This is a genomic window from Streptomyces sp. R41 (assembly GCF_041053055.1).
Lineage (GTDB): Bacteria > Actinomycetota > Actinomycetes > Streptomycetales > Streptomycetaceae > Streptomyces.
In genome coordinates, this window is sequence record NZ_CP163443.1 from 3,806,162 (window position 1) to 3,862,837 (window position 56,676).

50 protein-coding genes (2 of these 50 only partly in view) are annotated in these 56,676 nt (G+C 71.5%); 30 read left to right on the forward strand and 20 right to left on the reverse strand.

The features are described 5' to 3' along the window. From AB5J53_RS17595 to AB5J53_RS17640, 10 genes are all read left to right on the forward strand, one after another. Nucleotides 1-80 carry the final stretch of a carbohydrate ABC transporter permease gene (locus AB5J53_RS17595; protein WP_369246600.1) on the forward strand. 877 nt of this gene lie to the left of the window's left edge, so 80 of the gene's 957 nt are visible here — the last part of the coding sequence; the start codon falls outside the window, past its left edge; it ends in the stop codon at nt 78-80. Beyond that, nucleotides 77-937 carry a carbohydrate ABC transporter permease gene (locus AB5J53_RS17600; protein ID WP_369246601.1) on the forward strand — a complete coding sequence of 287 codons (861 nt, stop codon included), beginning with the start codon at nt 77-79 and terminating at the stop codon, nt 935-937. The genes AB5J53_RS17595 and AB5J53_RS17600 overlap by 4 nt, the downstream gene beginning before the upstream one ends. Further along, complete coding sequence (locus tag AB5J53_RS17605) at nt 934-2,028, forward strand: ABC transporter ATP-binding protein (RefSeq protein ID WP_369246602.1); 1,095 nt, start codon at nt 934-936, stop codon at nt 2,026-2,028. Before AB5J53_RS17600 ends, AB5J53_RS17605 begins: the two co-directional genes overlap by 4 nt. Beyond that, on the forward strand, nt 2,025-2,834 hold the full coding sequence (locus AB5J53_RS17610; RefSeq protein ID WP_369246603.1) for a DeoR/GlpR family DNA-binding transcription regulator: 810 nt from the start codon (nt 2,025-2,027) through the stop codon (nt 2,832-2,834). The genes AB5J53_RS17605 and AB5J53_RS17610 overlap by 4 nt, the downstream gene beginning before the upstream one ends. 23 nt (nt 2,835-2,857) lie before the next feature. Next, a complete protein-coding gene (locus AB5J53_RS17615) occupies nt 2,858-3,946 on the forward strand; it encodes an ABC transporter ATP-binding protein (RefSeq protein WP_369246604.1) in 1,089 nt (362 codons plus the stop codon). Then, on the forward strand, nt 3,943-4,983 hold the full coding sequence (locus AB5J53_RS17620; RefSeq protein ID WP_369246605.1) for a 2-hydroxyacid dehydrogenase: 1,041 nt from the start codon (nt 3,943-3,945) through the stop codon (nt 4,981-4,983). Before AB5J53_RS17615 ends, AB5J53_RS17620 begins: the two co-directional genes overlap by 4 nt. Nucleotides 4,984-5,027: 44 nt before the next feature. Further along, nucleotides 5,028-6,449: an FGGY family carbohydrate kinase gene (locus tag AB5J53_RS17625; protein ID WP_369246606.1), complete on the forward strand. Its 1,422-nt coding sequence runs from the start codon at nt 5,028-5,030 to the stop codon at nt 6,447-6,449. 213 nt (nt 6,450-6,662) lie between these two features. Next, on the forward strand, nt 6,663-7,751 hold the full coding sequence (locus tag AB5J53_RS17630) for a glycerophosphodiester phosphodiesterase family protein (protein ID WP_369246607.1): 1,089 nt from the start codon (nt 6,663-6,665) through the stop codon (nt 7,749-7,751). Continuing rightward, on the forward strand, nt 7,748-7,978 hold the full coding sequence (locus AB5J53_RS17635) for a hypothetical protein (protein WP_369246608.1): 231 nt from the start codon (nt 7,748-7,750) through the stop codon (nt 7,976-7,978). The genes AB5J53_RS17630 and AB5J53_RS17635 overlap by 4 nt, the downstream gene beginning before the upstream one ends. A 38-nt stretch (nt 7,979-8,016) precedes the next feature. Then, on the forward strand, nt 8,017-8,580 hold the full coding sequence (locus AB5J53_RS17640) for a DUF4240 domain-containing protein (RefSeq protein ID WP_369246609.1): 564 nt from the start codon (nt 8,017-8,019) through the stop codon (nt 8,578-8,580). Here the strand turns inward: AB5J53_RS17640 and AB5J53_RS17645 are convergent. Then, nucleotides 8,567-9,229 (reverse strand): DsbA family protein, encoded by a 663-nt coding sequence (locus AB5J53_RS17645; RefSeq protein WP_369246610.1) that lies wholly within the window; start codon nt 9,227-9,229, stop codon nt 8,567-8,569. The two genes, AB5J53_RS17640 and AB5J53_RS17645, sit on opposite strands and share 14 nt — an antisense overlap. A 137-nt stretch (nt 9,230-9,366) precedes the next feature. Between AB5J53_RS17645 and pepN (AB5J53_RS17650) the strand changes: the two genes are divergently transcribed. After that, nucleotides 9,367-11,961 carry an aminopeptidase N gene (gene pepN, locus AB5J53_RS17650; protein ID WP_369246611.1) on the forward strand — a complete coding sequence of 865 codons (2,595 nt, stop codon included), beginning with the start codon at nt 9,367-9,369 and terminating at the stop codon, nt 11,959-11,961. Nucleotides 11,962-12,336: 375 nt separating this feature from the next. Beyond that, nucleotides 12,337-13,389 carry a hypothetical protein gene (locus AB5J53_RS17655; protein ID WP_369246612.1) on the forward strand — a complete coding sequence of 351 codons (1,053 nt, stop codon included), beginning with the start codon at nt 12,337-12,339 and terminating at the stop codon, nt 13,387-13,389. A gap of 80 nt (nt 13,390-13,469) precedes the next feature. Here the strand turns inward: AB5J53_RS17655 and AB5J53_RS17660 are convergent, their stop codons facing one another. Together AB5J53_RS17660 and AB5J53_RS17665 are read right to left on the reverse strand one after the other, a co-directional pair. Further along, nucleotides 13,470-14,423, reverse strand: a complete 954-nt coding sequence (locus tag AB5J53_RS17660) for a hypothetical protein (protein ID WP_369246613.1) — start codon at nt 14,421-14,423, stop codon at nt 13,470-13,472. Between the two features lie 50 nt (nt 14,424-14,473). Beyond that, nucleotides 14,474-14,911, reverse strand: a complete 438-nt coding sequence (locus AB5J53_RS17665) for a hypothetical protein (RefSeq protein ID WP_369246614.1) — start codon at nt 14,909-14,911, stop codon at nt 14,474-14,476. A gap of 416 nt (nt 14,912-15,327) precedes the next feature. Here AB5J53_RS17665 and AB5J53_RS17670 point away from each other — a divergent pair, with 416 nt between their 5' ends. Both AB5J53_RS17670 and AB5J53_RS17675 read left to right on the forward strand, forming a co-directional pair. Beyond that, nucleotides 15,328-15,897 carry a cysteine hydrolase family protein gene (locus tag AB5J53_RS17670; protein ID WP_369246615.1) on the forward strand — a complete coding sequence of 190 codons (570 nt, stop codon included), beginning with the start codon at nt 15,328-15,330 and terminating at the stop codon, nt 15,895-15,897. Nucleotides 15,898-16,092: 195 nt separating this feature from the next. After that, the gene (locus AB5J53_RS17675) at nt 16,093-16,560 is read left to right on the forward strand and encodes an HIT family protein (RefSeq protein ID WP_369246616.1); all 468 of its coding nucleotides are present in this window, start codon (nt 16,093-16,095) and stop codon (nt 16,558-16,560) included. 32 nt (nt 16,561-16,592) lie between these two features. Here AB5J53_RS17675 and AB5J53_RS17680 read toward each other — a convergent pair whose 3' ends face one another. The 4 genes from AB5J53_RS17680 to AB5J53_RS17695 form a co-directional block, all read right to left on the reverse strand. Then, a complete protein-coding gene (locus AB5J53_RS17680) occupies nt 16,593-17,729 on the reverse strand; it encodes a serine hydrolase domain-containing protein (RefSeq protein WP_369246617.1) in 1,137 nt (378 codons plus the stop codon). A gap of 95 nt (nt 17,730-17,824) precedes the next feature. Further along, complete coding sequence (locus tag AB5J53_RS17685) at nt 17,825-19,606, reverse strand: TIGR03767 family metallophosphoesterase (RefSeq protein WP_369246618.1); 1,782 nt, start codon at nt 19,604-19,606, stop codon at nt 17,825-17,827. Between the two features lie 231 nt (nt 19,607-19,837). Then, nucleotides 19,838-20,725, reverse strand: a complete 888-nt coding sequence (locus AB5J53_RS17690; RefSeq protein ID WP_369246619.1) for a pyridoxamine 5'-phosphate oxidase family protein — start codon at nt 20,723-20,725, stop codon at nt 19,838-19,840. Nucleotides 20,726-20,754: 29 nt separating this feature from the next. Next, the gene (locus tag AB5J53_RS17695) at nt 20,755-21,198 is read right to left on the reverse strand and encodes a VOC family protein (RefSeq protein ID WP_369246620.1); all 444 of its coding nucleotides are present in this window, start codon (nt 21,196-21,198) and stop codon (nt 20,755-20,757) included. Between the two features lie 125 nt (nt 21,199-21,323). On the opposite strand from AB5J53_RS17695, the gene AB5J53_RS17700 reads away from it, so the two are divergent. Together AB5J53_RS17700 and AB5J53_RS17705 are read left to right on the forward strand one after the other, a co-directional pair. Continuing rightward, nucleotides 21,324-21,860, forward strand: coding sequence for a CGNR zinc finger domain-containing protein (locus AB5J53_RS17700; protein WP_369246621.1), 537 nt, complete (start codon nt 21,324-21,326; stop codon nt 21,858-21,860). A gap of 244 nt (nt 21,861-22,104) precedes the next feature. Further along, nucleotides 22,105-25,422, forward strand: a complete 3,318-nt coding sequence (locus AB5J53_RS17705) for a S8 family serine peptidase (protein ID WP_369246622.1) — start codon at nt 22,105-22,107, stop codon at nt 25,420-25,422. An 80-nt stretch (nt 25,423-25,502) separates the two neighbouring features. Here the strand turns inward: AB5J53_RS17705 and AB5J53_RS17710 are convergent, their stop codons facing one another. Together AB5J53_RS17710 and AB5J53_RS17715 are read right to left on the reverse strand one after the other, a co-directional pair. Further along, complete coding sequence (locus tag AB5J53_RS17710; protein ID WP_369246623.1) at nt 25,503-26,246, reverse strand: hypothetical protein; 744 nt, start codon at nt 26,244-26,246, stop codon at nt 25,503-25,505. Nucleotide 26,247: 1 nt separating this feature from the next. Then, complete coding sequence (locus AB5J53_RS17715; RefSeq protein ID WP_369246624.1) at nt 26,248-26,775, reverse strand: sigma-70 family RNA polymerase sigma factor; 528 nt, start codon at nt 26,773-26,775, stop codon at nt 26,248-26,250. A gap of 324 nt (nt 26,776-27,099) precedes the next feature. Between AB5J53_RS17715 and AB5J53_RS17720 the strand changes: the two genes are divergently transcribed. Continuing rightward, nucleotides 27,100-28,116: an aspartate-semialdehyde dehydrogenase gene (locus tag AB5J53_RS17720; protein ID WP_369246625.1), complete on the forward strand. Its 1,017-nt coding sequence runs from the start codon at nt 27,100-27,102 to the stop codon at nt 28,114-28,116. 204 nt (nt 28,117-28,320) lie between these two features. Here AB5J53_RS17720 and AB5J53_RS17725 read toward each other — a convergent pair whose 3' ends face one another. Next, nucleotides 28,321-28,800, reverse strand: coding sequence for a DUF1203 domain-containing protein (locus AB5J53_RS17725; RefSeq protein WP_369246626.1), 480 nt, complete (start codon nt 28,798-28,800; stop codon nt 28,321-28,323). A gap of 113 nt (nt 28,801-28,913) precedes the next feature. Between AB5J53_RS17725 and pepN (AB5J53_RS17730) the strand changes: the two genes are divergently transcribed. Then, complete coding sequence (gene pepN, locus AB5J53_RS17730) at nt 28,914-31,493, forward strand: aminopeptidase N (protein WP_369246627.1); 2,580 nt, start codon at nt 28,914-28,916, stop codon at nt 31,491-31,493. A 91-nt stretch (nt 31,494-31,584) separates the two neighbouring features. Here pepN (AB5J53_RS17730) and AB5J53_RS17735 read toward each other — a convergent pair whose 3' ends face one another. Beyond that, complete coding sequence (locus AB5J53_RS17735) at nt 31,585-32,844, reverse strand: M14 family zinc carboxypeptidase (RefSeq protein ID WP_369246628.1); 1,260 nt, start codon at nt 32,842-32,844, stop codon at nt 31,585-31,587. 345 nt (nt 32,845-33,189) lie between these two features. Here AB5J53_RS17735 and AB5J53_RS17740 point away from each other — a divergent pair, with 345 nt between their 5' ends. Continuing rightward, a complete protein-coding gene (locus AB5J53_RS17740; RefSeq protein WP_369252294.1) occupies nt 33,190-34,521 on the forward strand; it encodes a ThiF family adenylyltransferase in 1,332 nt (443 codons plus the stop codon). Continuing rightward, the gene (locus tag AB5J53_RS17745; protein ID WP_369246629.1) at nt 34,518-36,245 is read left to right on the forward strand and encodes a hypothetical protein; all 1,728 of its coding nucleotides are present in this window, start codon (nt 34,518-34,520) and stop codon (nt 36,243-36,245) included. Before AB5J53_RS17740 ends, AB5J53_RS17745 begins: the two co-directional genes overlap by 4 nt. 37 nt (nt 36,246-36,282) lie before the next feature. Here the strand turns inward: AB5J53_RS17745 and AB5J53_RS17750 are convergent, their stop codons facing one another. The 3 genes from AB5J53_RS17750 to AB5J53_RS17760 form a co-directional block, all read right to left on the reverse strand. After that, on the reverse strand, nt 36,283-37,197 hold the full coding sequence (locus tag AB5J53_RS17750) for a LysR substrate-binding domain-containing protein (protein ID WP_369246630.1): 915 nt from the start codon (nt 37,195-37,197) through the stop codon (nt 36,283-36,285). Nucleotides 37,198-37,242: 45 nt separating this feature from the next. After that, nucleotides 37,243-38,166: a DMT family transporter gene (locus AB5J53_RS17755; protein ID WP_369252296.1), complete on the reverse strand. Its 924-nt coding sequence runs from the start codon at nt 38,164-38,166 to the stop codon at nt 37,243-37,245. 70 nt (nt 38,167-38,236) lie between these two features. Further along, nucleotides 38,237-39,265: an EamA family transporter gene (locus tag AB5J53_RS17760; RefSeq protein WP_369246631.1), complete on the reverse strand. Its 1,029-nt coding sequence runs from the start codon at nt 39,263-39,265 to the stop codon at nt 38,237-38,239. Nucleotides 39,266-39,401: 136 nt separating this feature from the next. Here AB5J53_RS17760 and AB5J53_RS17765 point away from each other — a divergent pair, with 136 nt between their 5' ends. Beyond that, nucleotides 39,402-39,899: a MarR family winged helix-turn-helix transcriptional regulator gene (locus AB5J53_RS17765; protein ID WP_369246632.1), complete on the forward strand. Its 498-nt coding sequence runs from the start codon at nt 39,402-39,404 to the stop codon at nt 39,897-39,899. On the opposite strand, the gene AB5J53_RS17770 is transcribed toward AB5J53_RS17765, so the two are convergent. Then, a complete protein-coding gene (locus AB5J53_RS17770; protein WP_369252298.1) occupies nt 39,825-41,375 on the reverse strand; it encodes an FAD-dependent monooxygenase in 1,551 nt (516 codons plus the stop codon). The genes AB5J53_RS17765 and AB5J53_RS17770 overlap by 75 nt on opposite strands. Nucleotides 41,376-41,556: 181 nt before the next feature. Between AB5J53_RS17770 and AB5J53_RS17775 the strand changes: the two genes are divergently transcribed. After that, entirely contained in the window at nt 41,557-42,186 is a 630-nt protein-coding gene (locus AB5J53_RS17775; protein WP_369246633.1) for a TetR family transcriptional regulator, read from the forward strand. Between the two features lie 126 nt (nt 42,187-42,312). Here the strand turns inward: AB5J53_RS17775 and AB5J53_RS17780 are convergent, their stop codons facing one another. From AB5J53_RS17780 to AB5J53_RS17790, 3 genes are read right to left on the reverse strand one after another with little or no spacing between them, the layout of a single operon-like run. Then, nucleotides 42,313-42,552 (reverse strand): hypothetical protein, encoded by a 240-nt coding sequence (locus tag AB5J53_RS17780; RefSeq protein WP_369246634.1) that lies wholly within the window; start codon nt 42,550-42,552, stop codon nt 42,313-42,315. Between the two features lie 59 nt (nt 42,553-42,611). Next, complete coding sequence (malQ, locus tag AB5J53_RS17785) at nt 42,612-44,759, reverse strand: 4-alpha-glucanotransferase (RefSeq protein ID WP_369246635.1); 2,148 nt, start codon at nt 44,757-44,759, stop codon at nt 42,612-42,614. Continuing rightward, nucleotides 44,760-44,999 (reverse strand): hypothetical protein, encoded by a 240-nt coding sequence (locus AB5J53_RS17790; RefSeq protein ID WP_369246636.1) that lies wholly within the window; start codon nt 44,997-44,999, stop codon nt 44,760-44,762. It lies immediately after the preceding gene. A 253-nt stretch (nt 45,000-45,252) separates the two neighbouring features. Here AB5J53_RS17790 and AB5J53_RS17795 point away from each other — a divergent pair, with 253 nt between their 5' ends. From AB5J53_RS17795 to AB5J53_RS17820, 6 genes are all read left to right on the forward strand, one after another. Then, a complete protein-coding gene (locus AB5J53_RS17795) occupies nt 45,253-48,294 on the forward strand; it encodes a beta-N-acetylglucosaminidase domain-containing protein (protein WP_369246637.1) in 3,042 nt (1,013 codons plus the stop codon). Between the two features lie 111 nt (nt 48,295-48,405). Continuing rightward, entirely contained in the window at nt 48,406-48,996 is a 591-nt protein-coding gene (locus tag AB5J53_RS17800; RefSeq protein WP_369246638.1) for an RNA polymerase sigma factor, read from the forward strand. Then, nucleotides 48,993-49,934, forward strand: coding sequence for a zf-HC2 domain-containing protein (locus AB5J53_RS17805; RefSeq protein ID WP_369246639.1), 942 nt, complete (start codon nt 48,993-48,995; stop codon nt 49,932-49,934). The genes AB5J53_RS17800 and AB5J53_RS17805 overlap by 4 nt, the downstream gene beginning before the upstream one ends. A 65-nt stretch (nt 49,935-49,999) precedes the next feature. Beyond that, nucleotides 50,000-50,797 carry an ATP-binding cassette domain-containing protein gene (locus AB5J53_RS17810; protein WP_369252300.1) on the forward strand — a complete coding sequence of 266 codons (798 nt, stop codon included), beginning with the start codon at nt 50,000-50,002 and terminating at the stop codon, nt 50,795-50,797. After that, nucleotides 50,794-52,341, forward strand: coding sequence for a hypothetical protein (locus tag AB5J53_RS17815; RefSeq protein ID WP_369246640.1), 1,548 nt, complete (start codon nt 50,794-50,796; stop codon nt 52,339-52,341). The genes AB5J53_RS17810 and AB5J53_RS17815 overlap by 4 nt, the downstream gene beginning before the upstream one ends. Then, complete coding sequence (locus AB5J53_RS17820) at nt 52,338-52,988, forward strand: hypothetical protein (protein ID WP_369246641.1); 651 nt, start codon at nt 52,338-52,340, stop codon at nt 52,986-52,988. The genes AB5J53_RS17815 and AB5J53_RS17820 overlap by 4 nt, the downstream gene beginning before the upstream one ends. A gap of 51 nt (nt 52,989-53,039) precedes the next feature. Here AB5J53_RS17820 and AB5J53_RS17825 read toward each other — a convergent pair whose 3' ends face one another. Next, a complete protein-coding gene (locus tag AB5J53_RS17825; protein WP_327428786.1) occupies nt 53,040-53,576 on the reverse strand; it encodes an HNH endonuclease in 537 nt (178 codons plus the stop codon). A gap of 272 nt (nt 53,577-53,848) precedes the next feature. Between AB5J53_RS17825 and AB5J53_RS17830 the strand changes: the two genes are divergently transcribed. After that, nucleotides 53,849-54,952, forward strand: coding sequence for a mechanosensitive ion channel domain-containing protein (locus AB5J53_RS17830; RefSeq protein ID WP_369246642.1), 1,104 nt, complete (start codon nt 53,849-53,851; stop codon nt 54,950-54,952). Nucleotides 54,953-55,180: 228 nt separating this feature from the next. Here AB5J53_RS17830 and AB5J53_RS17835 read toward each other — a convergent pair whose 3' ends face one another. Next, on the reverse strand, nt 55,181-55,750 hold the full coding sequence (locus tag AB5J53_RS17835) for a hypothetical protein (protein ID WP_369246643.1): 570 nt from the start codon (nt 55,748-55,750) through the stop codon (nt 55,181-55,183). A gap of 481 nt (nt 55,751-56,231) precedes the next feature. Between AB5J53_RS17835 and AB5J53_RS17840 the strand changes: the two genes are divergently transcribed. Beyond that, on the forward strand, nt 56,232-56,676 hold the 5' portion of the coding sequence (locus AB5J53_RS17840) for a hypothetical protein (RefSeq protein WP_369246644.1). 389 nt of this gene lie beyond the right edge of the window; only the first 445 of its 834 coding nucleotides appear in the window; the start codon lies at nt 56,232-56,234; the stop codon falls past the right edge of the window.

A 56,676-nucleotide genomic window follows, 5' to 3' on the forward strand; every position in this document is an offset into this window, starting at 1 on the left:
CCGTGGTCTATCTGGCCGCGATGGTGCTGGTGCGCTATCTGGGCAGGCTTCAGAACCGGGCCGCGGAGGTGTCCAAGTGACCCGCAAGGACAGGCGGTCGGAACGGAAGCCGGGCGGGAAGCCGTGGCTCGGATGGCTGGCGGACGCCGCGCTCGTCCTCTACTTCGTCTTCGCGCTCTTCCCGATCGCCTGGATGGTGATCCTCTCCCTGAAGCCCGCGAACCAGCTCTTCAGCACCTACTTCTCCTTCACCCCGACCCTCGACTCCTACCGGACGGTGCTCGGCGACAGCGAGGGCATCCCGTTCGTCCGTTTCTTCGTCAACAGCCTGGTCGTGTCGCTGGGCGCGGTGGCGCTCTCGCTCGTGGTCGGCCTGCCGGCGGCGTACGCGTCGGCGCGCTGGCGGTTCAAGGGCTCCGAGAACCTGATGTTCACGCTGCTGTCGTTCCGCTTCGCGCCCGAACTCACCGTGATCATCCCGCTGTTCGTGCTCTACCAGAAGCTCGGCCTCTTCGACACATACGTCGGCATGGTGTGGGTGCTGCAACTCGTCACGCTGCCGCTGATCGTGTGGATCATGCGGTCGTACTTCGCCGATCTGACACCGGAGCTGGAGCAGGCCGCGCTCCTCGACGGCTACACCCGCAAGCAGGCCTTCTTCAAGGTCGCGCTGCCGCTGGTCAAGCCCGGCATCGCGGCCGTGTCGCTGCTCGCCTTCATCTTCGCCTGGAACAACTTCGTCTTCCCCCTCATCCTCACCTCCTCGCAGGCCCAGACCGTGACGGTGGGCGCGCTGTCCTTCCTCGGCGGCGACCGGCCCAAGTACAACCTCACGGCCGCCGCCGCGCTCGTCTCCGTCGTACCGCCGCTGCTGCTCGCGCTGACGATCCAGCGGTATCTGGTGCGGGGGCTGTCGTTCGGGGCGGTGAAGTCATGAGCATCACTCTGCGAGGCGTGCGGAAGACGTACGGCCGGACCACCGCGCTCGACGGGCTGGAACTGGAAGTCCAGGAGGGCGAGTTCTTCTGCCTGCTCGGCCCCTCCGGCGCCGGCAAGACGACCACCCTCAAGACCGTCGCCGGACTCGAACAGCCCGACTCCGGCACGGTCGAGCTCGACGGCACCGACATGACCGGAGTCGAGCCGTACGACCGGGGCGTGGCCATGTGCTTCGAGAGCTACGCCCTCTACCCGCACCGCTCGGCGTACGACAACCTCGCCTCACCGCTGCGCTCGCCCCGGTACAAGCTGCCCGCCGCCGAGGCCCGCGACCGCATCGGGGCGATCGCCGAACTCCTCGGCATCAGCGGCCTGCTGGACCGCCCGGTGGGCCAGTTGTCGAACGGTCAGCGGCAGCGGATCGCGCTCGGCCGGGTGCTGGTCCGCCCCGCCCGCGCCTTCCTCCTCGACGAACCGCTCTCCCACCTGGACGCCAAACTGCGCCAGTCGATGCGCGCCGAGCTCAAGGCGATCGGCGCCGTGCAGCACACCACCACGCTGTACGTCACCCACGACTCCGTCGAGGCACTGGCCCTCGGCGACCGGGTCGGCGTCATCCGGGACGGCCGGATCGTACAGACGGGGACGCGGGAGGAGATGTGGTACCGGCCATGCGACACGGAGGTGGCGCGGGCGTTCGGGCGGCCGCGGATCAATCTGCTGCCGGGGACGATCACCGAGGACGGCGGCTTCCGGTCGGCGGACGGAGCGGTGGAGCTGCCGGTCAGCGCGCGGGGCGCACCCGGCACCGAGGTGCTGATCGGCGTACGTCCCCGGGATCTCGCGCTCCAGGGTGACGGCCACGAACTCACCGGCACCGTCTACGTCACCGAGGTGCTCGGCCGGGCCGTCGAGGTCACCGTACGGCTGGGCGGGCAGCACGTCTCGCTCGTCGCGCCGCGCGCCGACGCGACACACCTGCGCCCCGACGATCCGGTACGGCTGACCGTACGGCCTGAGAACCTGCTGCTGTTCGAGGCCGACCGGCCGGAGCGTCCAGGACGAAGGATCGAGACGAGCACGCGATGAGCAGCAGCGGCAACACCAGTGGTGCACAGCAGGGGCCCGCGGTCCGGCAGGCCGCCATGGCCGAGCAGGTGCTGGCCGACGGGTCGGCGACCGCGGCCGAGCTGGCCGAACGCTTCGGCGTGAGCCTGATGACCATACACAGGGACCTCGACGAGCTCGAACGGCAGGGAATCGTACGGAAGTTCAGGGGTGGTGTGACCGCGCAGCCGTCCGGGGTCTTCGAGTCGAACGTCCAGTACCGGCTGAAGACGATGCGCCCGCAGAAGGCGGCCGTCGCCGAGCGCGCGCTGAAGATCGTCGAACCCGGCATGGCGGTCCTGCTCGACGACTCGACGTCCGCGCTGGAAATAGCCCGAAGGCTGGGCGAGATCACCCCGCTCACGGTCGTCACCAACTTCCTGGAGGCGATCAACCTCCTCTCCGACCGGCGCGGCATCCATCTGATGGCCCTGGGCGGCGACTACGACCCGCTGCACTCCTCGTTCCTCGGGGTGTCCTGCGTGGAGGCGGTGCAGTCACTGCGCGTCGACGTCTGCTTCGCGTCGACGTCGGCGGTCTTCGGCGGGTACGCGTACCACCAGGAACAGCACATCGTGTCCGTGAAGCGCGCCATGCTCGACTCGGCCGCCCGCAACATCCTGCTGCTCGACCACACCAAGCTCGGCCGGGTCGCGCTGCACCGCGTCGTCCCGCTGTCCCGCTTCGACCTGGTCCTCGTCGACGACGGGGCATCGGCCGACGCGCTGCGCGATCTCGACGAACACAAGGTTCCCTACGAAGTGTGCGCCACCGGCACCGGTGGCTGAGTGACCGGCAGAAAGGGCTGCGGATGGCCGAATTGGCGCTGCGCGGGCTGCGCAAGACGTACAGGTCCCGGGGCCGCCCGGCCGTGGACGCAGTGCGCGGCATCGATCTGGAGCTGCGCTCGGGCGAACTCCTCGGACTGCTCGGCCCGTCCGGGTGCGGCAAGTCCACGACCCTGCGCATGATCGCGGGTCTGGAGACGGTGACCGGCGGCGACATCCTGGTGGGCGGCGCCTCGGTCGTGGGGCGGCCCGCGCAAGCCCGCAACATCGGGGTCGCCTTCGAGAACTACGCGCTGTATCCACCACTGAGCGTCGCCGAGAACCTGGCGTTCGGGCTGAAGGCCCGCAGGCGGGGAGCGCGGGGATCACGGGGGGAGGTCGCCCGCAAGGTCGCCGAGATCGCGGAACGGGTGGCGCTCACCGATCTGCTGCAGGCCCGGCCCGCCGGTCTGTCCAGCGGCCAGAAGCAGCGTGTGGCCCTCGCCCGCGCGCTGATCCGCGAGCCCGACGTCCTGCTCCTCGACGAACCGCTGTCCCACCTCGACGCGGCCCAGCGGGACACCACCCGCCGCGAACTCAAGCGCATCCAACGGGACTTGGGGCACACCACCATCCTGGTCACGCACGATCAGGAGGAGGCCCTCTCCCTCGCCGACCGGATCGCCGTGATGAAGGACGGCGTCATCCAGCAGCTCGGCACGCCGTACGAGATCTACGACAGCCCCGCCAATGTCTTCGTCGCCGACTTCGTCGGGGAGCCGGCGATCAATCTGCTGCCGGGGATCTCGACGGGGGACGGCCACGCCCGGCTCTCGCGGACGGTGAGCTTCGCGCTGCCGGTGAAGGTGGCGGAGGGCCGCGAGGTGGTGATCGGTATCCGGCCGGAGGATCTGGAACTGTCCGGCGAGGGCGGGGTCCCGGCCCGGGTGAGCGCCCACGAGCCGCTCCTGGAGTCGGGCATCGCCACCCTCGCCCTCGAAGGAGTCGTACGACCGCTCGTCGTCCTCACCGCCCCAGAGGTGCGGCTCGCCCGGGACGAGCGGGTCCGGGTGACCGCCGATCCCGGTCTCACCCATGTCTTCGACACCGAGACGGGAGACTCCCTGCGATGACCGGTTCCGTGACTGTGGTGGCCGCCGGCGACCACTTCGTACTGCCGCGGCTGATCGCGGAGGCGGTCCACGCCGAGCTCGGCGAACACCCCTTCTCCGTACGGGAATTGATGCTCGGCTGGCCCCTTGAACCCTTCGGCCCGGTCTCCGAGGTCGAGGAGGCCGGCGACGCCGAGGACGAGCTGATCGAGGCGCTCGCCGACGCGGACGTCCTGGTCACCCAGATGGGCCCGGTGACGGAGCGGGTGCTGGCCGCCTCCCCGCGGCTGCGGCTGGTGGTCGTCTGCCGGGGCGGCCCGGTGAACGTGAACCGGGAAGCGGCCCGCGCACACGGCGTACGGGTGTGTTTCGCGCCGGGCCGCAACGCCGCCGCCACCGCCGAGTTCACCGTCGGCCTGCTCCTCGCGGCGCTGCGGCGCATCCCGCAGGCCCACGATCTCCTCGCACGGCAGGGCAGTTGGGGCGGCGGGGCGACGTACTACACATACGAGCACAGCGGCCTGGAGCTGGAAGACCTGCCCGTCGGACTGATCGGCTACGGGGCCGTCGGCAGCCGGGTCGCGCGGGTGCTCGGCGCGTTCGGGGCCCGGGTGCTGGTGTACGACCCCTATGTGCGCGGCGAGGTGCACGGGCTACGGGTCGGCTCACTGGACGAACTCCTCGGCCGGTCCCGGGTGATCAGCCTGCACGCACGGCTCACCCCCGAGACCCGCGGCCTGGTCGGCACGCGCGAGCTGGCGCTGCTGCCGCCCGGTGCCGTCCTGGTGAACGTGGCGCGCGGTCCGCTGGTCGACGAGGGCGCGCTGTGCGACGCGCTGAAGAGCGGGCAGCTGTCGGCGGCCGCGCTCGACACCTACGAGCGCGAGCCGGTGCCGCCGGACTCCCCCCTCTTCGACCTCGTCGGGACCGAACGGCTCGTGATGACACCGCACTTGGGCGGTGCCAGCCGGGCGGTGGCCGAAAAGGCCGCACGGATCGCGGCGGCGGAGGTGGGCCGCTGGACACGCGGGGAACCGCTGGCACACTGCCTCGACTGAGGCCCACCGGTTTGAGATGGCCGATCCGAAGGAGGCCGAAGGGCATGTACGTCGGGATCGATGTGGGCACATCCATGGTGAAGGCGGCCGCCTTCGACGACACGGGCCGCGAACTGGCCGTAGAGGCACGGCCGGTGGACCTCACCATCCGCGGCGGATTCGTCGAGCAGGACATGGAGGAGGTGTACGCGGCGGTGGTCGCGGTGCTCTCCGCGCTGACCGCCGCCGTGCCGGGCCCCGTCGAGCTGGCTGGGCTCACCGGGCAGGGCGACGGGGTGTGGCTCGTCGACGCCGAGGGCCGGCCGGTGCGGGCCGCGGCGTCCTGGATGGACGGCCGGGCCCACGAGCTGGTCGACCAGTGGCTGTCGGACGGCACCTTCGAGACGGTCTTCCGGCGCACGGGCAGTGCCATGTTCCCCGGCTGCCCGGGCCCGCTGCTGGCCTGGCTCGACCGCTACGAGCCGACGTCGCTCGATGCGGCGACGACCGCCCTGTACTGCAAGGACATGGTCTTCCAGCGGCTGACGGGGGTGCGGGCGACGGACGTGTCGGACGCGTCGATGCCGTTCCTCGACCCGCGCACCCGTACCTACGACAACCGGGTCGTCGAGCTGCTCGGCCTGACCCACCGGCGCGGACTCCTGGCGCCGGTGAGCGATCCGGTGGCCACCGGGCGGACGCGCGGCGCGGGCCTGCCGTCCGGCACGCCGATCGCGGGCGGCCCCTACGACCTCCCCTCCTGCGCGCTCGGGGCGGGCGTCACGGCCCCCGGCGACGGGCTGCTGATCGTCGGCACCTGCCTGGCCAGTCTGGTCGGGACGACGGACCTCGACCTGACCGGCGAACCGGCCGGCCTGTACATCTCGACCGACCGGGCCGGGTACTGGCTGCGCGCCATGCCCGCGATGGTCGGCACGGCGGCACTGGACTGGGTCCTGTCGACGACGGGCGTCCACCACGACGAGGTGGACGCCCTGCTGGACGCGACCCCGCCCGGCGCGAACGGCGTCCGCGTACTCCCCTACTTCGCCCCCTCGGGCGAACGCGCTCCCTTCGTCGAACCACGCCTGCGCGCCGAACTGACCGGCGTCTGCCTGGAGTCGACCCGCGCCGACCTGATCCGCGCCACCTGCGAGGGCATCGGCTACGCCGCCCGCCACTGCCTGGAGGCCGCGGGCCTGACGGGGTCGCTGGCCGTCTGCGGCGGGGGCACGCGCAGCCCCGCGTGGATGCGGCTGCTGGCCGATGTGCTCGGGCGGCCCCTACGGGTCGTGGAGGGCGAGGTGGGGGCGCGGGGGGCGGTGCTTGCGGCCGCGGCACGGTACGGGGTCGCCCTCGACACGGCCGCGTGGACCCGGCCGACAGCGGTCGTCCAACCCGACCCGGCTCGGGCGGCCTACTACGCCAAGGCGTACGAGGACCACTTGGCCCACCTGACGGAAGCCAGGCGCCGGGCTCACCACTGAGTTTTTTCGCCCCCTCCGCCCCTGCCCGTCCCGTCCCTGGGGCTCCGCCCCAGACCCCGTTTGCGCAGTTCCCCGCGCCCCTTTTCAGGGGCGCGGGGAACTGCGCGATCTTTGGCGGGGGTCTGGGGGCGGCAGCCCCCAGGTACGGGAATGGGCAGGGGCGGAGGGGGCGAAACAAGACGCATCAACCACCCACTCCGGAAAGGGAGTTACATGACCCCGCACCCAAGACGTCGCTCCATACTGCTCGCGGCCGCCGCCGGCACGGCGGCCGTCTCCGCACCCACCACGGCGGCAGCCGAGCACCCCCGCGCCCCCCTGGTGGTCGGCCACCGCGGCGCCGCAGGCTGGCGCCCCGAACACACCGCGGCGGCCTACACGTACGGCGTCCAGACGGGCGCCGACTGGATCGAGCCCGACCTGGTGCCGACCAGGGACCACGCCCTGGTCGTCCGGCACGAGAACGAGATCTCGCAGACCACGGACGTGGCATCGCACCCGGAGTTCACCGCCCGCCGCACGACGAAGACGGTGGACGGCCGCAGCGTGACGGGCTGGTTCACCGAGGACTTCACGCTGGCGGAGCTGAAGACGTTACGGGCGGTGGAGCGCCTCCCCCTGGTCCGCAACCGCAACACCGTCTTCGACGGCCGCCACGAGGTGCTCACCTTCCAGGAGGTCGTCGACCTCGCCCGCCGCCTGTCCAAGGAACATGGCCGCACGATCGCCGTCTTCCCCGAGACGAAGCACCCCACCTACTTCCGGTCGATCGGCCTGGAGCTGGAGCCGAAGCTGGCGGCGCTCATCCGCCGCAACCGTCTGGGCCCGCGCGAGTGCGTCGTCCAGTCCTTCGAGCCGACGAGTTTGCAGCGCATCGCCGCCCAGGAGCTCGGCGTACCGCTGTGGCAGGCCCTGGGCACCACGGGCGGCCCCTACGACCTGGTCTCCTCCGGCGACCCGACGACGTACAAGGACATGATGACGCCGACGGGCCTCGCGAAGATCGCCGCGTACGCCGACTGGATCGGCCCCGACAAGACGTCGATCGTCCCGGTGGGCGCGGACGGCGGCCTGGGCACCCCGACGCCCCTGCTCGCCGACGCCCACGCGGCGGGCCTGAAGGTCGGCCCGTACACCTTCCGGGCGGAGAACCAGTTCCTGCCGACGGACTTCCGGCGGGGCACCGGAGCCAATGATTTCGGGGACGCGTTCGCGGAGTACGCGCTGTACTACGGGCTGGGGGTCGACGCGGTGGTGACCGACTTCCCGGACCTGGCGGCGATCGCGAGGAGTGGTTCATGACAGTAAGCCGGGTATGCCCGACCTGCGGCAGCAGGCAGGACTTCCGGAAGCTCAACGCCGACGAGAAGGCGGCGGTCCGTGCGGAGAAGGGGGAGCGCCACTTCGTGGACAACCTCTGGCGATGCACCGCCAAGGGGTGCCTGTGGTACCAGCCGTACCTCCACACGCGAGGCGGCGACCGCCTCCCCGAGAAGTTCCGGGAGGAGCCCGAGCCCGGCTCGGGCTGACACCCCCGTTGTCAGACCCTCCTGGCACGCTTCTTCCCATGGACACCGGAGAGTTCTGGCGCGTCGTCGAAGACGCACGCAAGCAGGCAGCCGACCCGGCGGACGGCGAAGCGGTCGCCGCGCGGGCCACCGCGGTACTGGCCGCTCGGCCCGTGGAGGAGATAGTCGCCGCCCAGCAGGTCTTCTGGGACCTGATGGCGCAGTCCTACCGCGCTCCCCTGTGGGCCGCCGCCTATCTGATCAACGGCGGCTGCTCCGACGACGGCTTCGACTACTTCCGCGGCTGGCTGATCATGCAGGGGCGCGAGGTGTTCGAGCAGGCCGTGGGCGATCCGGACGCGCTCGCGGAGCTCCCGGTCGTGCGGGAGGCCGCAAAGGACTGGATGGAGATGGAGTGCGAGGACGCGCTGGGCATCTCCTGGGACGCCTATAAGGAGGCGACGGGAGAGGAGGTGCCCCAGGACAGCTTCACGATCCGGTATCCGGAGCTGGATCCGTCCTGGGGCTTCGACTTCGACGACGAGGAGGAGCGGTCACGCAGGCTGCCCCGGCTGTCCGCGCTGTACGCCGACCGAGGAGCCGGAGGATCTACAGGTTGCTGAAGTCCGGTCCCGCCGTCCGCGTCCGCTTGATCTCGTAGAAGCCCGGTACCGAGGCGACGAGGAGCGTGCCGTCCCAGAGCTTGGCGGCGTCCTCGCCCTTGGGGGCAGGGGTGACCACGGGACCGAAGAAGGCGAGCTGTTCGCCGTCGGCGCCGGGGACGGCGATGACGGGGGTGCCGACGTCCTGGCCGACCTTGTCGATGCCCTCCTTGTGGGAGGCGCGCAGCTCGGCGTCGAACTCGAAGTTCTCCTGGTCGGCGTAGTCGATCAGGTCCGCGGGGAGGCCGACGTCGGCGAGCGCGCCGACTATCGCCTCGCGGGTCGGGCCCTCGCCCTGGTTGTGGATGCGGGTGCCGAGTGCGGTGTAGAGCGGGCCGAGGACGTCGTCGCCGTGCTTCTGCCAGGCGGCGGTGACCACGCGGACCGGTGCCCAGGCCTTGGTGGACAGCAGCTCCCGGTACTCCTCGGGCAGCTCGTCCAGCTTCGGCTCGTTCAGCACCGCGAGGCTCATGATGTGCCAGCGGACCTCGATGTCCCGGACCTTCTCCACTTCCAGAACCCACCGCGAGGTCATCCAGGCCCAGGGGCACAGCGGGTCGAACCAGAAATCGACGGGGGTCTTGGCGGAGGTGCTCGCGGTCTGGGACATGGCTCTCCTAGAAATACGGTCGTTTCCTCAGGCAACACCAACCGTCGTCCACCCCATTCCCGGGTGCCCGGTGTCAGGGGCACATGGCAGGATCGGGCCTGTCCGCATGCCGAACACCAGCTGAGGGAGTGCCGTCCGTGCCCGGTGAGAATCTGTCCCGCGACGAGGCCCGGGAACGGGCCGCCCTGCTGTCCGTCGACGGGTACGACGTGTCCCTCGACCTGCGCTCCGCCGTCGGCGACTCCCCCGCGGGCGAGGGCGGCGCGGAGGGTCCGCGGACCTTCCGCTCCGTGACCACGATCCGCTTCCGCTGCGCCGAGCCGGGCGCCGCCACCTTCGCCGACCTGATCGCACCGAGCGTGACCGCCGTTTCACTGAACGGGAAGGACCTCGACCCGGGCGAGGTCTTCGACGGCTCCCGGATCCGCCTGGAGGACCTCGCCGCCGACAACGAACTCGTGGTCGACGCCCAGTGCGCCTACTCCCGCACCGGCGAGGGCATGCACCGCTTCGTCGACCCCGAGGACGGCGAGGTGTACCTGTACACGCAGTACGAGCCCGCCGACTCCCGGCGCGTCTTCGCGAACTTCGAGCAGCCGGACCTCAAGGCCCCCTTCCGCTTCGAGGTACGCGCCCCGCAGGGATGGACCGTCTGGAGCAACGGCGTCGGTGAACTCAACGACGGGGTCTGGCAGTTCGCCGAGACCAAGCCGATCTCGACGTACATCACGGCGGTCGCGGCGGGCCCGTACCACTATGTGACCGACTCCTACTCCCGCACCTTCGACGACGGTACGACGCTGGAGATCCCCCTCGGCGCGATGTGCCGCAAGGGCCTGGCACCCCACTTCGACTCCGACGACGTGTTCCTGGTGACCAAGCAGGGACTGGACTTCTTCCACGACCACTTCGACTACCCGTACCCGTTCGGCAAGTACGACCAGGCGTTCGTGCCCGAGTACAACCTCGGCGCGATGGAGAACCCGGGACTCGTCACCTTCCGCGAGGAGTTCATCTTCCGCGGCAAGGTGACCCAGGCGTCGTACGAGGGCCGGGCGAACGTCATCCTGCACGAGATGGCGCACATGTGGTTCGGCGACCTCGTCACCATGGAGTGGTGGGACGACCTGTGGCTCAAGGAGTCCTTCGCCGACTTCATGGGCGCGTTCTCGCTGGTCGGCGCGACCCGCTTCAAGGACGGCTGGATCACCTTCGCCAACCGCCGCAAGGCGTGGGCGTACCGCGCCGACCAACTGCCGTCCACCCACCCGATCACGGCCGACATCCGCGACCTCCAGGACGCCAAGCTCAACTTCGACGGCATCACGTACGCCAAGGGCGCGAGCGTGCTGAAGCAGCTCGTCGCGTACGTCGGGCAGGACGCCTTCCTGGAGGGCGCGCGGCGCTACTTCAAGCGGAACGCCTACGGGAACACGCGCCTCGGCGATCTGCTGTCGGTGCTGGAGGAGACGAGCGGGCGGGACATGGCCGCCTGGGCGCGGTCCTGGCTGCAGACCGCCGGCGTCAACTCCCTCACCCCGCAGGTGATTCTGAGCTCCGAGGGGCGCGTCGACGAACTGGCGATCCTCCAGGAGGCCGCCGAGTCCCACCCCGAACTGCGCCCGCACCGGGTGGCCGTGGGCCTGTACCGCCGCACGCCCGAGGGCGCCGTGGAGCGGTACGCGCGCGCCGAGATCGACGTCGACGGCCCGCGTACGGTCGTCCACGAGCTGGCCGGCGCCGACGCCCCCGAGCTCGTCCTCGTCAACGACGACGATCTGACGTACTGCAAGATCCGTTTCGACGAGGGCTCGTTGGCGACCCTGCGGGAGCGGCTCGGCGAGATCACCGACCCGTTGGCGCGCGCGCTGTGCTGGTCGGCGCTGTGGAACCTCACGCGCGACGCGCTCATGCCCGCTCGCGACTTCATCGACCTGGTGCTGCGCTTCGCGGGCCGTGAGTCCGACATCGGTGTGCTCCAGATGCTGCACGCCTGGGCCAACTCGGCGCTCACGTACTACGCGGCGCCCGGCTGGCGCGCGGAGGGCGGGCGCCTGCTCGCCGAGGGCGCGCTGCGGGAGCTGCGGCTCGCCGAGCCGGGCAGCCAGCACCAGCTGACGTGGGCGCGTTTCTTCGCGACGGTGGCGTCCGAGGAAGCCGATCTCCAGCTGCTGCGGGGCCTGTTGGAGGGCACCGCGAAGATCGACGGCCTTGAGGTCGACCAGGAGCTGCGCTGGGCGTTCCTGGAACCGCTCGCCGCGTACGGAGTCGCCGACGAGGCCGCGCTCTCGGCCGAACTCGCCCGCGACGACACGGCGTCCGGCAAGCGCCACCAGGTCCGCTGCCTCGCCGCCCGCCCCTCGGCAGCGGTCAAGGCGCAGGCCTGGGCGGCCGTGGTCGAGTCCGACGCGCTGTCCAACGCGCTCGTCGAGGCGACCATCGCCGGGTTCACGCAGCCGTCCCAGCGGGAGCTGCTCGCGCCGTACGCCACGAACTACTTCGACGCGATCGAGCGGGTCTGGGCGGAGCGGTCCATCCAGATCGGCATGGACGTGGTGAAGGGGCTGTTCCCGTCCCTCCAGGACTCGCGGGAGACGCTGGACGCGACGGACGCGTGGCTGGCGGCGCACGAGGGGGCGGCGCCCGCGCTGCGGCGGCTGGTGCTGGAGGCGCGGGACGATCTGGCGCGCGCGCTGCGGGGACAGGCGTGCGATGTGGCGGCGGAGGGCTAGCGCTGCTCACTGCTTGGCGACCGAGGGCACCGGTTCCGACCGGTGCCCTCGGTCTGACGCGGCGCGAACGCGGGTGCTGACGCGGGGCGTTGGCGGCGGGTGCGGACGCGGTGCAGCCGCGGCGCCGACGCGGGGCGCCGGCGGCGAGTGCGGACGCGGCGCCGACGCGGGGGCGCCGACGCTCTGGTGACGTAATCCGATGCACGCGGTGGTTACGAAATACAGGTATTCAGAGCCGTAACCCCTATTACTCCCCGTCCGGACCAGGGCCTTTCGGCACTCGAACGTCCGTACTTTAGGACGGGCTTGTCCGGGTTTGTCGACGGGCGTGTAACAGCGGTTAGAGGGCCGGCCCGGAGCGGGAAACCCCGGGTCATGAACCACAACACCCCGCTCTCCCCCCGCCCCCTCCGCCACCTGTCCGACGTACAGCGGCGCGTCCTGACCACCGCCCAGCTGCGCGCCCACGGCGTGACCACCGCCGACACGAACGAGCGGTGCCGACCCGGCGGCCCCTGGCAGCAGATCCTCCCGGGCGTCTTCCTCCTGCACCCCGGCCCGCCCACCTCCGAGGAACGCCTGCACGCGGTCCTGCTGTACGCCGCCCGCTCGCCCGTGCCCGGCCCGGCGACCGCCATTCCGGCCCAGCCGGGCGCCGAGGAACCGCACGCCCCTCAGCCGTACGCGGACGCCCTGATCACGGGCCTGGCGGCGCTGACGCTGCACGGCTTCTCCTCGGCCCCGCCCCTCCTCTCCCTCGACAAGATCGACGTCCTGGTCCCGCGTCTGCGCCGCCTCCGCTCCAACGGCTGCGCCCGCATCCTCCGTACGCCGTCCCTCCCGACCCCCGTACAGGTCACGGGCGTTCCGGTCGCCCCCGTGCCCCGCGCCCTCGCCGACGCGGTCGCGGACCTGGCCGACGCGGGGGCCGTACGCCGGCTGCTGACGGAGGCGGTGCGGGGCGGCCACTGCGAACCCGCGGCGGTGGTGCGCGAGCTGACTGCGGCCCGGCTCCTCGGCCGCCCGCACGTGGTGGACGCGGTGGATTCGCTGCTTGCCGAGGGGCGCGCCATCGCCGAGGACCGCCTGTACCGCATGGTCCGCGAACACGGCCTGCCCGACCCGGTGTGGAACGTGGACCTGCGCCTGCCGGGCGGCCCCCACCTGGGCGGCCTGGACGCGTACTGGCCCGAGCAGGCGGTCGCGGTGGAGCTGGACACCCGGGCTCCCCGCCAGGACGAGGACGCCCTCTGGTCGGAGTACGCCCGCAAGCGCGAACACCTGGAGCGCCTGGGCATCACCGTCGTCTACATCACCCCGAAGAAGCTCCGCGAGGCGATGGAGCAGCAGGCCACGGTGGTACGCACCGCGCTGATGGCCTCGAACGACCGCGATCCGGCGGCGTACGTCGTGGTGCTGCCCCGGTAGTGACGGACCGGGGCGTATCAGGAGGGGAGAGGAGGGGCTCGCGAGATCGTCTCGCGGGCCCCTCCTCACATGCGGGCGGGCTACAGGGCCTTGTCGCTGTTGCTGACGGTGGCGAGCTTCACCGCGCGCACGGGCGCCAGCTCGTCGGAGTGCGCGGCGATCAGGTTCTTCTGGATGCCGACCTCGGCACCGTGCCAGACGGTGAGCAGGCTGGTCCTCTCCTTGCACTGGGCATCGGCGGTGGCCGTCGCGATCTCGTCCTTCGAGGGTTTGTCACCCGTCCACCGGGGGTCGTTGTTCGCGTCGATCGGCGACGCGTACGAGAACCCCTTGTCCTTCATGCACGCCGACCACGAGGCGAAGGCGGCCCGGATCTTCGGGTCGGTGAGGGACTTCTCGTACGACTGGCCGTCCAGCTCTTCCACGAGGGTGTCGTTGAGATAGGTGTCGGCCGAACCGCTGGTCACCTTGTCGAGGGCCTGCCCGTAGCAGCCGTCCTTCGGGATCGTCTCCCCCGCCGCGGTCTTCGTCACCCGCTTCGGGGCCTTGGCGGTGCGCTCGGCGGAGTGGCCGTCGAGCGCGGCCTCCTCAGCGGCGCTGAACTCCGGCTCCTGGCCACCGACTTCGCCGCTGCGGGCGGCGAGGGAGGAGGCGTGGGTGAAGGCGGGCCGGTAGCCGTACTTGGCGGCCTCGGTCGCGTTGTAGGTGCCGTAGCGGAGGTCCTCGTGCTCTTCGAGGCCGTCCGCGACGGGCGCGGGCTTGAAGGTGAAGTCATCGAACCCGAGGTCGACCATGCAGGGCTTCACGAGCGCCCAGGTGGCCTGCTGGCTCTTCTCGTACTCCTCGGGAGAGAGCTGGTAGGCGTCCAGAGGCAGGGTCATGTCGGCGACGGCGCGCACAGGGGCGGCCTGCACGTTCGTGCCGGCCTTGGTGCCGGCGTTGTCGTGGGAGGCGGTGCTCTGTCCCGCGCAGGCGGAGAGGGCGAGCGCGGCCACGGCGGCCGCGGCGGCTGTGGATACGGTTCTTGCACGCATGGGTGGGGGGTTCCTTTCCCGCTCAGTGGCTTCAGTGACTTCAGCGGCGCTCAGTGGCTGGTGCCGTCCTCATGGCGGGGGTACCAGTTCGTGGACGAGTTCTTGTTCTTCAGCGCCGAGCTGAGGTTCTTGCGGCCCTGCGGCTTGAGCGAGTTGTACGGGCCCTTCCACCAGCGGTCGCGGTGCACGCAGAAGGCGGTGTTGCGGGTGCGGCTGTCCCACGAGGCGGCATGGTCCTCCAGCTGCGTGCCCGCGCCCGGCCCGGAGCCGGGCTTGAAGACCTGGCTGTCCAGGTTGTAGCCGCCGTTCCCGATGGTGGCCAGGGCGCCCTGCTGGTTGCTGTTGTAGTAGAAGCAGGCCATGCGGTCGTAGCAGCGGTGCGTCGGGGCGGCCGGCGTGACATCGGCGGAGGCCGGGGAGGCCGCGGCCACCGGGATGGCGAGCAGCACGGCGGCGAGGGACGGAATGAGCAGGCGTGGCTTTCTCACGAGTTCCTCTCAACGGAATTCGGGCATGCGGGAGAGGCGCGAGAACGCCCCCGTAAAAGCGCTCACTCGGACACGGCCTGGTCAGGGCCTTCGAGCGCCCGGTCACTCTAGACACAGCTGGAACAGGCGAAACAAGGAAAATTGATGGCGCGCATGGCCCATGGCGGGAAAGCGCCCCCGGAAGCGGAATGGCCCGTACGCGGACTCCGGGCATGGCCATCAGAACCCAACCTGTATGAAACCTGTGAAGCGGAAGTGGAATTGACCCATCCCCCACCACCAAGATGGCCGACTTCTCCCTGGTCTCAGGGAGTGGGTCGACGCAACGCCAGGGGGCGTTGTCAGTGGCCGGATCTACCGTGGAGCGCACAGGATCGATCCAGGGCGAGAGCCAGACCAGAGACAGGAGATTCCCCATGACGACCCTGCCCGACCGGCCGAACACCGCGCTGCTCGTCATCGACGTCCAGAACGGGGTGGTGGACGGCTCCCACAACCGCGACAGCGTGATCGCGAACATCAACACCCTGGTCGACAAGGCCCGCGCGCAGGACGTGCCCGTGATCTGGGTCCAGCACTCCGACGACGGGGACCTGAAGCGCGACAGCCAGAACTGGCAGTACGTCCCGGAGCTGGTCCGCGCCGACTCGGAACCCCTGGTCCACAAGCTCTACGGCGACTCCTTCGAGGACACCGAACTGGAGACGCTGCTCGCCGACCGCGGCGTGGGCCGCCTCGTCGTCACCGGCGCCCAGACCGACGCGTGCATCCGCTCCACCCTCCACGGCGCCTTCACCCGCGGCTACGACGTGACACTCGTCGGCGACGCCCACACCACGGAGGACCTCACCGCGTACGGCGCACCGTCCCCCGAGCAGGTGGTGGCGCACACCAACCTCTACTGGCAGTGGCAGAGCGCTCCCGGTCGCCGCGGGGGCACGGCGGACACGGGGGACGTCACCTTCACGGCGAACGACGCGGGCTGAGCCCCAACGTCCCATCCCGTCCTGCCCTGGCCTGCGCTGCCCTGTTCTGGACGAGAGCCCGGCCCGCGTGCCACCTCGCGGTCCGGGTTCCGCGCCACAGCGCCTCGCCGCGCGGGGAGGCGTCACCCTCCGTGGGCCCTGCCTGCGCTCAGGCCTGCGGGAGTGTCGCGGCAAGGCAGTTCTACGATCTCGGTCATGACGACTCCCGACTGCTATGCGTGCGGCCAGGAAGCACAGTTCGACGAACTTCCACCACGCGAGTGCGTCGTATTCGACCGGCACTGGCGGGTGGCCCATGACTTCAACACCGCGCTGCCCGGCTGGCTGGTGCTGCTGCCTCGGCGCCACGTCACGGCCGTCCATGACCTCACCGATGCCGAGGCGGCTGCCCTGGGGGCATGGCAAGTCGAGCTCTCCCGCGCTCTGCGCGACGTGACCGGTTGCGTCAAGACCTATGTCGTCCAGTTCGCCGAAGCCCAGGGCTTCGCTCACGTGCACTTCCACATCGTGCCGCGCATGGCGGACCTGCCTCCGGAGCAACGTGGGCCGGGCGTCTTCGGACTGCTTCGGCGCCCGGAGCACGAGCGAGTAACAGCCGACCAGGCAGACCACATGGCCCACTCTCTCCGAGCCCAACTTCACGGGCGCCCGAACGCCCTGTAATCCAGGCTCGGTGCCGGTTCCACACGATCGGGCTACTTGCCGCAGAACTCCGCCTCGATCACCGCGTCGCTGTCCCCCGACCAGTCCCCGTTGAAGTTGAAGGAGAGGGAGTGACGGCCGTCCGCGGTCGTCACGGCGGAGGACGTCGAGCCATGGATGCCGCCGTCGTGGCCCCAGACGTGGACGCCGCAGGTCAGTTTGCGGTCGATGAGGCCGAGGCCGTAGCCCGCGTTCGGGATGTCGTCGACCTTGACCGTGGTCTTCATTTCTGTCAGCTGCTTCTGCGGGAGGAGCTTGCCTCGCAGCAAGGCCGTGTAGAAGCGGTTCAGGTCCGAGGAGTTGGAGATCATCTCGCCTGCCGAGGAGGCCAGGGACGGGTTGAGTTCCGTCACGTCGTACGTCGGGCCCGTCGTCGTCTCGGCCAGCTTCGAGTAGGCGCGGCTGCTGGGGTGCGGGACCGTGACCCTGGTGCCGGGGACGGACGTCGCGCGCAGGCCGAGCGGTTCGATGATGCGGTGGCGGATCTCTGACGCGTACGAGTGGCCGGTGACCTTGCCGATCACCATGCCGGCGAGAACATAGTTCGTGTTGGAGTAGTTCCAGGACGTGCCCGGCGCGAAGTCCGGTTTGTGGGTCATGGCGATCGCGACGAGCTGCTCGGGTGTCTTCGTGTCGTAGCGGTGCTGGAAGAAGCCGTCCTTCAGGAAGTACGTACGGCCGAACTCCTCGTCCGCCGTGTAGTTGAAGATGCCGCTCGTGTGGTTGAGGAGTTGGCGGAGCGTGATCGCGCGGCCGTCGTGGCCGTGGCCCCGCACCACACCCGGCAGCCACTTGCCCACCGTGTCGTCCAGCGACAGACGACCCTCCGCCTCCAGCTGGAGCAGCACCGTGGAGACGAAGGTCTTGGTGATGCTGCCGACGCGGTAGTCGTCCGCCGTCGAGCGCGGCGCCCCCGTCCGGAGGTCGCCCGCGCCCGACGTGGCGGACCACGTACCGTGCCTGTCCTTCGCCGTGGCCGTCACACCCGGCACGCCGTCCTTCACGGCCGCGTCCATCGCCTGCCGGGTCGAGGCATGGTCCCCTCCGGCGGGCACCGCCACCGCGGGTCCCCCCAGAACCACGGCCACCGCCACCGCGGTCGCCCCCACCAGTCCCGTACGCACTGACATGTCGTTCCCCCTTCACCGACGAACTGCTTGGTCGGGTGGAGGGACTCGACGGGCCGGTGTGAAGGTTGCCTGCCCGTGGGCCAGTTGGGCGGGTTTCAGCCCTTCTGCAGAACCAGCTCCGTGTTGCGGTCCCGCGAGGTTCCGGAGAGGTCCGTGCGGGCGCCGGGGGAGTTGAAGGAGAGCTCGCGGTACAGGGCCGCCAGGCCGGTCTGGGTGAGGTCGGAGAAGTCCGTCGTGTGCGGGGCCGAGGACTCGATGAGGGTGGTGAAGAGGGAGAGCGTGCCGTCCTTGTTGTCCACCAGCTCGATCACTCGGGCGAGTTGGGGGAAGTCGACGTGCGAGGCGGTGCAGATCTCCCAGAAGGAGCGGTTGTCGGGGGCGGCGTGCGGGATGATCTCGTTCTTGTGGGTGTGGCCGTTCACCCAGGCCAGCACATTGCTGAAGCTGGCGAGGAGGGCGATGACCTCGTCGCCGCCGTGGCGCTTCTCCGCCGGGTGGGCGGGGTCGGCGTGGCGGTTGCGCATCGTCTTGCTGGTGTGGTGGCTGAAGACGATCACGTACGAGTCCTTGTTCTCGCGCAGCGTCTTCTCCAGCCAGCGGAGCTGGGCCGTGCCGATGGAGCCCTCGTAGTGGCCACCGGGGTCGGTGGTGTCGAGGCTGACGCCGATGACGTCCTCGGCGATGCGGAACGTGTAGTACTGGGTGCCCGCGGCGAGGTTCGCGGAGGAGTATCCGTGGCCGATCGGACCCGGGCCGGTGTACGTGGGGTCGAGGTGTGCCCGGATGTACTCGGCGGGCGTGAACGGGGCCCGGTTCTCGTCGGGCGTGACCGAGCGCATCTGCCGGGCGTGCGCCTTGAGCAGGTCCCGGAACTCCGTGCCCTTCGGGCTGCTGCCGTCCTTGATGCTCTTCGCCAGCGCGGTGCACTCCGCCGCGGGCAGCGACATCAACTTCTTGCCGCCGACGGCGAAGTCGGTGAGGTACGAGTCGCCGCGCGAGTTGTAGCAGCCGAGCGGGAGCGCGTCGTGGTTGCCGACGGTGGAGTACCAGGGCAGCTTGAGGCCGGGGCTCCGCAGCTCGCGGATCGCCGCCTCCAGGAAGCCCTCGATGCGCGGGAAGCCGAGCTGCTTGTCGGCGTCGCGCAGGGCCGCGTCGGGCTGCCAGTAGGTCTTGAGGCCGCTGGCCTGGACGCCTTCGTAGTGGCGCGGGTCTCCGCTGTTGGGGCTGATGCGGCCGCCGCTCATGACCTTCAGGAACCACTCCAGCTCTGTCTTGGAGTTGTTGTCCGTGTTGTCCCCGGTGGTCATGACGAAGTGCAGCGGTGAGCCGGTGACGGGCGCTCCCCGCAGCGAGTTGACCCGCTCGACGAGTGAGACGGCGCCCGCGACGGTCAGGGTCTCCTGCGGACGCCAGGCGCTCTTGTTCTGGGCGCGCAGGTACTCCAGGCGCAGCGGGTGCTGGGCGTCGATCAGGTGCAGATCGGTGAGCTGCACGAACGCGGCGAGCGCGGTGCGCCGCTCGGCCCGGCCGGATTTGGCCGAGGCGAGCTCGCTGCGTACGACGCGCTTCCAGCCGGCGCCGCCGCCGAGCCGCCGGTATCCGGTGGAGCCGGAGCGCGGGGTGGCGACGCTGCTCAGAGTGGTGCCGCGCGTGTAGGGAGCCAGCCTGGCGGGGGCCACCCCGCTGGACTGGGCCCTGGAGTGCGCGAGCGAGTCGGCGACGGGTGCCTGGCCGGCGTGGCTGGTCGCGGCATGCGCGTCCGAGCCGGGCCGCAGGGCCAGACCGATCCCCGCGGAGAGGGACACCGCCCCGGTGGCGGCGAGAAGCGTACGGCGGTTCATGGCAGCGGCAGTGGCGACAGAGCGTATGCGCGACATGGCGCGGTCTCCCCGAGTGCGAACGCGTCGGCAGTGGTCGCGGGGCGCTCGACTCGCGAACTCCCCGCTCACACTGGATCGTTGGCACCGGGGATGACCTGCACGTTAACTGGGCAGCAACGGGCAGCGCCGATCACCGTACGTGGATCTTGGAACACCCTGCGCGTCCATGACACCTCTCCGAACGGCCGGGAGACGGTCACTCCGTGTTCATTTTCCGGGGTAGTGGACCTATTCCCCGGCGCTCGCCGACGGGTTGGCCGGCGAGTACTCGGGCGCCGACCAGCGCAGCGGACTGGCCGCGGGTGTCTCCACGACCTCCGTGAGGGTGAAGCGGACGGTTCGCTCCCCGTCCTTGCTGAACTCCGTGCGCGCCGTGCCCGTGAGCTGGAGCGCCGCCCCGGACTCCCAGTCCAGGAAGAGCAGCCCGGCCCGTGGGTCGACCGCCAGGTTGCCGAGGGTCAGGAACATGGAGTTCCCGGGGTAGTCGCGCCACCGAAGCTCACAGGGCGAGTCGACTCGTACGAATCCGGGGTTGCCGCCCCGATGGCTCACGTCGGCCCCGTGCGCGTGGACCGTAGCGAGGAAGAAGGTGTCGGCGGCCTCGATGAAATCCGCCTGGACGGAGGAGAGTCCGGCGCCGCGCCGTGGCACGCCGGGCGCACGGTCGACCGTCTCGTACGACTCCCTCTTCTGCAGGTACTTCGGGCAGTTGGAGAAGATCTGGTCGGCCTCGACCGCGAACCCGCGGGGCGTCGGGCGGGCCCGTCCGTTGAGGCGCATACGGCGGCGGGTGCGCGGGTCGAGCGCGATCGTGGCGACGGGGGTGCCCGCCGTGGAGAGCGCCGGCGTGAGCGGGTCGCCGGGCCCGACCCCGGCCGCGACCGAGATCTGGCGCGGCCCCGTGGCCCGTACGAAACCGGGCGCCCCGGTGAGCGGCGAGGCCCACACCGCGCCGCTCTCCGGGTCCGCTGCGCCGAGGATCAGCATCGGCTGCAGTTCGAGGAAGGCGGCGGCCACCGGGCGGATGCCCTGTCCGATGGCCTGCCCCACATGATCGGCGAGGTCGCGGACGCCGACCCGGTCCTGCACGGCGCGCGAGCCGGAGTGGTAGGTCATGACAGCCCCTTGAGAGTCGTACCCGTCCCCTAGAAGAAACCGCAGGTCGGCGCCGACTCCGAAGGCGCCGGTGCCTCCTCGGCGCCGCTCGGCGTGTAGATCTCCAGGCGGGTGCCGTCGGGGTCGTGGAAGAAGATGCCGCCGGAGGCCGCGCCCTCGCGGTGGGTGACCACACCCTCGTACGCGAAGTCGACACCGTAGGCGCGCAGGGCCGTCTCATACTCCCTGACCTGGTCGACCGAGTCGACTTCGAGCGCGAGGTGGTGCAGGCCGGCGCGCCCGTTGTCGTACGCCCCCTGCGCCTGCTGCCAGAGGGTGAGCACAGGGCTGCCGCCCTCCCCCAGGAATGCGTACCGCCGCTCCTCCTCCTTGCCCTCGCCGATCACCCCGAAGCCGAGGACGTCCCGGTAGAAGGCGAGCGAGCGGTCGAGGTCCGTGACGTTCAGGCCGATGTGGCCGGTGCGCGGTGCCATGACAGTCCCCTCTATTGGTGGCGCCCCCAGCAGGGCTAACCGTCGTAGTCGAGGTTAAAGGTTAGAATCGATACATGCAACCGGTCACGTAGTCTTGACCGGTTAGCCATGAAGGGAGCCCCGCCATGCCCGCCGCCACCGACCCGCGTCCACTCACCGGTGAGCCGCTCGCGCTCGACCTGCTCAACACCCGCTGGATGCATGAAGGGGCCGTGCGGGACCTGCTCACGGACACCGAAGGGCTCGCGGTGTGGCTGGCCGCGAACGAACTGGACCCTGTCGCCGACGAGGCGACCCTGCGGCACGTGCTCCAGGCCCGCGACGCCCTGCGCGCCGTGGTCGACGGATCCCTGGAGGAAGCGGCGGATCGCGTCGACGCCGTCCTCGCGCACGGGCGGACGCGCCCCACACTGAGCCCCCGAGGGCCGGGCGAGAGCGTCGAGTTCAAGGACACGGCCTGGGGTCCCGCCTGGCTCGCCGCGCGCAACTATCTGGAGCTGCTCGCCACCGCCCCCGACCGCATCCGCCACTGCGCCCACGACTCGTGCATCCTGCACTTCTTCGACACCTCACGGAACGGCACCCGGCGCTGGTGCTCGATGGCGGGGTGCGGTAACCGGGCGAAGGCGTCCCGCCACTACGCGCGTACGAAAGAGAGTTAAGTCGACAAAGAGGGATACCCCTACCGACCGACATCTCTCCCCATAGCGCACTATCACCGGCGTGACGCATGGCGGAATTACGCCATGACTCCATCCCGCCTCGGTCAACTCTCCCCAAACAACTGCCCCTTAGGTAAAGCTGAGCGGTCATCCGGGTCCACATACCGGACTGACGCGATCGCGTTCCGAAGGAACGTCGGGACCGGTCGCTCCACGCTCGTTCCTTTACCTACAAGGGATGCAGATGACCTCCGACCCTCAGCGCGCTCCGATATCGGGCGCGAGACGCGTGGCCCGCATAGCCGTGGCCGCGGGCCTGGTGGCCGCGCTCTCCGCGGCCGGGCCGATACCCATGGCCTTCTCCGCGAACGCCGGCACGGACGCCCCCGCGGCCGACCCGGGCACCAAGTCCGCCGCCGCCAAGCTCGGATCGGCCGACGCCGACCTCCTCGCCGAGGCCAAGGCCGACGGCGACAAGAACGTCACGATGATGATCGCCACCGCTCCCGGCCAGACCGAGCAGGTCGCCAAGGAGCTGGACGCGGTCAAGGGCGGCTCCGTGGGCCGCACCTACGACAAGCTCGGTTACGTCCGGGCGACCGTCCCCACCGGCAAGGCCGACTCGGCCATCGCCGCCGCCGCGAAGCTGTCCTCGGTGCACGGGATCGACCTGCGCCAGGAGATCGCGCTGGACGACCCGACGCCGAGCGCCGACACGGCCAAGGGCGCCAAGGAGCAGGCCACTTCGACGGCCACGTACTCCGGTCCGTCCAAGAGCACCCCCGCCGAGAACCCGTACAACCCGTCCTTCGAGACGGGTGCCGTCGACTTCGTGAAGGACCACCCGAAGGCGGACGGCCGGGGCATCACCATCGGCATCCTCGACTCCGGTGTCGACCTGGGCCACCCCGCGCTGCAGAAGACCACCACCGGCGAGCGCAAGATCGTCGACTGGGTCACCTCGACCGACCCGATCGTGGACGGCGACGCGACCTGGCGAGCGATGGTCACCGCGGTGTCCGGGCCCACCTTCACCTACAGCGGCAAGACGTGGACGGCGCCGGCGGGCTCGTACGAGATCAGCACGTTCAAGGAGTCCGCGACCACGGGCGGCGACGCCAAGGGCGACGCGAACCGCGACGGGGACACCACCGACGCGTGGGGCGTCCTGTACGACGCCGCGGCGGGCACGGTCACCGTCGACCTGAACAACAACAACGACTTCACCGACGACAAGCCGATGAAGCCGTACAAGGACGGCTACCAGATCGGCTACTTCGGCACCGACAACCCCTCGACCGACGTCGTCGAGCGGCAGCCGTTCGTCGTGGAGATCCGCAAGGACGTCCCGATGGACCCGTACGGCGGCGACTGGGTCGGCAAGAAGGCCGACTTCGTCAACATCGGCGTCATCGAGTCCGAGCACGGCACTCACGTCGCGGGCATCACCTCCGCGAACGGCCTGTTCGGCGGCAGGATGAACGGCGCGGCCCCCGGCGCGAAGATCGTCTCCTCGCGGGCCTGCACCTGGACCGGCGGCTGCACCAACGTCGCGCTCACCGAGGGCATGATCGACCTCGTGACCAAGCGCGGCGTGGACATCGTCAACATGTCCATCGGCGGTCTGCCCGCGCTCAACGACGGCAACAACGCGCGCGCCGAGCTCTACACGCGTCTCATCGACACCTACGGCGTCCAGCTGGTGATCTCCGCGGGCAACTCGGGCCCCGGCGCCAACACCATCGGTGACCCGGGCCTCGCCGACAAGGTCATCTCGGTCGGCGCGACCATCTCCAAGGAGACCTGGGCCGCCAACTACGGCTCACAGGTGGAGAAGAGTTACGCGATGCTGCCCTTCTCCTCGCGCGGCCCGCGCGAGGACGGCGGCTTCACGCCGACGCTGAGCGCCCCCGGCGCCTCCATCAACTCCACGCAGACCTGGCTGCCGGGCTCCCCGGTCGCCGAGGCGGGCTACTCGCTGCCGGCCGGTTACTCGATGCTGCAGGGTACGTCGATGGCGTCGCCGCAGGCCGCGGGCGCCTCCGCGCTGCTGCTGAGCGCCGCCAAGCAGAAGGGCATCGAGCTGAAGCCCGCCACCCTGCGCACGGCGCTGACCTCGACCGCCGATCACATCTCGGGTGTTCAGGCGTACGCGGAGGGTGCGGGCCTCATCAACATCGGGGACGCCTGGGACGCCATCAAGGACGGCGCCACCGCCCACGACTACACCGTCAAGGCGCCGGTCGACACCGCGATCGACTACGCGCTGAAGACGCCGGGCTTCGGCACGGGCCTGTACGACCGCGAGGGCGGGCTCAAGGCCGGTGACAAGAAGACGTACGACATCACCATCACGCGTACGTCCGGCGCCGACCGGGCGATCCGCCACGAGCTGTACTTCGAGAACAACGCCGCCGGCACCTTCAGGATCGTCGGCTCCGACGAGGTCAAGCTCCCGCTGAACCAGCCGGTGACCGTCAAGGTCCAGGCCGCCCCGAAGTCGGCCGGTCTGAAGAGCGCGATCCTCGAGGTCGACGACCCGAGGACCGAGGGCATCGACAAGCAGATCCTGTCGACCGTCGTCGTCTCCGCCCCGGTCAAGTACACCTACTCCGCGTCGAGTTCGGTGCAGCGCAACAGCACGCAGTCGTACTTCCTGACCGTCCCCGAGGGCGCCAAGTCCCTCGAGGTCGCGATGAGCGGGCTGAAGGACAAGAGCCAGACGCGGTTCATCTCGATCCACCCGTACGGCGTTCCGGTCGACAACACCGGCACCCCGTACTGCTACAACAACTACCTCGACGGCAACGGCTGCAAGCCCGACGTGCGTTCGTACGCGGACCCGCAGGCCGGCGTCTGGGAGATCGAGGTCGAGTCGCGCCGTACGTCGCCGCTGCTCGACAACCCGTACAAGCTGGACGTCGCCGTGCTCGGCGCGGCCTTCGACCCGGCGGTCGTGACCGTCCCCGAGGCCAAGGTCGGCACCCCGGCCACCGCCTCCTGGAAGGTGACGAACAACTACGCCGCGCTCGACGGCACCCTGAAGGGCGGCCCGCTCGGCTCCTCGCTGACCGCGCGGCCGACCATCGCGGAAGGCGCGACGCAGACCACCACGGTCGAGGTGCCCGCGGGCGCCACGTCCCTCGACGTCGCCATCGGCAATGTCTCCGACACGGCCGCCGACCTCGACCTGACGGTGAAGAACGCCGCCGGGACCGTCGTCGGCTCGTCCGCGGACGGCGACTCCGAGGAGGCGGTCTCCGTCGCGAACCCGGCCGCCGGGAAGTACACCATCGAGGTCGCGGGCTACTCGGTCCCGTCGGGCTCGACCGCGTACGACTACCAGGACGTGTTCTTCTCGTCCGCGCTCGGCACGGTCACGGTCGACACGTCCACGCCGGTGAAGCTCGGCACGGGCGACTCGGCGACGGTGTCCGGCTCGGTCACCGCCGCGGCCGCGGCGCCCGCCGGACGCGAGTTCTTCGGCCAGGTCCAGCTGGTGAACGCGCGCGGCACGGTCGCGGGCATCGGCAGCGTGAAGATCGAGAAGGTCACACCGTAACTTCGTAACTTCTACGGCTGTGGGGCGGGCGTCCGGGAACGGGCGCCCGCCCTCTCTTTCTTCACATGTCAGGCCTTTTCTCATTCACATGCGAGGCCTTGGGACTGGGGCAACGCCTTGAGGATCCAGGCCCGCTCGCGGGCGATGTCCTTCTCCTTCGTGGTCCAGATGTCGGGCGACGCCGAGTTGCGTGGGATGCCGACCAGGACGTGATCATCCTTGTGCAGCCGCGGGTCGACGTCCTGGTCCATCACGAAGGTGACCTGGTCCTTCCCCTTGACCGGCTTGTAGTAGCGGTCCACGTCTAGGGTGATCCGGTCCTGCGCCGTACCGGGGACCGGCTCGACCTCGGTGACCGTGCCCTCGACGATGAGCCGGGAACAGGCGATGTAGCCGGGGGTGCTGAGCGAGGAGTCCCCGCCCTTGTTGTCTGCGCTGTCCGCCTTGGACGACGATGCGGTGTCGTTCCCCCCACCCATCCCGCCCTGCGCGATGAGCCAGCCCATGCCGACGACCATCGTGGCCACGGCTGCCGCGGCGAGGGTTCCCACCGCGAGGGCTAGGGGACGGCGGCCACGGTTCCTGGGGGCCCGTTCCGGACGGCGGGTGCGCTTCCTGGTGGTCCCTCGCGGGACCGGCTTCGTCTCTTCCCCGCGGTCCGCCAACGCGTTCCCGATGGCCTCCAGCTGCTCGCGCAGCAGCGCCACGTCCGCCACCGCGGCGCGGTGTTCCGCCATGAACTCGGCGTCGTCGTGGGCGCCTGCGGGCAGGGGCTCGTCCGTGATCGCGGTCAGCAGCGCGTCGACACCCTCGTACTCGGCCACGTCACACCACCTCGTCCTCGTGCAGGCGGGCGCGCAGGGCGCGGACCGCTGTGTGCAGCCTGCTCTTGACCGTGCCCTCCGGGATGCCGAGCTCCTCGGCTATCCCGCGCACGGAAAGATCGGCGTAGAAGCGCAGGACGAGGACCTGGCGCTGGGTATCGGGCAGTTCGTCCAGGCCCTGCGCGACGGCGAGCGAGAGCACGCTGGAGTCCTCGTCGGCGGGGTGCTCCAGCTGCCGCAGCGAGGCCAGGCGTTCGCCCAGCCGCTCCTGGCGGCGCTTGGCCCGGTGCCAGTCCATCGCCAGGTTCGAGGCGACGACCGCCGCCCACGCGGACACATCTCGCGGCGCCTCGTCCCCCTTCGCCGCGCGCTCCAGCAACCGCAGGCGGACCTGCTGCACCCCGTCCGGCAGGTCCGTCTGCGGTACGCCGCCGAGCGCGAGCACCGCCCGCACCCGGCGTTCCTGGGCCGCGTCCAGGGGGTCGTCCACCCCCTGGGCGCGGCGGGCCTTTCTGCGCAGCACAGCCACCCCTCCCCTCCCGCGTTTCCTCTACGACGCCGGTGCGGGCCAAAACGTTCGGCCCGCGCCCGGGAACTTTCGCCACGGAGTCGTACGTCACACCGGTCCGGCACCCGGGAGGACATTGCCGCAGTACAGCTTGCGGTTCCCGGCCGTCGCCGGGCGGATTTCTTCGGACGCGGGTGAGCGGCCGCCGGACGATCGAGGCCCGGGACCGACCCGTCCCGCGTCCCATTCCTTGGGCCACGTGGCGAAAGGATTGGACACGCGGGGACTGGTCAGACGCATGATGGAAAGGCTGGACCACGTAAAACGCACGCAAAGGGAGTCGCCGTGAGGGTCGGAATCGTCGGAGCCACCGGTCAGGTCGGCACAGTCATGCGCAGGATCCTGGTCGAGCGGGACTTCCCGGTCGACGAGCTGCGTCTGTTCGCCTCGGCCCGCTCGGCCGGGACGGTGCTCGACGGCGTGACGGTGGAGGACGCGGCGACGGCCGACTACTCCGGCCTGGACATCGTCATCTTCTCCGCGGGCGGCGCGACCTCCAGGGCGCTGGCCGAGAAGGTCGCCTCGCAGGGCGCGGTCGTGATCGACAACTCCTCCGCGTGGCGCAAGGACCCGGACGTACCCCTGGTGGTCTCCGAGGTGAACCCGCACGCGATCGCGGACCGCCCCAAGGGCATCATCGCGAACCCGAACTGCACGACGATGGCCGCGATGCCGGTCCTGAAGCCGCTGCACGAGGAGGCGGGGCTCGAGGCCCTCGTCGTCGCCACCTACCAGGCGGTCTCCGGCTCGGGCGTCGCGGGCGTGGCCGAGCTGCACGGCCAGGCGCTCAAGGTCGTCGCCGACGCCGACAAGCTCACCCACGACGGGGAGGCGGTCGACTTCCCCGAGCCGCAGGTCTACAAGCGCCCCATCGCCTTCAATGTGCTCCCGCTCGCCGGCTCCATCGTCGACGACGGTCTGCACGAGACGGACGAGGAGCAGAAGCTCCGCAACGAGTCCCGCAAGATCCTGGAGATCCCGGCCCTCAAGGTCTCCGGCACCTGTGTGCGCGTCCCGGTCTTCTCGGGCCACTCCCTCCAGGTGAACGCGCGCTTCGCGCGCCCGCTGAGCGTGGAGCGCGCCACGGAGCTCCTCGCGGGCGCCCCGGGCGTCGCCCTCTCCGACATCCCGACCCCGCTCCAGGCCGCCGGCCAGGACGCCTCGTACGTCGGCCGCATCCGCAACGACGAGACCGTCGACCACGGGCTCGCCCTCTTCATCTCCAACGACAACCTCCGCAAGGGCGCCGCGCTGAACGCGGTCCAGATCGCGGAGCTGGTGGCAGCGGAGCTGAAGGGCTGACGCCGCCGGGGGCTGAGCCGAGGGTTTCTTCGCCCCCTCCGCCCCTGCCCGTCCCGACCTGGGGCTCCGCCCCAGACCCCGTTCGCGCAGTTCCCCGCGCCCCTGAAAAGGGGCGCGGGGAACTGCGCGATCTTTTATCGGGGGTCTGGGGGCGGCAGCCCCCAGGGACGGGACGGGAAGGGGCGGAGGGGGCGAAAACACTACTCACTGCCCCCGGCGCACCTCGTACAGGAAGCAGCCGTACTCCACGGCCCGTACGTGGACGAGGGCCACGTCGGGGTCGCTGAAGGCGTGGGTGAACGCGTCGTCGAAGGAGTCCGGGGGCTCCACGAGCCGGCCACCGAGGATGCGGCCCTCGGCGGAGTAGCGGCGGACGACGCGGTGGGCGCCCGTGAACGGGTGGCCGTCCAGGTCCGGACCCGGACAGTCGTCCGCGTGGATGAAGACCGGCCCCTGCTCGTCGTACGGACCCGGCTCGGCCCCCGCCTCCGCGGCCCACCGCCGCAACGGCGCGTACGAGACGAGCGCGATCCGCTCCCCGGGCTCACTGCGACGCAGACAGCAGCGCAGCGGAGCACCCCCCTCTTCGTCGGTGAGGGCCGCCGCCGGGCGGCCCGCGTCATCAAGGTCCCGCAGCTGCTTCAGGACGGCCGGCTCGATGGGGCGTGCGGTGTACTTCGTCATGGCGTCCAGGTTCCCGCCCGCCAGGGCTCCTCACCGGCGGGAAACGGACATCGCGTTCCGTGCAGGTCCCGTGGAAGGATGGCGCAACCCACACATAACGAGGAGATGACCGCGTGCCTGGCACAAACCTGACCCGCGAAGAGGCGCAGCAGCGGGCGAAGCTGCTCACCGTTGACTCGTACGAGATCGATCTCGACCTCTCCGGCGCGCAGGAGGGCGGCACCTACAGGTCCGTGACCACGGTGCGCTTCGATGTCGACGACAGCGGCGCGGAGTCCTTCATCGACCTGGTGGCCCCGACCGTCCACGAGGTCACGCTGAACGGGGACGCGCTCGACCCCGCCGAGGTCTTCAAGGACTCGCGGATCGCCCTCCCGGGGCTGCTGGAGGGCCGCAACGTCCTCCGCGTCGTCGCGGACTGCGCCTACACCAACACCGGCGAGGGTCTGCACCGGTTCGTCGACCCGGTCGACCAACAGGCCTACCTGTACACCCAGTTCGAGGTCCCGGACGCCCGCCGCGTCTTCGCGTCCTTCGAGCAGCCCGACCTGAAGGCCACCTTCCAGTTCACCGTGAAGGCGCCGACCGGCTGGACCGTCATCTCCAACTCGCCGACGCCCGAGCCCAAGGACGACGTCTGGGTCTTCGAGCCGACGCCGCGGATCTCGACGTACATCACGGCGCTCATCGTCGGGCCGTACCACTCCGTCCACAGCGTCTACGAGAAGGACGGTCAGTCCGTCCCGCTGGGCATCTACTGCCGGCCCTCCCTCGCCGAGTTCCTCGACTCGGACGCGATCTTCGAGGTGACGCGGCAGGGCTTCGACTGGTTCCAGGAGAAGTTCGACTACGCGTACCCGTTCAAGAAGTACGACCAGCTCTTCGTGCCGGAGTTCAACGCGGGCGCGATGGAGAACGCGGGCGCGGTGACCATCCGCGACCAGTACGTGTTCCGGTCCAAGGTCACCGACGCCGCGTACGAGGTGCGCGCCGAGACGATCCTGCACGAGCTCGCCCACATGTGGTTCGGCGACCTCGTGACCATGGAGTGGTGGAACGACCTGTGGCTGAACGAGTCGTTCGCCACCTACACGTCCATCGCCTGTCAGGCGTACGCGCCCGGCTCGCGCTGGCCGCACTCCTGGACCACGTTCGCCAACTCCATGAAGACGTGGGCGTACCGGCAGGACCAGCTGCCCTCCACCCACCCGATCATGGCGGAGATCCGCGACCTCGACGACGTCCTCGTCAACTTCGACGGGATCACGTACGCCAAGGGCGCCTCCGTCCTCAAGCAGCTCGTCGCGTACGTCGGCATGGACGAGTTCTTCCGGGGCGTGCAGGCGTACTTCAAGGCGCACGCGTACGGCAACACGCGGCTCAGCGATCTGCTGGGCGCGCTGGAGCAGACCTCCGGCCGTGACCTGAAGAACTGGTCGCAGAAGTGGCTGCAGACGGCCGGCATCAACATCCTGCGCCCGGAGGTCGAGACGGACGCGGACGGCGTCATCACGTCCTTCGCGATCCGCCAGGAGGCCCCGGCCCTGCCCGTCGGCGCCAAGGGCGAGCCCACACTGCGCCCGCACCGCATCGCCATCGGCCTGTACGACCTGGACGGCGCGAGCGGCAAGCTGGTGCGCGTCGAGCGTGCCGAGCTGGACGTCGACGGCGAGCTGACCGCCGTACCGGAGCTGGTGGGCAAGCGCCGCCCGGCGGTCGTCCTGCTCAACGACGACGACCTGTCGTACGCCAAGGTCCGCCTGGACGAGGCCTCGCTGGCCTTCGTCACGGAGCACCTCGGCGACTTCGAGTCCTCCCTCCCCCGCGCCCTGTGCTGGGCCTCGGCCTGGGACATGACCCGGGACGCGGAGCTCGCGACCCGCGACTACCTGTCGCTCGTCCTGTCCGGTATCGGCAAGGAGTCCGACATCGGTGTCGTGCAGTCGCTGCAGCGCCAGGTGAAGCTGGCGATCGAGCTGTACGCCGACCCGACGGCGCGCGAGGCCCTGCTGACCCGCTGGACGGACGCGACGCTCGCCCACCTGCGCGCGGCCGAGCCCGGCAGCGACCACCAGCTGGCCTGGGCGCGCGCCTTCGCGGCGACCGCCCGTACGCCGGAGCAGCTGGACCTGCTGGAGGCGCTCCTCGAGGGCCGGGAGACCATCGAGGGCCTGGCCGTGGACACCGAGCTGCGCTGGGCGTTCGTGGAGCGGCTGGCGGCGGTCGGACGCTTCGACGAGGCGGAGATCGCCGCCGAGTACGAGCGCGACAAGACGGCGGCCGGTGAGCGGCACGCGGCCACGGCCCGGGCCGCCCGTCCCACCGAAGAGGCGAAGGCGGAGGCCTGGGCCTCGGTCATCGAGTCCGACAAGCTCCCGAACGCCGTGCAGGAGGCGGTGATCAGCGGCTTCGTCCAGACCGACCAGCGCGAGCTGCTCGCCCCGTACACGGACGCGTTCTTCGCCGTGGTCAAGGACATCTGGGACTCCCGTTCGCACGAGATCGCCCAGCAGATCGCGATCGGCCTCTACCCGTCGATCCAGGTCTCGGAGGAGACCCTCGCCAAGACGGACACGTGGCTGGCCTCCGCCGAGCCCAACGCGGCCCTGCGGCGCCTGATCTCGGAGTCCCGCTCGGGCGTGGAGCGGGCGCTGAAGGCGCAGGTGGCGGACGCGGCGACAGCGGTCGCGTAAGCGGTCGACGCGTAACGGGTGGACGCGTAAGCGCTGGATGCGTAATCGCTGGATACAACCGGTGGCGACGGCGGGCGGGTGACCGAGGTGGTCACCCGCCCGTCGCGCACACCAGACGGGCGGTGTCGATCATCGTCCGCACGTGCAGTCCGGTCTGCGCGGACACGGGCACCCACCGCAGGTCGTACGACTTCTGCAGCTCCTGGCACCACTCGCGCACCAGGTTCGCGAGAGTGTCGGAGACCTCGGGAGCGGTGCGGGCGAGGGCCCGGCGCATCATGGCCGCCGCGCGCAGCGGGATGCGGCGTGCGGCGATGCCGAGGGTCGCGAAGTGGCCCTGATGCGGGCTGTGTTCCTCCGAGGCCCAGGTGTCGACGAGCGACGGTGCCACGTCGACGAGTTCCCGGGCGGCCTCGCGCAGAGGCGCCAGATCCTCGGTGACGGCGGCGGTCGACGCCCGCTCGTCGAGGACGGCCGCGAGCTCCCTGGTCCGGCCCAGCAGCACCTCGCTCACCCGCGCGATCTCCCGCTCCGGGGCGACGGCGGGCCGCGCGTCGCTCACCTTGGGCGCGCACCAGGCGGGCGCCTCGATGAGTGCGGTCAGGGTGCCGTGCCGACGGGGATACAGCCAGGTGCTCTCGGCGACGAAGCCGCTCGGGTCGCGTTCGCCCTCGCGGCGGTCGGCGGGCAGCAGCAGGACACCGGGCGGGTCCAGGTGCCAGTCGGGGCCGTCGCAGGGGTGGCGGTCGAGGGGGATGCGCAGCCGGGCCGCCGTCTCCCGGAAGGCGCGGGCGGCGCCGGGCACCTCCCGTGTCAGCATCACGAAGGCGCCGCCGACTTCGATCCCGTGCAGCGTGAACTGCGCCACCGGCCGCAGCTCGTCGAGCAGCCGGACGAGCGTCGCCGACTCGGGGAGCGGATCCCGTGCCGCGCCCGGCGCGGGCAGCGACTCCGGCTGGCGGGCGAACGCGGGCCGGTAGAAGTGCCGGTGACACTCCTCCAGGGAGGGTTCCGGTTCCTCCGGCTGCCAGCCCTGCGCGAGGCGTGCCCCGTCCGGGTCGAGGCAGAGCAGGAAGTGCCAGGTGCAGCCGAGGCGTTCGAGCGTCTGCGGTCTGCGCGCCAGCAGCCGCGCGAGGCGGAGTGCGGAGGCCCCGCCCACCGGTTCATTGGCGTGTGCACCGGCGACGGTGAGGATCTGCCTGTCGCCGCGCCCGGCGGACAGCAGCCACAGCGGACGCCCGGACCTGCTCTCGCCCACGGTGCGCAGTCGCAGCACCTCGGGCGCGGTGGTGGCCAGCGCGCGGGCCCGCCGCTCCAGTTCGTCCACAGCTGGGTAGAGCGGTGTCCGCACGCCGGCCCTCCGATCAAGCACCCTGGGAATTACTGTCCCCAGTGGTCTCCTTCTTGTCCAGCGGGCGAATCACGATCTTGGTGGGCATACGGACTCCTCTCGGTTCTCGCTAGCTCACTTCGCGTGGGAACGGGACGGGTCAGCCGCCGTTGCCGCCACTGCTGTCGCCCGTGGTCTCCTTCTTGTCCAACGGGCGGATCACAATCTTGGTGGGCACGCCAACTCCTCATCTGCATAGGGATGTTGACCGTTCTGAAGCGATCGTCGACCGCTCTTGTCAAGGCTCGACTCGTGGGACGAGAGTGTCAAGGCATGTTCCTGTAATGGGGAGGGGCCCTGGTGACGGTGACGGTCGAAGCGCTCAACCGGCCCCGGATCAAGCCCGAGCACCGGGCGTACCGCACGGTCGACGGCAACGTCCGCATCGGCAGCGTCATCCACGGCATCGGCGCGGAGATCGCGGATCCGCAGGGCTGGGTCTGGACGCTCGTCGAGGCGATGGACGGGACGCGGGGGCCGTCCGCGGTGGTCGCCGAGGTGGTACGGGCGCACCCGGAGCTGCCCGGCGAGGACGCCCGCCAGGCGATGGCGGACCTGCTCGCCGCCGGGTTCGTGGACGACGCGGGGGCCGTCGTGCCGCTGCCCGAGCGGGAGCGCGTCCGCTACAGCCGCGGGGTGCCGCTGCTGCGCTGGATGGACCTCGGCCCCCGCACCAGCCCCTGGGACGCCCAACTCCGGCTGCGCCGGGCCCACGTCCTCCTGATCGGCATCGGCGGCACCGGCGGCTACGCCGCCCAGAGCCTGGTCGCCTCCGGAGTCGGCCACCTGCACTGCGTGGACCCGGACACAGTGGACCTCTCCAACCTCAACCGCCAGCCCCTGTTCCGCGAGTCCGACATCGGCCGCCCCAAGGTCGAGGCGGCACTGGCCACGCTACGAGCCCTGAACTCGGACGTGACGATCACCGCAGAGCGGCGGGAGGTTCGGGGGCCGGGGGACTTGGCGGAGCTTTTGCGGGCGGGGGATCGGGGCGGGGGTGGGGTGGGCGACGCGGGGGCGGGCGCCGGCGGACCGGGCGCCGGCGGACCAGGTATGGGTGGGCCAAGGCCCGGCAGAGCAGGCACCCGCGAGCGGGACGAGGACGGGTCGAGCGAGAACGGGCCGGGCAACCCACGGCCGGGCGGCTCGGGTGGAGTCGGTCTGAGGGAGACCCTCGGCTCCGGTTATGACCTTCTCGTCCTCGCCGCCGACCGGCCCGATGACATCCGTCGGTGGGCGAACCGGGTCTGCCTGGCCGCAGGCCTCCCGTGGGTCGACGCGGGATACCGTGGTCCCCTGGTGACCGCGGGCGTGTACGTGCCCGGCCGGGGCGCCTGTTGGGAGTGCCTGCGGGCCGGCGAGGCCGCCCGTCGCGATCTGCGCCTCGCGCCGGACCAGGACCCGGAGGTCGCCTCCCCGCGAATGCCGTGGAACCCGGCGACCGCGGTCACCGCGGGTCTCTCCGGCGGCCTCCTCGCCCACGCGGCCCTCGCCCTCCTGACCGGAGTCCCCGCACTGGACCCGGGCTTCCGCTTCGGAGTGAACCTGATGCTGCCGGGCGATCCGGTGCTCCAGAGAACCCCACGCCAACTGGACTGCCCGGCGTGCGGGGAGCGGGCCGGCGGGGTGCGCGAGTGAGCGCGGCGGGATCCGAAGCCCGGGCCGGGGGCGGGGGCGGGGCGGAGACCGGGGACGGGGCGGAGGCCGGGGACGGGGCGGAGGCCGGGGCCGCGCGGGAGTGCAGCGCGCCCGCCGACGCGGCAGGACCCCGCGCTCCTGCCACCGCCGACGCGACGGGACACCCCGCTCGTGCTGCCACCGACCCGACGGGACACCCCGCTCCCGCCGCCGACACGACGGAACCCTCCGCTCCTGCCACCGCCGGCACGGCGGGACCCCCCGCTCCATCGGCCACCAACCCGACCGGCTCCGCTCCTGTCACTGCCGACGCAACGGAACCCGCCACTCCCGCCGCCACCGACGCAACGGAACCCGCCACTCCCGCCGCCACCGACGCAACGGAAGACCCCGCTCCTGCCACCACCGACGCAACGGAAGACCCCGCTCGTGCCGCCTCCGGCACGGCGGGACACCCCCCGCCCGACGGCACCACGCAGCCCTCATCGCCCCCGGGCGCCCCCGGCCACGTACGCCTCCACGAGCTCAACTCCCGGCCCGATGGGGACGAATGGATCGTCGGGCGGATGGACACGGGCCGGTTCGTCGCGCTGCCCGAGGTCGGGAAGCAGGCGTTGGAGCTGCTCGGGCAGGGGCTGAGTGCCGCCGAGGTCGGGGAGCGGTTGCGGGAGACGACCGGGGACGACATCGACGTGCCGGACTTCGTCGAGGCCCTGCTGGGGCTCGGGTTCGTAGCCGAGGTGGACGGGCGGGAGGTTCCGCAGCCCGCCCCGCCGAAACCGACGTTCGCCGGGATCCGACCCCGCCATGTGCGCTGGGTGCTGAGCCCCCTCGTGCCCGTACTCATCGGACTGCTGATCGCGGCGGCCCTGCTCACCCGCCCTCCCGTACCGCTCGGTTACCGCACCCTCCTCTGGAGTCCGCACGGCAGCGCGGTGATCGCGCTCGGCGCGGGCGTGGGCTGGACGCTGCTGCTGCTCCACGAGTGCGCGCACCTGATCACCGCCCGCGCGACCGGCGTACCGGGCCGGATGCGTCTGGGCACCAGGCTCCAGTTCCTGGTCATGCAGACCGACATCAGCGGCATCGAACTCGCCCCGCGCCGCCACCGGTTGACCGCCTACCTCGCCGGCATCGCGACCAATCTGACGGTCGCGTCCCTGGCCGCCCTGGTCGCGGGCGCCACGGACGGCACGGCCCGCCGGATCCTCGCCGCCGTCACCCTCCTCGCCCTGCTCCCCCTCCCCTTCCAGCTCATGGTCTTCATGCGCACGGACCTGTACTTCGTGCTCCAGGACGTGACGCGCTGCCGCGATCTGTACGGGGACGGGGTGGCGTTCACGAAGTACGCGGCCCGGCGCCTGTTCCGTCGTACGACAGCCGTGGACCCGAGCCAAGGGGACCCGAGCCACCCGGACACCGGCCACCCGGACCCCAGCCGCGAACTGCCGCCCCACGAGCGTCGGGCCGTGCGCGCGTACAGCGTCGTGCTCGTCGTGGGCACCACGCTGTGTCTGGCGTTCCTCGCCACCGTCACCCTGCCCGCGGACATCACCCTCTTCGCCCGCGCGGTGACCCGCCTGGGCCCCGGCCACTCGGCCGCGCAGCGCCTCGACGCGACGGCCGTCGTCGTCGCGCTCGGCGGGGTCCACCTGCTGTGGGCCCGCACGTGGTGGCGCAACCGACGCGACCGGCGGCTCAGCCCAGGAGCATTCCAAGAGTGAGACTGCCCGAGCCGGTGGCCCGCACCGGCTCCCGCCTCTACTGCCGGAGCCCGGCGGCCACTTCCCTCAAGGCCGTCAGAACCTGCCCCACCGCGGCCCCTTCCTCCGCCCCGCGCCGCACCGCGGCCACCACATGCCGATACGGCCGCTCCCCCGCGAGCTCCCGCATCACCACGCCCTCCCGCCGCGCCGCGGCCATCCGCGGCACCAGCGCGACCCCCATCCCCGCCTCGACCATCGCGAGGATCGCGGTCCACCCGGCCGCGGAGTGACCCTGATGCGGACTGAACCCGGCCGCCTCACACGCCCCCCGCGTGATGTCCGACCACGGCCCGCTCCCCCCGAAGATCCACGACTCGGCGGCGAAGTCGGCCAGCCGCACGACCGGCGCCCCGGCCAGCGCGTGCCCGTGCGGGAGCGCGAGGTCGAGCGGGTCGGCGAGCAGCGGGACGCGGGTGAAGCGGGGATCGGCCGCGGACGGCGCCTGCGCGGCCAGCGACAGGGCGAGGTCCACCACCCCGGCGCCGAGCAGCTCGTACGCCTCCGCCGCCTCGGCCTCCCGCACCTGTACGGAGATCCCGGGCCGCGCCGCCCGCAACGCCCGCACGGCGGGTACGACGAGTGCGGGCACGGCGGTGGAGAAGGCGCCGACCCGCACCTCCCCGACCTCCCCGTGCGCGTACGCGGCCAACTCGGCGTCGGCCCGCTCCAGTTGCTCGAAGACGGCCTCGGCGTGCCGCAGCACGAGTTCCGCCGCGTCGGTGAGCCGCACCCGCCGCCCCTGTGCCTCCAGCAGGGTCACGTCGAGCTGCTTCGCGAGGTTCGTCAGCTGCTGCGACACGGCCGAGGGGGTCATCAGCAGCGCCTGCGCGGTCGCGGTGACGGTCCCGCGCTCGCGCAGCGTCCGCAGAATCTCCAGCTTCCTGATGTCCCACTTGTCGTACTCGGCCATGGCGGCAACCTATCCCGCGGGCCCGAGGCCCCGACCGGCGGCGGTTCAGCGGGCCCTGGCGGCGGTGCCCAGGACGACTCCGCCCAGGATCAGGGTCATGCAGAGCAGCTGCGTCCAGGTCGTCCGCTCGCCGAGAACCATGTACGACAGGGCGGCGACGCAGACCGGCTGGAGGTAGTAGACCGTTCCGGCGCGGGCCGCGCCGATGAGGGAGACGGCCTTGTTCCAGGCGAAGAAGGCGACCGCGGAGGAGGCGACTCCTACGTAGAGAAGGGGGCCGACCGTGGTGGGGGTGGGGCTGAAGGTCCCCTGCGCGCTCACGCTCAGCGCGTAGGCCGGGAGCAGCATCGCCGTGCCCAGGACGAAGGTGGCGAACAGGAAGGTGAGACCGGTGAGTTCGGCGGGCCGTCGGCGCAGGAGAGCGCTGTACGACGCGAAGCACGTCGCCGCCGCGATCATCCAGAGGTCGCCCGCCGTGAAGTCCCCGACCGACAGCGAACCCTTGCCGACCAGGAGCACGACCCCCGTGCAGGCGATCAGCATCCCGGCGACACGGCGCGCTCCGAGACGTACGCCGCCGATCCGCTCGTACACCGCCATCAGGACCGGCGACGCGGCCATGATCATGCCCATGTTGCCGGCGGAGGTGGAGACGCCCGCCTGGTTGACCAGCGTGTTGTACACGGTGACGCCGAGCAGGGCGGCGAGGACGACATGGCCTAGGTGACGGCGTACCAGTGCCCGCTGCCGCCAGGCCTCGCGCGCGGCGAACGGGGCGACCGCCACGAGCGCGATGACCCAGCGCCAGAACGCGTGCTGGACCGGCGGCACGCTGTCGTGCAGCGCGCGCACGGCGACGAAGCTCCCGGACCAGAGGACCGTGGCGGCGGCCGCGAGGGCGATTCCGAGACCGGCGGCCCCCTTCCGCGCTGCCGTGCGGGTCACGCTGTGCGTACGCGTCCGGTCCAGGACTGCCACGAATATCCCTTGCCTCTCGTGTGGTCGCCAGAAGCTGCCCGCTGGTCGGGCAGCTTCCCGACTACCGTCGCAAGGCGGGAACTGTCACGTCCATCGAATCTTTTCGAGCATTCCTTTCAGATGAACTGAAAGATCCAGATCCGTCGGCGGCCGCGCTCCTTTCGACGGCCGTACGCGGCTCGACGGCCGTACGCGGCTCGACGGCCGTACGCGCCTCGTCGACAGCCGTACGAGGCTTGAGCTGACCGAACACCGTCGCCCCGAACGCCAGCGCCATGCCCGCCAACTGCACCGGCGCCAGCACCTGCCCCAGCGCCGCCCAGCCGATGACGGCCGCGGTCAGCGGTGAGAGCGGGCCGAGGAAGGTGACCTGCGTGGCGGTGAGCCGGCCGATACCGCGGAACCAGAGCCAGTACGCGACCGCCGTGTTCGCCAGCGCGAGGTACAGGTAGCCGCCGACCGCCCGGCCGTCCAGCGCGGGCGGCGCGCCCTCGACGAGCAGGGCGAGCGGCGCGATCAGCAGTCCGCCGGCCGTCAACTGCCAGGCGGTGAGCGCCAGCGGACCGACCCCGTCCGGCCGTCCCCACCGCTTGGTGAGCACGGTTCCGGTGGACATCGAGGCGGTCGAGGCGAGCGCCGCGAGTACGCCCACCAGGTCGAGCGCGCCCGCCGCCCTCAGCACCACGAGGCTGACGCCGACGGCGGCGGCGATGCCGGTCAGAAGCGTACGAAGGGTCGGCCGGTCGCCGAGCAGCAGCACGGACAGCCCTGCAACGAACAGCGGCCCTATCGACCCGACGACCGCCGCCATACCGCCGGGCAGCCGGTACGCGGAGAGGAACAGCAGCGGAAAGAAGGCACCGATGTTCAGCGCGCCCAGTACCGCCGCCTTCCCCCACCAGACGCCGCGCGGCAGCACCCGCGCCAGCGCGAGAAGCAGTAAGCCGGCCGGCAGCGCGCGCATCACCGCCGTGAAAAGAGGCCGGTCGGCAGGCAGGAACTCGGTGGTGACGGCGTAGGTGCTGCCCCAGGAGACGGGGGCGAGTGCGGTGAGGGCTATGAGGGCGGGGCGGTTGCTGTTCGCGGCCATGAGACACCCGGTTTCGAGTAGACCCGCAGGAAGTAGGTCAGTGGAAAGTAGCTTAGCTCTAAGCTACTTTTCGTCAAGTCACTTCCCGCTGAGCTACTTTCTTGCGGGCAACCGACCTCCGACGGATACTCGCCCCATGAGCAACCCCAAGGACCCCGTCGACGCGATCATCGAGCAGTGGGCCGCCGTCCGGCCGGACCTCGACACCGCCGCGATGGAGGTCTTCGGACGGATCTTCCGGCTCTCCCGCGCGATGGGCGACCGGATGGAGAAGGCGTACGCGCGCTACGGCATCTCGCGCGGGGAGTTCGACGTGCTGGCGACGCTGCGCCGCTCGGACGCCCCGTACACACTCTCGCCCCGGCAGCTCTCGGCGACGCTCATGCTCACCACCGGCGGGATGACCGGGCGCCTGGACAAGCTGGAGCGCGCCGGACTGCTGCGCCGCTCACCCGATCCGCACGACCGGCGCGGGCTCCAGGTCACGCTGACCGACGAGGGTCTGCGCCTGATCGACGAGGCCGTCGGGGCCGGTCTCGCCACCCAGACAGAGGCGCTCTCAGCCCTCGACGAGGGGCAGGCCGGGCAACTCGCCGACCTGCTGCGCCAGTTGCTGACCGGCGCCACCGCCTAGACGGCGCTCCCCCGGCGTCCCCACCGCGGCGACCAGTGCCGCCTCGACCTCCGCCGCGTCCGGGGACTCCGCGGCCCAGGCGACGTATCCGTCGGGCCGCACCAGCACCGTCGTACGCCGGTCGCTCGCCCAACTCTCCACGGTGAGGCGGTCGTTGCGGTCCCCGGTCTCGTACGGCTGCGGACTCGACCCCGGTGCGATGAGGACGAACCTGCCGCCGCGCAGGGCCTCGTAGAGGCGGCCGCCCTTCAGGGCGAGGTCCGGGGCGCGCGTGCCGACCAGGGGGTGGGCGCCACGCGGTGCCGCGTACGCGTACCCGATGCCCGTGATCCGGCCCGCCGCCCTGCGGCGAGCGGGGCCGACGTGATTGAGCAACGTGGTGAGCCCGGCGCGCAGCGCCAGCGTCCACGGGTACTTGGCCATCGCGAGCCGTACGATGCCGCCGCTGCTGCGCAGCACGGACCTGCCGACCGGGTGACGCTCGGCCTGGTAGGTGTCCAACAGGGCGGCGTCCACCCGCCCGTTGAGGACGGCCGCCAGCTTCCAGCCGAGGTTCGCCGCGTCCTGGAGACCGGTGTTCATGCCCTGACCGCCGGCCGGGGTGTGCACATGCGCGGCGTCCCCGGCGAGGAAGACACGGCCCACGCGGTAGGCGGGCGCCTGGCGCTCATCGCTGTGGAAGCGGGACATCCAGCGGGCGTCGCGCATGCCGTAGTCGCGGCCGAGGGCGAGCCGGGCGATCTCCTTGACCTCGTCGAGTTCGAGCGGCTCGTCGTCGGGGACATTGCGGCCGCGGTGCCAGCCGATCACGCGGTAGTAGCCGTCACCGAAGGGCGCGATGAAGGCGAAGGCGTCGCCGACGGCGTTGGCGGTCAGCACCGACTCCGGCTCCTCGTCGAGCAGCACGTCCGCGAGGACGACGGACCGGATGACCGACTTGCCGGGGAACGGCAGCCCGATCGCCTCCCGCACCGCGCTGCGCATCCCGTCCGTCCCGACGACGTAAGCGGCCGCCAGCTTCTCCGACCCACGGTCCCTGCGGCGGACGTCGAGCGTCACCCCGTCCGCGTCCTGGCTCAGTCCGGTCACCTCGGTCTCGTACACGAACCGCACCCCGGCGTCCTCAGCCCGCCGCTGCAACACCTTCTCCACCTCGTACTGCGGGATCACGAGCAGGTGGTTGAAGCGGGAGGGGAGGGTGTCGAGCGCGATGCTGAGCCGGCCGAAGAGCCGGATGCGGTCGAGGGGCCGGCCCTTGAGCTCCAGGTCGTCGGCGAGACCGCGGGCGTCGAGCTGCTCCAGGGTGCGGGCATGCAGGACGAAGGCGCGGGAGAGGTTGCTGATCTTGTGCGGGCGCTTCTCGACGAGGGTGACCGGGACGCCGGCGGTGGCGAGGTCACCGGCCAGCAGCAGCCCCGTGGGGCCGGAGCCGACGACGATGACGTCGCGGGGGGTGGTGGGGTGCGTGTTGCGCATGTGGTGCGAGTTGCCGGTGATGCCCGAGCCCGTGGTGCCCATCGTGTCGTTCATGGCGACCTCCTGATGCCAACACCTGTTGGTCAATGCCCGTTTGCCAACACTTGTTGGCCAACGCTTGTTGGCTAACATAGGACGACACTCCTGGACTGTCAACACGTGTTGGCCTACGGTTGTTGGCATGGCACTCGAGGACCACCCCACGCCCCCGTCGACGCCGGCGTCGACGTCGGGATCAGCGCCGGCCGACGCGCCCGCGCCCCGCCGCTCCGACGCCACCCGCACCGCGATCCTCGCCGCCGCCCGCGAGCGCTTCGCGGCCGACGGCTACGAGCGCGCCACCATCCGCGCCATCGCCAAGGACGCGCGGATCGATCCGTCGATGGTGATGCGCTATTACGGCTCGAAGGAGGGGTTGTTCGCCGCCGTGCTCGACGTCGATCTGCGGCTGCCCGATCCGGCGGGCATCGACCCGCACGACGTGGGCCGCGTCCTGGTGAGCCACTTCCTCGACCTCTGGGAGGAGAACGAGGTGCTCACCGCGATGCTCCGGGTCGGCGTCACCAATCAGGCCGGCGCCGAGCGCATGCAGGGCATCTTCAAGGATCAGCTGTCCCCGGTCGCCCAGCGGGCCTGCCCCGACCCCGAGCAGGCGCCGACACGGGCCGCGCTCTGCGCCTCACAACTGCTCGGGCTCGCGCTCGCCCGCTACGTCCTGCGGATCGAGCCGGCCGTCGCGCTGCACCGCGAGGAGATCGTGGCGTGGCTGGGACCGACGGTGCAGCGGTATCTGACGGCGCCGAATCCGTAGTACGCGCAAGAACACCTCGGTACACGCAGAAACACGTCGAGGGAGTCCGCGCACCCTGCGGTGCGCGGACTCCCTCGACGGAAAAACCGGTGAAAGCCGGTGAGAGCCGTGTGGGCCGAGCCGAGCTCAGCTCTGCTTCTGCCGCCTGTCGGACTTGTCCAGGACCATCACGAGGCCGGCGATGATCAGGAACAGCACGATCGGCAGCGCGACGTAGAGGCCCAGCGTGTCGATCACGCTCAGGCCCTGGCCGGGGTCGTCACCGTCGTCGCGGGTCAGCGCGAGCGCGGGGGACGACATGAGCAGCATCATCAGCGTCGTACCGGCGGCCAGGGCGCCGGCGCGCAGGGCGTTCTTCTTGTCCACGGTGCAAACGTAGCGAACACCTGAATGAGTCGCGCGCCCGGGGGTGCCGTACGGAGGTCTCAGCGCGCCGCGTGCCCGCCTCCGCCACCACGCGCGCGCCTGGCGCCGCCGGTCTGCGCCCCGGCCCGCACCACATGGAGCAGCGCGTGCAGCCGGGGCGACGCGGCCAGTTCCTCCAGCGTCACCGGGCGGCCCTCGGCGTCGGCGATGGGCAGGCGCCAGTTGGGGTACTGGTCCCAGGTGCCGGGCAGGTTCTGCGGGCGCCGGTCGCCGACCGTGTCCGGGAGCCAGACGCCGATCAGGCGGGCTGGGGTGAGCAGCAGGAACCGGTGCACGGCCTGGATCTCGGCCTCCTCCGAAACCGTGGGGCACCCGCCGCTCGCGCCCCACAGCAGCCCGAGCCGGGTGAGCAGCGTCAGCCACTCCCCCGTGTCCGAGGCGGCCGCCGCCCGCTCCTCCTCCAGGGAACCGGTCAACAGGCCGAGCCGGTCGCGGAGTTCGACGTGGTCGCCGGTGAGCCGGGAGGCGGTGGGCGGCAGGTCGTGGGTGGTGGCGGTGGCCAGGCAGTCGGCGCGCCAGCGCTCGGGGGGCAGGGGGAGCCCGTCGCCGTCCCAGTCACGTTCGAACCACAGCACCGACGTGCCGAGCACCCCGCGCGCCCGCAGCGTCTCGCGCACGCCCGGCTCCACCGTGCCGAGGTCCTCGCCGATGACCAGCGCCCCGGCGCGCGACGCCTCGAGGACCAGGACCGCGAGCATCGCCTCGGCGTCGTAACGGACGTACGTGCCTTCGGTGGGCGGCCGGCCCTGCGGGATCCACCAGAGCCGGAACAGGCCCATGACGTGGTCGATGCGCACGGCGCCCGCGTGCCGGAAGAGGGCGCGCAGGAGGCGGCGGTACGGAGCGTAGCCGGACGCGGCCAGCCGGTCCGGTCGCCAGGGCGGCAGGCCCCAGTCCTGGCCGCGCGCGTTGAAGGCGTCCGGGGGTGCGCCGACGGACATGCCGGCCGCGAAGTACTCCTGCTGGGCCCAGGCGTCGGCGCCGTCCGGGTGCACCCCGACGGCGAGGTCGTGCACCAGCCCCACCGCCATCCCCGCGTCGCGCGCCGAGCGCTGGGCGGTGGCGAGTTGGGCGTCGGTGAGCCAGGCGAGACGGGTGTGGAAGTCGACGCGGTCCATCAACTCGGCGCGGGCGCGGGCGGTTTCCGGCGAGCGTGGGTCGCGCAGGCCCTCGGGCCAGCGCCGCCAGTCGGAGCCGTACATCTCGGCGAGCGCGCACCAGGTGGCGTGGTCCTCCAGCGCCTCGCCCTCCTCGGCGAGGAAGTCGACGTACGCGGCCCGTCTGCCGGGTCCGAGCGGCACCGTGCTGACCAGTTCCAGCGCCTCGCGCTTGAGCTCCCACACGGCGTCGCGGTCGATCAACGCGCCCTTGTCGAGCACGGATTCCCGCAGCCGCTCGGCGCGCTCCAGCAGCGTACGCACCTGGTCGGGCTCGTCGACGTACCCGAACTCGGGGATGTCCTCGACCCGCAGATGCACCGGGTCGGGGAAGCGGCGAGAGGAGGGCCGGTACGGGGAGGGGTCGGTGGGGGCGCCGGGTACGGCCGCGTGCAGCGGGTTGACCTGAACGAATCCGGCGCCGAGCGCCCGGCCGGCCCAGGCGGTCAGCTCGGCGAGGTCGCCGAGGTCGCCCATGCCCCAGGAGCGCCGGGACAGCAGGGAGTAGAGCTGGACGAGGAGGCCGTAAGCGCGTCCGGGCGGCGTGGGCAGCCGGGCGGGGGCGACGACGAGGTGGGCGTCGGCGGTGCGGCCGTCGGGGGCGGTGGCGCGCAACGCGTGGACGCCGGGCGGAAGTTGTTCGGCCGAGGCGCGGGTCTCGCCCTGTTCGGTGGCGATACGGAGCCGGGTGCCGTCCGGCAGTTCGGCCAGTTCGGCGGGGGCGCGGCCGCCCCAGCACACCACCGTCGGTGGCAGCAGCCGCTCCCGCGCCTCGGCCTCCCGTGCCGCGAGGGCGGCGCTCACGGCGTCCGGGGTGCTCGCGTCGACGCCGAGCGCCGCCAGGGCCGCGACGAGCGCGGTGTCCGAGGCCGCGACCGTACGGTCCGGGGACGGGCTGTAGGAGGTGGCGACGCCGTGCAGTCCGGCGAGCCGGGACAGGGGTGTCGCAGGCGTCGTCTGCGGAGGGTCGGCGGGCCGACGTGGCGCCATCTAGACCCCCGAGGCGGCGCCGGTGGAGGTCGGCTCGCTCGTCAGGTGCGCGGCGTCGGCCAGCGGCGGCTCGCTGGTGAGCGGTTCGGCGTCGGGCAGCGGGGGCTCACTCGTCAGCGGAACCTCCGCGCAGGCGCCTTCCGCGCTGAGCAGGCACAGATGGGCGCCTTCGGGTTCGAGGGACGCATCCGCCGCGCGTTTGGAGAGGGCCGAGAGCAGAAGGTGTGCCGATGCGGCCACGGGGGCCTCCTTGTCGAGTACGGGGGTCGAGGACCTGTCTGGCGGGATACCGCAGCCCTACCCAGTGGGCGCGACCGCAGACGTACGCGGACGAACAACGTGCTTCTGGTCACATTCTGCCCCCATGTCGCACCTCCTGATTGGGGTAAACAGGGCACTTCGGCCACTCTCGTTGACACCCTCACCACGCGGATGGTGGGCTCGACGCCTCCCCGACACGGCCGTCGGGGGCCGAGCTACGAGGAGGGGGAGCGTGCAGCTCCGGCGTAGGAGAGGGACGGCCGCCGTCGCGTTCGCCGTCGTTGCCGGCACGCTGGGCGCGGCTTCCACCGCCGTCGCCGCACCCCCCGCACCCACGGCTTCCGCTGACGACCGCGAGCCCACCGAGGGCGGACTGCCCACGGTCTGGCCCCGCCCGCAGTCCCTGCGCGCGGGCGGCACCGCGGTCGCGGTCACGGACGAGATCGTCCTGGTGACCGACGCGACGCCCGATCCGTACGCCGTCGACGCGCTGCGCACGCTGCTTCGCCAATCAGGCGCGCGAAAGATCACGACAGCGCGCGAGGGGGACGAGCTCCCCGCGCGTGCGCTGGTGGTGCGCGCGGGCACGGAGACGGCGTACGCGAGCCAACAGGGCACCCGGGGGGCGTACTCCTTCGGCGGGCACGCCGGGAGCGCGACCACCGATGGGGCGCACGCCCTTGGTCCGCGCGCCGCCTCCAGCGAGTTGGAGCGGGCGCTCACGGCGCTGGGCGCCGCGCCCCGCGCCGACCTTCCCACCGGTGGCTACCGCCTGGCCGTCGGCCGCGCCGGCGGCCGTGACACCATCGCCCTCGCGGGAGTCGGCGAGGACGGCCTGTTCCACGCGGTGCAGACGCTGCGGCAGCTCGTCGGCGCCGACAAGCTGGTCGCGGGCGTCGTCGTCCGCGACTGGCCCGGCACCGCCGTGCGCGGCACCACCGAGGGCTTCTACGGCACCCCGTGGACCCGCGAACAGCGCCTCGCCCAGCTGGACTTCATGGGCCGCACCAAGCAGAACCGCTATGTGTACGCCCCTGGTGACGATCTCTACCGCCAGGAGCGCTGGCGTGAGCCGTACCCCGCCGACCAGCGCGCGGACTTCCGGGAGCTGGCGGACCGGGCGCGCCGCAACCACGTCACCCTCGCCTGGGCGGTGGCACCGGGCCAGGCGATGTGCTTCTCCTCGGACGCGGACGTGAAGGCGCTGACGCGCAAGCTCGACGCCATGTGGGCGCTCGGCTTCCGGGCCTTCCAGCTCCAGTTCCAGGACGTCAGCTACAGCGAGTGGCACTGCGGCGCGGACGCCGACACGTTCGGCTCCGGCTCCGAGGCGGCCGCGAAGGCGCAGGCCCGGGTGGCGAACGCGGTGGCCCGGCATCTCGCCGAACGCCACCCGGACGCCGCCGCGTTGTCCCTGATGCCGACGGAGTACTACGAGGACGGCTCGACGACCTACCGCCAGGAGCTGTCGAACGCCCTGGACGAGGGCGTCCAGGTGGCGTGGACGGGCGTCGGAGTCGTGCCGAGGACGATCACGGGTCGCGAACTGGCCCGCACCCGCCAGGCGTTCGGCGGTCACCCGCTCGTCACCATGGACAACTATCCGGTCAACGACTACGCGCAGGACCGGGTCTTCCTCGGCCCGTACCAGGGGCGCGAGCCGGCGGTCGCGACGGGTTCGGCGGCCCTGCTGGCGAACGCGATGCCCCAGGCCGAAGCCTCCCGCATCCCGCTGTTCACCGCCGCCGACTACGCCTGGAACCCGCGGGACTACCGCCCTCAGGAGTCCTGGAAGGCCGCGATCGACGACCTCGCGCACGGCGACGCGCGACGCGGCGAAGCGCTGCGCGCCCTGGCCGGCAACGACGCCTCATCCGTCCTCGGCGGCGAGGAGTCGGCGTATCTGCGCCCGCTCGTCAAGGCGTTCTGGCAGGCGCGTACGACCACGGACCGGGCCGCGAACGAGACGGCGGCCGAGCGGCTGCGCGCCGCGTTCACGGTGATGCGCGAGACCCCGAAGCGGCTGGCCGACGGTTCACTGGCAGCCGAAGTGGCGCCCTGGACCGAGCAGTTGGCGCGTTACGGCGAGGCGGGCGACACGGCGGTCGCCATGCTGCGCGCCCAGGCGAGCGGCGACGCGACGGCGGCCTGGACGGCGTACCGCACGCTCGACCGGCTGCGCACCGAGCTCGCGGCGAGCCGGGTGACGGTCGGCAAGGGCGTCCTGGACCCGTTCCTGGCGAAGGCCCGGACGGCGTACGAGACCTGGGCCGGCCTCGACCACGAGCCGGCCGCCGACCGCGGCGCGACGGCGGACGGCCGCACCGTCCGCTTCCCGCGCACCCGCGCCGTCTCCGCGGTCAGCGTCCTCACCGACCCCGGCACGAACGGCTCCGTCGAGGCCCACGTCCCGGGCGGGGGCTGGCGGCCCCTCGGCTCGCTCTCGGCCGGGGGCGCGACGGAGGTCACGGCGGCGGGCGTGTACGCGGACGCGCTCCGCGTCACCGGTCCCGCGCCCTCCCGCGTACGCCATCTCGTGCCGTGGTTCGCCGACTCCCCGGCCGCCGCGGTGGAGTTGGCCCGCTCCGCGACCGACGTGGAGATCGGCGGCACGCAGCGGGTGACCGCCCGGCTGACCTCGCTGCGCCCCGCCGACGTCCGCGGCGAGCTGACGGCGAGGGCGCCGAAGGGCATCGAGGTCAAGGTCCCCCGGGGTGCCTCGACCCTCCCCCGCGGAACCGCCGTCGACGTCCCCGTCGAGGTCACCGTCCCGTCGGGGACACCCTCAGGAACGTACGAGGTCACCGTCGCCTTCGGCCCCCAGACCCGCACTCTGACGGTCCGCGCCTTCCCGCGCACGACGGGCCCCGATCTGGCCCGCACCGGCGTCGCGTCCTCGTCCGGCGACGAGACCCCCGACTTTCCGGCGTCGGCGGCGAACGACGGTGATCCGGGGACGCGTTGGTCGTCCCCCGTCGAGGACGGCGCCTGGTGGCAGGTGCGGCTGGCCGAGCCGGTCCGTCTCGGCCAGGTCGTCCTGCGCTGGCAGGACGCGTACTCCTCCTCGTACCGCGTCCAGGTCTCCGCCGACGGCCGCGTCTGGCGCACGGCGGCGACAGTGCGGGACGGCCGGGGCGGCCGCGAGTCCGTGCGCTTCGACGAGCGCGACGTCCGGTACGTGCGTGTCCAGGGGGTCGAGCGGGCGACGCGGTACGGGTACTCGCTGTGGTCGGTGGGGGCGTACGCGGTGGCGGGGAAAACTGCCGCGGAGTGAGCTGCCCCGGAGAGATCTGCCGCGCAGTGAACAGGCCCGCAGAGATCCGCCGCGGAGTGAACCGATGGCCACGAAGGGGTCGATAGACGGGGTGTGAGACTGTTCCGCCCCATGGGGGGCCACCGGGAGGACGACACGGACGCGGCGCTGCTGCGGGCCGTGGCGGACGGGGACTCGGCGGCGATGGCCGCGCTGTACGACCGGCACGCCGGGTGGCTGCACACGCGGCTGACCCGTCGCTGCGCCGATCCCGAGGTGGTACGCGAGGTGTTGCAGGACACCTTCGTGACCGTGTGGCGGTCGGCCGGCGCGCACCGGGGCACGGAGGCCGGCGGCTGGCTGTGGACCATCGCCGCGCGGCGCCTGGTGGACGCGCGACGGGTGCAGGAGCGGGCGGCGCGCGTGGAGTACGCGGCCCCGGTGCCCGCGCCCTCCGCCGAGGAGCGCGTGCTGGCGGGGCTCGAGTACGGGGACGTGGGCACGGCCCTGGACCGCATCTCCCCCGAACTGCGCGAGGTGCTGCGCGCCACGGTCGTCGACGGTCTGACCACACGCGAGACCGCCCGGCTCCTCGGCATCCCGGAAGGCACGGTCAAGACCCGTGCCATGCGCGCCCGCGCCGAACTCCGCGCGGCCCTCTCCCATCTGACCCCGTCCCCGAATCCATCCCTGGCCCCGTCCCCGCTGGGAGGCCCGGCATGACCGGCTGGCACGCCCCCGACGACCTCGTCACCCGCTATGCGGACGGCTCCCTTCCGGAGACGGACGCCTGGTCCCTGGAGAAACACCTGGAGAACTGCGGGCCGTGCGCCGCACGGGTCTCGCACGCGGCGCGTGCGGGGGCGGCGGGGGTGGTCCTGGCGGAGGTACGGGAGGCGGTCCTGCACTCGGTACGCCAACCGGCGCCGACCACCGCACGGGCCTTCGCCCCCGCGACCGCCCAGGTCCCGGCTTCCGCCGCCGCGCCGGCGGCGCCCAGGGGCGCGCGAGCCGTCGGGGGGCGGCTCGCACGGATCGTCTGGGCCGCCGGGCCCGCCTTGCGCGGGGCCTGGGCCGGGGCCGTGGTGCTGGTGGCCGTGGGGGCTGTCGCACTCGCGTACGGGGGCGGGTCGGCGGGCGCGCGGCCTTTGCTGCTGGCCGTCGCGCCGGTCGTACCGGTGGCGGGGGTCGCCCTCTCGTACGGGCGGCATGCCGATCCGCTGCACGAGATCGTCGCAGCCTCTCCTTCCGGCGGGCTGCGCCTCCTGCTGATGCGGACGTCCGCCGTGCTGGCGGTGAGTCTGCCCTTGCTGACGGTGGCGGGGCTGCTGCTCCCGCCCTCCGGCTCGCGCCTGCCCGCTGGACCGGCCGCGGCCACCTGGCTGCTGCCCGGGCTGGCCCTGACGCTGGCCTCGCTCGTGCTGTCCGGGTACGTGGGCTGCCGTACCGCGACGGCGGTGGTCGGCGGAGGCTGGCTGCTCGCGCTGGCGGCCCCCGTCCTCACGGCCACCGGCCCCGGCCTGACGGCCCGTCTCACGCAGCAGCTCTCCCTCTACTTCACCGGCGCCTCACCCCAGGCGGGCTGGGCGGCAGCGGCCGCGCTCTGCGCCCTCCTCCTCGCCGCGCGCCGCAGCGCATACGACCGTCTGGAGACGATGTGAACACCCCTGATACGACCGGCATCTCGCCCATGGGCGGCGATGGCGGTCCTTGGACCACGACGGCCATGGACGGCCGTGACAATCTCCGGACCGCCGCCATACGGGTCTCCGGGCTGACCGTCCGGCACCGCAGGACCACCGCCCTGGACGCCGTCGACCTCGACTTCGGCCCCGGCGTCCACGGTCTGCTCGGCCCCAACGGCGCCGGAAAGACCTCGCTCATCCGGGTCCTCGCGACGGTCGCGGAGCCCACCGCGGGCCAGGTGGAGATGCTCGGCAGCGGCCTGCGCGGTCACCGGGAGCGCAGCGCGGTGCGCCGGGAACTCGGCTATCTGCCACAGGACTTCGGGTACTACCCGGGCTTCACGGTGCGGGAGTTCGTCGCCTATGTGGCGTGGCTGAAGGAGCTGCCTGCCGCGGCCGCCGCGGCCGCGGTCGAACGGGCCGTGGCCCGGGTCGGCCTCGCCGACCGTATCGACGCGAAGGTCAAGACCCTGTCCGGCGGCACGATCCGCCGCGTCGGCATCGCCCAGGCCATCGTGAACGACCCTCGCGTCCTGCTCCTCGACGAGCCCACCGCGGGCCTCGACCCGGAACAGCGCGTCGAGTTCCGGGCGCTGCTGCGGGAGTTGGGCACGGCCTCGACCGTGCTCGTCTCCACCCACCTGGTGGAGGACGTGGCCGCGGCCTGCACGGACGTGACCCTGATCGAGGCCGGCCAGGTCGCCTACCGCGGCACGCCCCGCTCGCTGGCGGCCCTCGGTGCGGACGGTCACGAGTCCGACGGCAATGCCATCGAGCGCGGTTACACGGCGGCCTTGCGCGGCCACCGCACGGCGACAGCGGCGGGGGCCGGCCGATGAACGTACGCATCCACCCGGACGGCGAGAGCCCGGCCGACAGACACGCCCAAGCCGACGGAGGCCGTCCTACGAGCCGGCGGACCGAGCCGAACGGCAGCCGCCCGACGGACCGGCAACCCCATGGAGGCCACCCGTCGGACGCGCGGCCCCACCAGCCCGGCACAAACCGTCAGCAGACCGCGCGCCCGCAGGCTCCACCTGCCCCGAAGCCCCACCCCGGCTCCGCTCCCCACCCTTTCCGCGTCGAGTCGCTGCGCGGCTTCGCCCCCTGGGCGGGCGCGGGGCTGCTGCTCGCTCTCGCGTGGGCGCTCGCCGCCTCATCGGAGCAGTGGCAGGGGAGCTGGGGGGAGACGACGGCAAAGCTGAACATCGCGGCCGACATGATCGGCGTTCCGTTCGCGCTCGCCGCGGGCGCCTGGCAGGGCGGCCGGGAGCGCAGGCTGCGGATGACGGAGCTGTGTGCCTCCACCGCCCGTACGCCGCTCGTCCAGCTCCTGACGGCCGCCCTGCCTCTCGCCTGCTGGCTGGCGGCGGCGTACTTGGCGGCGGTCGCCGGCGCACTGCTCGCCTGCGCGCCGTACGCCTCGGCGGGCGGCCCGGTGCCGCTCGTCCACGCCGGAACCGCCCTCTCGCTCGCCGCCTGCACGGTCCTCGGTCATGCGGCAGGGCGGACGGCACCCTTCCGGCTGACCGCTCCCGTACTCGCGATCTGCGGATACGTCGTCTCCGGCACCCTCACCAACCACCGGTCCGACCTCCGCTACCTCACGTTCGCCCCGGTCGGCTTCCTCGGTGACAACTTCCTCGCCGTGTGGTGGTATCCGCTCGTGTCGGCCCTGTGGGTGGCCGGGCTCGCCGCCGCCGCGGTCCTGGCCCTGGCCGCGTACCGGCGCGCCAGCGCCTTGCTGCCGCTCGCGGCGGCGCTCGGCGCCGCGGTCCTCCTGGTCCAGACGGGCGACGACCTGCTGTACGACAATCCGCTCGCCCACCGTCAGGTCTGCGACGACTCGACCACCCCGAACGTCTGCGTCAACGCCACCTATCCGGGCCTGCTGCCGGAAGTGACCCACGCGCTGTCCGGTCTCACCGGCCGTCTGAAGGGCGTGCGGAACCTGCCGGTCCGCTACGAGGACCTCTGGCGCTCCCCGCACAAGGACGAGGCGCAGCTGCCGATCCTCACCCCGACCGGATGGAGCGCCGTCCGCGGCAAGGTGACCGATCCCGAGCGGTACGCGTGGGAGGCCGCCCAGACGCTGGTCCGCCCGGACTGCGAGAAGCTGCCGTCGCAGCGGGTCCAGGTCACCGACGAGGCCGTACTGCGCTGGCTCGCCCCGGATTCCGTGTCCGAGGACATACACGAGCAATCCGTGGCGCAGGCCCGGCAGCGGGGCGACACGAAGGAACTCGCGAAGTTCCGCGCCGAGGACAAGGCGTACGCGCACCTCACCGCCATGACCGACGACGAACGCCGCTCCTGGCTCAGTCGCTACTTCGCGACGGCCACGCAGTGCGACCCGAACCCGAGCGAGGTCCCGTCCCTGTGAATGCCGAACGGAGACTCCATGGGAACGCCGTACCCGGCCCCGGGCTCAACCCCCTCGCCCTCTACGCCCGCTCCCGCGGCATCCCGACGACCCTGGCGGCCCTGGTCTGCGCCGCGCTCCTCACCCTGTGGGTGGCGAGCCGTCCGGACGCGTACCTCGACCCGTACCGCAGGGTGCCGTTGGTCTCGCTCGCCCCGCTGCTGGCCTCGTCGGCGATCGGCGTGAGCCTTCACACATACGCGCGCGACCTGGACGACACCGCCGTACGCCCCTGGTGGCCGCGACGCCTGGGCCACCTGCTGGTCCTGACCGGGTTCGCGGCGGCGCTGCTCGCCCTCGCCGTGCCGGGGCACTCCCAGGAGTTCGGCGCGGCGGCGATGGTCCGCAACACGCTGGGAGCCATCGGCATCACGGCGGCCGCGGCGGTGCTGCTCGGCGCCCGGCTGAGCTGGATGCCGACGACGCTCTACTTCAGCGCCGTGTACCTCTCGGCCGCCTCGCCCCGTGTGAGTAAGGCGACATTCCTGGCCTGGTCCATGCAGCCGGGTCCACAGCGCGGTGCCTGGGCCGTCGGCCTCGCACTCTTCGTACTCGGTACGGCACTCTGCGCAGCGCGCGGCACCCGTCCCGAAGGACCCCGCGTCTGACGCGGGGTCGCAGGGGTCAAAACCGCGACGGGTATGCAAAAGCCCGGATCGTCAGGCAGAAATGCCGTCGATCCGGGCCATCGCATCATCCGCGCCGTACGGCTGCAGGTATGGCAGCCAGCGCGGGTCCCTATGCCCGGTTCCGATGATGCGCCACGCGAGCCCCGTCGGCGGGGCGGGTTTATGGCGCAGGCGCCAGCCGATCTCGACCAGGTGGCGGTCGGCCTTGGTGTGGTTGCAGCGGCGGCATGACGCCACCACATTTTCCCAGGCGTGCTGACCTCCGCGGGAGCGCGGGATGACGTGGTCGACGCTGGTTGCGACGCCACCGCAGTACATGCACCGGCCGCCGTCGCGAGCGAACAGAGCTCGCCTGGTCAGCGGAACGGGCCCCCGGTAAGGGACCCGCACGAACCTCTTCAGCCGGACCACGCTGGGCGCGGGGACGGTAACGGTTGCACTATGCATGAAGGCGCCGGATTCCTCGAGGCAGATGGCCTTGTTCTCGAGGACGAGGACGAGCGCGCGGCGGAGCGGTACGACGCCGAGCGGCTCGTACGACGCATTGAGGACCAGGACATGCGGCACGGATGCCTCCTTGTACGCCGGCGGCGCGTGGCTCGCGCCGGGACGATCTGTGGCCAGTGTCCCCGAATGCCTGGTGGAAGCGCCACCATGTCCCGGTAACGGGCTGGGAGTGTTTTCGACCACACCTTCTTCATCCCCAGGTGAGCACAGTCTCTCCCTCGAACATCGCAACGATCCACACACGATGCCCCGTTAGTGTGGTGGTTCTGCCCGACGGTGCCCCTCGTGTGTCCCCTGCCGCGGGCAGACCGCTACGCCTGGAGGTACCTGCCGTGTCCCTGTCCGTCCTATTGGCCGCCGGTTCGACGCCGTCGCCGTCCCCCTCGACGTCGACGGACCCGACGGTCGCCACCCTTCAGGACGCCCAGGAAAGTGCGACCAACGCCGCGAGCTGGGTCCAGCAGAACTGGTCCACGTGGCTCGCCATCGGCCTGCGGGTCCTGCTGATCCTGGTGATCGCGGCGGTACTGAGAGTGGCGGTCCGGCGGGCGATCACCAAGTTCATAGAGCGCATGAACCGCACCGCGCAGGCGGTCGACGGCACGGCGCTCGGCGGTCTGCTGGTGAACGTGGAGCGCCGCCGCCAGCGCTCGCAGGCGATCGGCTCGGTACTCCGCTCGGTGGCGTCGTTCCTGATCATGGGCACGGCCGCGCTGATGATCCTCGCCACCTTCGAGATCAACCTGGCCCCGCTGCTCGCCTCGGCCGGTGTCGCCGGTGTCGCGATCGGTTTCGGCGCGCGCAACCTGGTCACGGACTTCCTCTCCGGCGTCTTCATGATCCTCGAGGACCAGTACGGCGTCGGCGACACGATCGACGCGGGCGTCGCCTCCGGCGAGGTCATCGAGGTGGGCCTGCGCGTGACCAAGCTGCGCGGCGACAACGGCGAGATCTGGTACGTCCGCAACGGCGAGGTCAAGCGCATCGGCAACCTCTCCCAGGGCTGGGCCACGGCCGGCGTCGACGTCACCGTCCGCGCCTCGGAGGACCTGGACCGCGTCCAGTCCGTCCTGAACGAGGTCGCCGAGGGCATGAGCAAGGAAGAACCCTGGAACGAGCGCCTCTGGGGCCCGATCGAGGTCCTCGGCCTCGACAGCGTCCTGCTCGACTCCATGGTCGTCCGCGTCTCGGCCAAGACGATGCCCGGCAAGGCCCTCTCCGTGGAGCGCGAGCTGCGCTGGCGCATCAAGCGCGCCTTCGACGCCGCGGACATCCGCATCGTGGGCGGCCCGGTGCCGGAACCGGAGGAGGACCCGGCCCCGGACCCGACGGAGACCGTAGCGGCCCCGTCGGCCCACGCGAACCCGACGTCCCCACAGACCACGGCGGCCTCGCCGATCGCCTCGCCGACCGCGCCGTCGAGCGCCCCCAAGTAGCACCAGGTACGACGGAGGCGGCGCCCGGGACACTCCGGGCGCCGCCTCCGTCGTACCTACGCCTCGCACGCCTTGTACATGCGCCTCGCACGCCTTGTACATGCGCCTCGCACGCCTTGTACATGCGCCTCGCACGCCTTGTACATGCGCCTCGCACGCCTTGTACATGCGCCTCGCACGCCTTGTACATGCGTCTCGCACGCCTTGTACATGCGCCTCCCGCGGCCGTCATCCGCGGGCAGCCCCTAGGGACTCCAGCCCCGCGGCCCGGGCTATCTGGCACACCGCGGCGAAGGCGGAACCCTTCCCCAGGCCCGCCACTCCCAAGAGGCCTTCCCCGTCGCGGACGTCGAGGCGGACGTCGCCCGAGGTCGCGTCGAAGGCCATCGATCCCCACACGGACTGGTCGCCGCGTCCGGGGCGCCAGCGGAAGTGGATCTCCTCGCGGCCCTTCTCGGCGACGAGGAACGCCCGCTCGGACGCCGTAAGTCGGTCACGGACCCGCTCCTGCCACCCCTCGGAGACGGGCATCGCGCGCAGCACATGCGTCTGCCGCTCGTCCAGGGCTCCGGCGGAGAGTGCCAGGCCCGAGGCGCGGGCCCGCCTTCCCAGCGCCAGAAACCCGATGGCCGCCGCTACGAGGCTCACGACTCCCCACGCCGGCAGGCCGGAGGCCAGCTGCTTGCCCAAGCTCGCCCACGTGAAGCCGTCCTGCCACAGGACGATGAGCAACTGCGTGACCGCCAGCGGGAGGAGTCTGCCGACGACGGTGCGCCAGCACGCCAACAACAGCCTCATGAGCAGTCACTTCCGCAGGGTTCGGCCCGAGTTGGGATGTTCGGGCCAAGGCCCGCCCGGCACCGTACGTCATCAACGAAAAGGGGACCTGTGAAAGGGGCGGCACAGGCGGGCAACCGTCGCCACACGGTGACCTCGAACCGCGCCGACACCCTTGACGCACGAGAAGGGAGAGGACTCGACCGATTCACGGTTGTGATGAAACTGTGCGAACACCGTCGACGTATTCCAGCCACACCGGACAGATGGGCTCGAATGCGCACTGCACCTCCATCGACCTGCACATATGAGGGATCGTGATCGAGTTGTGACACGTGTCGACTCCAACCGGGAGCCACCGCTCACCCCGGGCCGGAATTAATCCTCTTCACAGGCTTTCCGCGTTCCCGCCACATCCGTCCACCCCTTATCGTCACCCCCAACAGCGGGCCCTTGTTCTGGAGCGCAACGCCCAGGGGCCCGTTTCGAATGTGGGGAATTCATGCGCAAGTTCGCCATAGGTGCCGCCGTTTCCGGTGCCCTGGCTCTGTCCGCCCTGGCCGTGCCGACCGCGTCGGCCGCCACGCCGGACCTCACCTTCTCCGGCGTGACGGTCTACGGCGGGAAGGCGATCATCGTCGGCATCACCAGCGCGGTGAAGGTTCCGGTCACGTACACACTGACCCGCCCGGCCGACCTCGTGATCGACTACAGGACGAACGCCGCGGGCATCGCCCTCTACCGGGGCTCGCTCTCCGACATCCTCAACGAGATGGAGCCCACCGACGCTCCCACCTGCACCACCACCGCCACGACCGACACCACGGTGACCGAGTCCTGCACGGAGACGATCGTCATCGATCCGTACGAGGCCCTGTACGAGGCCGCGGACGCCACCACCTGGAAGGCCGCCGGCTTCTACGGGCACGTCGCCCAGGACGACGACG

What these genes read in the sequence shown, in the direction of transcription:
- AB5J53_RS17605 (WP_369246602.1), top strand. Translation starts at nt 934, where the DNA reads ATGAGCATCACTCTGCGAGGCGTGCGGAAGACGTACGGCCGGACCACC.
- AB5J53_RS17610 (WP_369246603.1), top strand. Translation starts at nt 2,025, where the DNA reads ATGAGCAGCAGCGGCAACACCAGTGGTGCACAGCAGGGGCCCGCGGTC.
- AB5J53_RS17615 (WP_369246604.1), top strand. Translation starts at nt 2,858, where the DNA reads ATGGCCGAATTGGCGCTGCGCGGGCTGCGCAAGACGTACAGGTCCCGG.
- AB5J53_RS17620 (WP_369246605.1), top strand. Translation starts at nt 3,943, where the DNA reads ATGACCGGTTCCGTGACTGTGGTGGCCGCCGGCGACCACTTCGTACTG.
- AB5J53_RS17625 (WP_369246606.1), top strand. Translation starts at nt 5,028, where the DNA reads ATGTACGTCGGGATCGATGTGGGCACATCCATGGTGAAGGCGGCCGCC.
- AB5J53_RS17630 (WP_369246607.1), top strand. Translation starts at nt 6,663, where the DNA reads ATGACCCCGCACCCAAGACGTCGCTCCATACTGCTCGCGGCCGCCGCC.
- AB5J53_RS17635 (WP_369246608.1), top strand. Translation starts at nt 7,748, where the DNA reads ATGACAGTAAGCCGGGTATGCCCGACCTGCGGCAGCAGGCAGGACTTC.
- AB5J53_RS17640 (WP_369246609.1), top strand. Translation starts at nt 8,017, where the DNA reads ATGGACACCGGAGAGTTCTGGCGCGTCGTCGAAGACGCACGCAAGCAG.
- AB5J53_RS17645 (WP_369246610.1), bottom strand. Translation starts at nt 9,229, where the DNA reads ATGTCCCAGACCGCGAGCACCTCCGCCAAGACCCCCGTCGATTTCTGG.
- AB5J53_RS17655 (WP_369246612.1), top strand. Translation starts at nt 12,337, where the DNA reads ATGAACCACAACACCCCGCTCTCCCCCCGCCCCCTCCGCCACCTGTCC.
- AB5J53_RS17660 (WP_369246613.1), bottom strand. Translation starts at nt 14,423, where the DNA reads ATGCGTGCAAGAACCGTATCCACAGCCGCCGCGGCCGCCGTGGCCGCG.
- AB5J53_RS17670 (WP_369246615.1), top strand. Translation starts at nt 15,328, where the DNA reads ATGACGACCCTGCCCGACCGGCCGAACACCGCGCTGCTCGTCATCGAC.
- AB5J53_RS17675 (WP_369246616.1), top strand. Translation starts at nt 16,093, where the DNA reads ATGACGACTCCCGACTGCTATGCGTGCGGCCAGGAAGCACAGTTCGAC.
- AB5J53_RS17680 (WP_369246617.1), bottom strand. Translation starts at nt 17,729, where the DNA reads ATGTCAGTGCGTACGGGACTGGTGGGGGCGACCGCGGTGGCGGTGGCC.
- AB5J53_RS17685 (WP_369246618.1), bottom strand. Translation starts at nt 19,606, where the DNA reads ATGTCGCGCATACGCTCTGTCGCCACTGCCGCTGCCATGAACCGCCGT.
- AB5J53_RS17690 (WP_369246619.1), bottom strand. Translation starts at nt 20,725, where the DNA reads ATGACCTACCACTCCGGCTCGCGCGCCGTGCAGGACCGGGTCGGCGTC.
- AB5J53_RS17695 (WP_369246620.1), bottom strand. Translation starts at nt 21,198, where the DNA reads ATGGCACCGCGCACCGGCCACATCGGCCTGAACGTCACGGACCTCGAC.
- AB5J53_RS17700 (WP_369246621.1), top strand. Translation starts at nt 21,324, where the DNA reads ATGCCCGCCGCCACCGACCCGCGTCCACTCACCGGTGAGCCGCTCGCG.
- AB5J53_RS17705 (WP_369246622.1), top strand. Translation starts at nt 22,105, where the DNA reads ATGACCTCCGACCCTCAGCGCGCTCCGATATCGGGCGCGAGACGCGTG.
- AB5J53_RS17725 (WP_369246626.1), bottom strand. Translation starts at nt 28,800, where the DNA reads ATGACGAAGTACACCGCACGCCCCATCGAGCCGGCCGTCCTGAAGCAG.
- AB5J53_RS17750 (WP_369246630.1), bottom strand. Translation starts at nt 37,197, where the DNA reads ATGGCCGAGTACGACAAGTGGGACATCAGGAAGCTGGAGATTCTGCGG.
- AB5J53_RS17760 (WP_369246631.1), bottom strand. Translation starts at nt 39,265, where the DNA reads ATGGCCGCGAACAGCAACCGCCCCGCCCTCATAGCCCTCACCGCACTC.
- AB5J53_RS17765 (WP_369246632.1), top strand. Translation starts at nt 39,402, where the DNA reads ATGAGCAACCCCAAGGACCCCGTCGACGCGATCATCGAGCAGTGGGCC.
- AB5J53_RS17770 (WP_369252298.1), bottom strand. Translation starts at nt 41,375, where the DNA reads ATGCGCAACACGCACCCCACCACCCCCCGCGACGTCATCGTCGTCGGC.
- AB5J53_RS17775 (WP_369246633.1), top strand. Translation starts at nt 41,557, where the DNA reads ATGGCACTCGAGGACCACCCCACGCCCCCGTCGACGCCGGCGTCGACG.
- malQ (WP_369246635.1), bottom strand. Translation starts at nt 44,759, where the DNA reads ATGGCGCCACGTCGGCCCGCCGACCCTCCGCAGACGACGCCTGCGACA.
- AB5J53_RS17800 (WP_369246638.1), top strand. Translation starts at nt 48,406, where the DNA reads ATGGGGGGCCACCGGGAGGACGACACGGACGCGGCGCTGCTGCGGGCC.
- AB5J53_RS17805 (WP_369246639.1), top strand. Translation starts at nt 48,993, where the DNA reads ATGACCGGCTGGCACGCCCCCGACGACCTCGTCACCCGCTATGCGGAC.
- AB5J53_RS17810 (WP_369252300.1), top strand. Translation starts at nt 50,000, where the DNA reads ATGGACGGCCGTGACAATCTCCGGACCGCCGCCATACGGGTCTCCGGG.
- AB5J53_RS17815 (WP_369246640.1), top strand. Translation starts at nt 50,794, where the DNA reads ATGAACGTACGCATCCACCCGGACGGCGAGAGCCCGGCCGACAGACAC.
- AB5J53_RS17835 (WP_369246643.1), bottom strand. Translation starts at nt 55,750, where the DNA reads ATGAGGCTGTTGTTGGCGTGCTGGCGCACCGTCGTCGGCAGACTCCTC.